This window comes from Candidatus Accumulibacter sp. ACC012 (genome assembly GCF_907163155.1).
GTDB lineage: Bacteria > Pseudomonadota > Gammaproteobacteria > Burkholderiales > Rhodocyclaceae > Accumulibacter > Accumulibacter delftensis.
In genome coordinates, this window is record NZ_CAJQUC010000006.1 from 1 (window position 1) to 57,671 (window position 57,671).

The following is a 57,671-nucleotide window of genomic DNA, read 5'->3' on the forward strand; positions in this document are numbered from 1 at the left end:
TAAATCGGCTTGTCCGCAGAAAGCGTGCTCCAGCAGCAGTAATTCGCAGTCCGTTGAAGCCAGCTCACCTAATCCGCACCGGGCGTTTCGCGGTGCCATGGCGACCCACCTACCAAAGGGCGGTCAACAAGATTTCCTGCATTTTCGTGGAGTGAATGGAGGCAGGGGGCAAGCTTCCGTAGAATGTGAAAAATGATCAGGAAGCGCCCTGGCCAACTACTCGCAAGAATTCATCCTCGCCGCTGTTGCACATTGAATGTCAGACTCGTCGATACGACGCCCTCATCTGGCGCCAGATTCGTGATCAACGGAGACCGAGCTTCGCCATCTGCCCACGTCATTCAGGCCCGCGATGGGCTGCAGGATGTCCATTTGCACGAGTTCCGGGTCGGCAACATGAGAATCGGTGTTCCGGATGCGGAGTACGATGAGCCCGACCAGCCGGTTGCCGTCGAAAAGCGCATCCGACTCTGACCGTCGCCTGGCGATGGGCAGCAGCTTCACTTACCTCTACGACTTTGGCGACAGCTGGGAACATCGCATCAGCGTCGAGCAGGTTCGCGCCCGCGATGATCGCTACAACGACGGACCCGTCGCCGGGGTCGAGGCGGGCGAGCGCGCATGTCCGCCCGAGGATGCCGGTGGCGTTGGCCGCTACCAGGAGTTCGTGGAGAGCTTCGAGAGCGATCCTTACGGAGAAGAGACCGAACAGATGCGCACCTGGGCGGGGCTGGACTTCGATCCCGCACGCTTCGATCGGCCCGCAGCGAACGCGGCGATCAGCCGCATGCTCTCTAACGGCTGGATCAAGTAAGCTGACGTTGGCGTTGGCGGCCGCGCCGCAGCGACGGATGACGAGAGGCGGTCGGTAAGCTATTGCTCGCCGTCGGACCGGGCGCACCAGTCGATGCGGCGCTCGGGACAGAGGGCGCCGGCGAGCGCGGTGACCTATGCCCGTCGCGGCGGCTGGAACTACCTGCGGAAGCTGGCTTGGACTTCGCCATGACGCGGGCACGTCGTTAGATGGTCGTTGACCATGCCCGTCGACTGCATGAACGCGTAGCAAATCGTTGCGCCGACGAACTTGAACCCGGCTCGACCCAAGGCCTTGCTCATGGCCTCCGAGCGTGTTGCTCTTGGCGGGTACCTCGGCCATTGTCGTCCATTGATTCTGAATCGGGGTGTCATCAACGAAATGCCATAGAAATTGCTGAACGACTGTCCGTCGCCGGTGAGTAGAAGGTAGGCTTTGGCGTTCTGGATGGTTGCGGCTACCTTGGCGCGATTTCGAACGATCCCCGCATCGGCCAACAATGCGGCAACTTTTCGGTCGTCATACTCGGCTATCCGCGCCGGGATCAAAACCATCGAAGGCACGGCGATAGTTTTCCTCGTTTTTTGAGGATCGTCGCCCAGGACAAACCGGCCTGCGCTCCTTCCAGGATCAGCAGTTCAAACAGGGATCGATCATCGTAGAGCGGCACGCCCCATTCCGAATCATGGTAGTCACGGTAAAGGTCGAAACCTTCGCACCACGGACAAGCTTGCATCGCGATCAACTCGGCGCCCAAAGGCTCAGTGTACTGCCAAGAGGGCGGGGAGTGCCCGTGGCTGCTTCCTGGCCTGCCAGGGCGATTCATACCTCAGCCACCTGCCTGGGGTTGCTTCTTGCGACAGACTCAAGCCAGCCGTTCGATCTTGAGGCTGGCCGTCTCGATGTGCTGCTCCAGCGCGGTGATGCAGGGTCCAAATCGTTACTTAACCCACGACCCCGGCGAGGAACGCGCGCCGCCAGTGCTTCTGCCCGTCGCCAGGTTTCGTTGGCCACACTGGCGTGAATGCTTGCTTCGGAGAGGGTGTCAGGAAGCCGGCCACCACTTCGGGGTGCGAAAGTCATGGGCGTCATGTCGTAGGCTGGCGCAATGTCATACGGCCGACCATCGTCGGAGACGAATGACAAGTTCCCGTTGTGCATATCGGAGTTGCCGATGAGGGTGCCAAAGGCCCACAGGAGATCTGCCCCGTCGGCTGCTTGCGGACGAATTAGGCCGTCAACGGCAAGGTGGCGCGCTATGGCAGGCCAGCCACCTGTTCCTGCCCCGACGAATTCGGCATTCAGCACGGCCAAAGAGATCAGCGCACGCCGGCCCAGCTTGCCGGTGCGATCAAAACGTTCGACCTCGAGGAAGCGCTGAGCGCCGTGGTCCAATATCTGCGTCTTGGCAGCAGGAACGCCAGCTTCGCGCAGCGTGTTCAGCGCGAGGTGTTCGGCCATCAGCAGATCACGCCAGCGCTCGCTTACGGGCCCTCCTCGATCTCGCTGAACTTCACGATAAGGTGCCGAGGGCCATCTGGCGTCATGGCTCTGGTGGTGAACTTCGGCTGTTCGCCCCCGCTGACGATCCAGGTAGCTCACCGCGCGCGGCCTCTAGTCCGAACGCAACGCCTTCGTGAAGGGTGCCAAACGTGCCAGCGCACAGGCGGGACTGGTGGCCCTGCAGAACTGGGTCAAACGCCACAAGCTCAGCATTTTCGTCACGCTCACATCTGGAGGAGGCGTCGTGTCTGCGCCTCGACGAAGAGGCCAAAGCCCCGATCAGTTGTCTCGACGGCTGCTACCTCCTGGAACCACCGCCCGTCGACTTGATGGATGCGAAGACGTGGATGAGCGCTATCGCGATCTGCAAAATCTAACTTAACTTCCGCCCGTGAAAACCGCGGCTTGTATCGCGTTCGCTCGGCTGGTAGATTAACGTAGTTCCGTGTGCGGTGATAAGGTTTACCGGTCTCGAGGTCCGCGCGTCTCGCCTGGACGGTGGAAAGATCACCGGGGGGGGGGGGGGGATGTCGTTGCTGGCGGGGTGCTGTGCCACTGCTCGACTCTTTAAGCATCCAATCCTTCATCATCCCGTTTTCCCCCCCCCCCGCGCAACATCAGGTCCGTTCGTGGCTCGACAGTCGCAGCACGCAATGCAGGCTCTCCGGAATTTTTCGGCGCTTACCTTATAGTCCGCCGGTCTTTGTTATCTGCGAGACCGACTGCGTCGGAACGCCAGCGTGGGGCGGTGCGGAGAACAAATTTAGCGTGAGGTGCGGTTGACGGCGCGTGATTCGGACGTATATATGCTGTTATAAATCTCGGGGGGTGTTTCGATGGCCTCTTCGCAAAAACCCCCCGCTAGCATAGCAGCCTCAGAAATTCTTCTCTCCTCTCGTTCGGCCTTACATGACACACCACCATTATGGTCCGTGTGAGTCAGAGTCAGGAATCGCATCTTTACTTTTCGAGCGTGATACATTCACCAGATTGCTATCCGCAGCTGGTCGTTGCTAGTCCATAGCGGGGCGCATGTTGACGATGAGCTGTTGGTCGGCTCGACATTGCGCATCCGCATTGCCGTGCTCCGGCCCAAGCGAGAGCGTCGCATTCGTCGTATAGCGAACTACAGTCGGAACGGTCCCATATTCGGTAGCGTATTTATTCCGCGCAGGTGCAGCGACGCCGTCATGGGAAATGCACTGCTGACGCTCTCCGCTCTCGGCGGTCGGGACTCGAACAGACGCGTCGCGCGAGTCAGGCTGCGGGAACTCACCTTGGCCCTGCCACGTTTGGCAGCATCTTTCGGCTCAGCACATTCGAGGAGCAGTGCCTGCCTGACATGTTTTCCATCGAGATCTGACGCCAGAACGAAAAGCACTACGCTTTCCCTGCAGATGAATGTCTCGGGAACACCAGCGCGGCGCTGCTTCTGGATTGCGTGTTGGTCCCACCAGGGCGAAGACAATCTGCCCGCATGCATTTTCCGTTCATCACGTTATCGACGTACAGGCCTTCTCCAGGTGGCCGACGCGAGGGGCGACGCCGTGGCGCCGTCTCTCTCGCGTGCGCTCCTACATCGAGTCAAAGAATCGTGCCAATTACTTCTGGCATCACGTCGATCGACGATCGGCTTTTGCCCCTGTCGCCAGGCTGATCACCAACGACCACGGCTGCCTCGCTACCCGTGTCCTTGGCGAAACATAGCCCGCCGATATGCGTTCGTCCGCCATCACCTCCTCCAGCGAAGCGCCGAAGGGCCGTCCCGCGGTTCATCTCTACGGCGCGGACTGCCGCGCAGCGCCCGCCGTGAAAGTCATTTGCCGCGATCTTGCGCTTTTGGGGTGTTTCGTCGATACGAGAACGCGATTGGGCGGCGGGGCCGACTTCAGCGAACTGCCCTGGCTGCTCGGACTCCGAGGCTGTTCTGCTGCCGTCGGCCATCTGCAATTGAAAGACATACTCTTGGCTTGATGATGCCAAGGAGCTTCGCGCAGCGCGAAGCGTGGTTCACCGCCATCCGTGGCTTCTCGCACGCACGTTCTTGTTGGAAGATCCTTGGTCTCCCGTCAAGCTGAGTGAGATTGATCTATATTCGAGATCGCGTTCCGACACCCGCTAGTTGAGTCCGCGATCTCTTTGGAAGACCACCTCCGCGGCGCGCCAAGTCCATGCCACCATAGACCCTGGCGACGGCGAGCCCTTTAGATTCAACGCCTAGCAAATACGAAATGACTCTCGATGCGGCCGAAACGATTGCCTACTGGCGTGACCCCGCGCGACAAACCGGTCGACCGCGAGGTTCTCCGAGGCCTGTCGTGCGCAGGTCGCTGCTGAAGGTCTCGTCCTAGCCGTGAAGACCGCGCCGGTTGCAGCAAATGGGACAATCTGGTCCTGCGCCAATCACCGCGGCTGCTGGGAGCTGTGCATCAGCGCCCGGCACAGGCCATCGTCTACCTTGTACGGGATTCGAGCGCCGGCTGTCCCTCGGCAAAGCCTGAACGCCTCCGCCCTCTTCACAGGGCCTCCCGGTACCGGCAAGACAATGGCAGCCGAAGTCATCGGCGCCGAGCTCCAAGTTGATATGTACAAGATAGATCTGTCGCAGGCGGTGAGCAAATATATTGGCGAAAACGGAGAAAAACCTGGACCAGATGTTCCGGGAAGCCGAGTCGGGCAACGCCATCTTGTTTTTCGACGAGGCAGACGCGCTTTTCGCGGCAAACGTTCGGAAGTCAAGGATGCCCATGAACCGGTATGCCAAATATCGAAACCGGCTACCTCCTGCAGAGGATGGAGCAGCATGAGGTGCATCGTGATCCTGGCGACCAATCTTCGCAATAATCTCGATGAAGCTTTCTGTCGCCGCATGCACTTCGTCGTTGAGTTTCCGTTTCCGGACGAGGAGCACCGAACCAGGCTATGGGAGGGGCTTTTCCCTGCCGACGTGCCCAGGGATGAGGAGATCGACTTCCGGTTCCTGGCGAAGCAGTTTAAGGTGCCGGGCGGGAACATCAGGAACATCGGACTATGTGCGTGCGTTCCTTGCAGCCGCGGAAGGCACGGGTCTGACGATGCAGCATCTCATTATGGCCACCAGGCGCGAGTACAAGAAGCTGGGCTGGCCGTGCACCGCGAACGACTTCGGTGCCTACCACCACCTGATCAAGGCTCTCGATGGCTGAACAAATCGGAACAATCATCTCCTCGGCAGGCAAAACGATGATCGATCTGCTCAAGAGTCAGGCCGGGTTCGCTGACGGCGACATCGTCATGAAGTCGCCGGTGGACGCCGCCACGTCGGCCAAGGTTGCCCCTGTTCCTGTTCCAGGTCCAGCAGAATTCGTACCTGAGGAATGCGGAACAGCAAGAGGTTGGCGTGGACGGCCTGCGTCCGCCGCCGCTACCACTGGATCTTTTCTACCTGGTCACCGCATTGTCCCAGGATCCCGATACCGCCCTGGGCCACCTGGAGTCCGTGATGCGCGTGTTCTACGACCATCCAGTCTTGACACGCCGTGCTGTTTTTTTTTTTTTTTTTTTTTTTTTTTTTTTTTTTTTTTTTTTGTTGTTTTTTTTTTTTTTTTTGTTTTTTTTTTTTTTTTTTTTTTTTTTTTTTTTTGTTTTTTTTTTTGTTTTTTTTTTTTTTTTCCGCCAACCATGGTCGATGCCGGCAACGAGGCCGTGCGGATCACGCCCATCCGTTCTCGTTGGAGGACATGAACCGGCTATGGGCGATGTTCCCCAACAAGGCCTTCAGCCTGTCGGTGACCTACGTGGTATCGCCGGTACAGGTGCCGTCATCGAGGATCGCGCCCATCAGCCGTGTCGTGGAAAAAACTATCAGGGTTGGATCACGGTGAAAGTAACGAACAATCGCGCCACCGACGAAGAAAATTCACGGTGTGACCATCGCGACGTACGGCTGGGGTAAATCACCAACACATATCGCGCCAACTCAAGGAAGGATGTTCATCATGCCAGTCATCAAGAACAGGCTGTTTCAACCGACCGGCGCCCTGCTCCGCGACGGCAGGATGCTTCATTTCCAGCCACGAGAGGAGTGCGGTGTCTCGGCAACCGACCTCGATTCCCACATGTCCAGAGTCTGATTGAGAGCGGGCAGTGGGCGTTGCGGGAGCGCGATGGGCAGGGAAGTGCGGCGGCCTCACCCGAGCCGACGGTCGAGTCGACGCTTCCCGCGCCATCGGAATCCGAACCTGCACAGGCGCCGGAATCGCCCCGCCCGAAGCGGCGGGCCGCTCATCCCGGCGCTCGACACGAGGAGGAAACGGAATAAAGCCTGTCGTTCGCATTGCAGTAACACCTAACCCGGGAAAAGGGAGAGTTGCCATGCCAGAGTATCTTTCGCCAGGAGTCTATGTTGAGGAAGTTTCATCGGGAATCAAGCCGGTCGAAGGGGTGGGAACCTCGACCGGAGCATTCGTCGGCATCGCCCAGCGCGGACCAATCGGTAAGCCCCGGTTGATCACCAACTGGACACAATTTACCGCCACCTTCGGCGGCTTCGTTGAGAATGGGTATTTGGCTTATGCGGATCTACCAGTTCTTCAGCGAGGGCGGTACGCGTTGTTATGTGATCCGTGCGGCCAAGGGGAGCGCGACGACGCTCAAGAAGGCCGAGACCGCGGCTATGGGCAGCTTGGTCGTGCGCGCCAACTCGGAGGGCATCTGGGGCAACGCGTTGAGCGCCGTGGTGGCCGACGAGACCACGTTGCCGGGAGGTAGTGTGCGTATCGATTACTTCCAGCTGAGCATTGTTTATGATGGTGCCGTCGTCGAGGCCTTCGATAACGTCACGCTGGATGAAGCAAGGCCAGATCATGTTCTCAAGCGCGTGGACTCGAAGTGGGTGGAAATGGTCGACAACGGCGCTACCCGGCCACCCAACGGCACCACCCCTCTGGCCGGGGCCTGGATGGCGACACGCTGCTGAGCTCCGATTGGGCTGGCGCCACCGGCTTCATCAACTCCTTCGATCCGGTGGACGACATCAACATCGTCGCCATTCCGGATGCCCTCGGCAATGCCACCGTCACGCAGAACGCCTATACCTATTGCTATAACCGCAAAGATTGTTTCTTTGTCGCGGACACACCCCAGAACCTGGATGCGCAAGGGGCCGCCGCCTTCAGGATGGTAACCGGAAACTTCAATTCCTCGTACGCAGCCATCTACTATCCCTGGATCTCCATTTCCGATCCGCTCACCGGCAAGAGCAAGCTCACTCCACCCTCAGGCGCCATCGCCGGCATCTACTCCCACACCGACGTGGCGCGCGGGGTCCACAAGGCCCCGGCCGGCATCGAGGTGGGGTATCTGAAATCGGCCATCGGGCTCGAGCGTGTGATCACCAAGGGTGAGCACGACACCCTCAATCCGATCGGCGTGAACGTCATTCGTTCCTTTCCTGGCGCCGGTAGCGTCGTCTGGGGCGCCCGCACCTTGTCTGCGGACTCGGAATGGAAGTACGTCAACGTGCGCCGACTGTTCCTGTTCCTCGAAGAAACGATCGACGAGGGCACCCAGTGGGTGGTATTCGAGCCGAATACACCGATGCTGTGGGGTAGGGTCAAACGCAATATCACGGCATTCTTGACCAACGTGTGGCGCGACGGGGCCCTATTCGGCACCAGCGCAGCGGAGGCCTTCTTCGTGAAAGTGGACGCCGAAAACAATCCACCCGAGGTGGTGGACGCCGGGCGTCTGATCATCGAGGTGGGTGTGGCGCCGGTCAAGCCGGCCGAGTTCGTCATCATCCGCATCAGCCAGAAGACTTTGGGCAAAGCCGGTTAACTTGATCGAGGAGGAACTTCAACATGGCACGCAAAGATCCCTATCGTAACTTCCGCTTTCGCGTCGAAATCGACGGCATTAACCAGGCCGCGTTCGCCGATGCCGTGATTCCGGACTCGACCACGGCGCCGATCGATTACCGCGAAGGCACCGACCCGGTGCATAACCGCAAGCTTTCGGGTCAGACCACTTACGGCAACGTCACTCTCAAATGGGGTCTGACCGATTCCATGGACCTCTACAACTGGCGTAAGCAGGTCATCGACAAAGGCGCGCAGGACAATCGAAAGAACCTGTCGCTGGTGCTGATCGACGAGGCCGGCGACGACAAGGCGCGCTGGAATATCATGGAGGCCTGGCCCACCAAGTACGATTCCAGTGACCTGTCCGCCAAGGGTGCCGAGGTGCTGATCGAGAGTCTGGATCTGGTTTGTGAGGAAGTCGTTCGGGTTCAGTAATTAATCAAGGCGCCTTTTCGGCGCCGACAAATCAGGCCACCGGTTTCTGCCGGTGGATTATGACTTGCATCGTGACCGGCAAGGAAGCGCGTTATGGCACTGCAGACCGAGTATGAATTCATCCTTCCCAAGGGTTATCTGGACCCGGATGGCAACCTGCACAAGGAAGGCGTGATGCGGCTGGCGACAGCCGGCGACGAGATTCTGCCAATGAAGGATGCGCGGGTGCAGCAGAATCCCGCGTACCTGACGATCATCCTTCTGTCGCGGGTGATCACTCGGCTGGGAGAAGTCAAGATGGTCAATACCCGGGTCATCGAGGGCCTGTTTGCGGAGGACCTCAGTTACCTCCAGGGCATCTACCGGCGCATCAACGAGCAGGGGTCGAATACCCTAACAACGGTGTGCCCCAAGTGCGACCATCAGTTCGTCGTAGAGGTGGAGCCGGGGAATAACCGGCTACCCCCTCGGTGCACTATACGAGGAGGTAGCCTTCCTGGCTTATCACCTGCACTGGTCGTATGCGGAGATATTCGAATTAGAGCATCGGGACCGCCATCGCTGGTGTAATGAGGTCTCGGCCATCAACAAGAAGCTCAATGAGCAGTACGAGCGGAGGTAATCATGCCCGTTTCAGGCATCAATGCCACGATGACCATCGCCGGCCGTGCCCTTGGTGCGCGCCGGGATCCCTATGGCGCGTATAACTTCCTGGTCGAGATCGAGGGAATCATCGCCGGCGGATTCAGCGAGCTGTCGGGTCTGGATATGAGTACCGAGGTCGAGTCGATTCGCGAAGGCGGTGTAAACGACTACGTTCACAGGCTTCCCAAGTGGACCACCCAGAGCGACCTGGTGCTGAAGAAAGGCCAGACCGATCACGATCTGCTCTGGAATTGGTATGCAGATGTGGTGGCCGGCAAGGTCGAGCGCAAAAACGGCAGCATCTATCTGCTCGACTCCCAGGGTATTCCTGCGATGTGGTGGGATTTTTTCCAGGCCTTCCCTGTCAAGTGGTCCGGACCGACTCTCAACGCTGCATCTGGGCAGGTTGCCTTCGAGACTCTGACCCTGGCGCACCACGGCCTGACCAAGTCAGCGCTAAACCAGGCCCTGTCCGGCGTTCGTGGCGTTCTCGGCGTCGTCGGTTCGGTTGGTTTCTAGAATGCACGACTACTCTGCAAGAGGGGCATCAAAGGAAAGCAACATGACCCCAGATGACCCTCGGGACGATCGAACCGCCGCCACTTACGGGCACCCTGTACCCGTCATCCAGGCGACAGGCCCGGCAGTAGCAGCGACGTTTGCCGCACGTGTTTTCGGCAAGTATTTCGTTGCGCCGGTTATCCGGCGCGGACCGTCGTTGGTGCTGCGCATGCTGCAACCCGCTGGCATTGCCGGTGATGCCAGCACGGGAAAGAAAGGGCCAACCGCTTTGGACGGCGTAACCGAGGCGCCGGCGCGACAGGCTGTCCGGCTGGCGACCAGCCTCGATCGTCAGTTGGTGAGGCCATCGCACGGGGCCTCGGCGACGTGGACGCCGGGCTGGTCATGGCCACAGCCCGTGTTTATGGGACGTTTGCTGGTGCAACGCAATCCGCTGATTGTCGCCACGGCGCCGCTTGCGCCGGCTGCGATGACCGTTGTTGCACCATGCGCGCTGGGCGTCCCCCTGACGATGACCCGTCAAGCCACCGCAACGGCCATTGCACTGCCTGGCGCGGATCGCGCGAAGATCCCTGCCGATACTGCAACAACCCTCGCTGAACACGGGATGGTGGTTCGCCGCCCGACCACCAGCGCTGGCCTGAGTCCCGTCGCTGATCCTCGTCACGTCACAGCCACGGCCTTCCGATCCACTACTGCCGAGCGCATCCTGGCGTCATCCACAGCCACCGCGCATGAGGTGCCACCCAGTATGCACGATCCTGCCGCTGGTCGCGCGCCGACGCTAGCGGTACCCGTAGTCGCCCGTAGCGGCGCTCCGTCGTACGCGGCCTCGCGTCCTGCGTCTGGCCTGCTTCGGCAGGTTTCGATGGCGGGCGATCAGCGGCTCGTGCAACGCAAATTGCTCGCCCTGCCCAGGCTTGGTACGCCGGTCACCGCGGCTATTGGCGGATCGTTCGGTGGCCCGTCATTCGGCGTGAGGTCGTCTGCAGCAGCGCCGGAGCACAACTATCCAGCAGCGTCGGCGATCACCGCGACGCCAAGCAGCGATGGCACGCGGCAGTTGACCTCCACGCTGCCGCTGACGATATCTGCGGCTGGCCGCAGCGCCTTGCCGGCTGCGATGACCGTTGTTGCACCATGCGCGCTGGGCGTCCCCCTGACGATGACCCGTCAAGCCACCGCAACGGCCATTGCACTGCCTGGCGCGGATCGCGCGAAGGTCCCTGCCGATACTGCAACAACGCTCGCTGAACACGGGATGGTGGTTCGCCGCCCGACCACCAGCGCTGGCCTGAGTCCCGTCGCTGATCCTCGTCACGTCACCGCCACGGCCTTCCGATCCACTACTGCCGAGCGCATCCTGGCGTCATCCACAGCCACCGCGCATGAGGTGCCACCCAGTATGCACGATCATGCCGCTGGTCGCGCGCCGACGCTAGCGGTACCCGTAGTCGCCCGTAGCGGCGCTCCGTCGTACGCGGCCTCGCGTCCTGCTTCTGGCCTGCTTCGGCAGGTGTCGATGGCGGGCGATCAGCGGCTCGTGCAACGCAAATTGCTCGCCCTGCCCAGGCTTGGTACGCCGGTCACCGCGGCTATTGGCGGATCGTTCGGTGGCCCGTCATTCGGCGTGAGGTCATCTGCAGCAGCGCCGGAGCACAACTATCCAGCAGCGTCGGCGATCACCGCGACGCCAAGCAGCGATGGCACGCGGCAGTTGACCTCCACGCTGCCGCTGACGATATCTGCGGCTGGCCGCAGCGCCTTGCCGGATGCTCGGACCACTCCAGAGCGATGGCAGCCGGCTCGGGCGTTGATCATGCCCAGACAGATCCTTGACCGTCCGTTAGTGGCCGGGCTTGAGCGGCGTCATGACCTAGGTGATGTCCTGCAAGCGCCGGATATGACCGACCTGGTGGTCGATGTGCCGACGGCGGCGCAGCCAGCAGCCGGCACGCGCCCGATGGCCACCGAGCTTACCCTGCGGACCTCGTTTGCGGAAGAGAACCCGCTTCCGACGCTTGTGGCCGCGACCTTGGGCGCAGCCACACCAACTCCGACAGCACTTGCCACGCACCAGGACCTGAGCAGTAGCCACGGGGGCAAGGTATCGTCGATGTCGATCGAGTTCCTCGCCGACCGCGTTTTCAGCATACTCGAGCGGCGCCTGGTGGTGGAACGGGAACGGAGAGGTATCCGATCATGAATCCCGGCGCAGATCACAAAGCGCAATTGCTGCCGCTCAACGCGAACGGAAAGCCGATAGCTGGTGCCGGAATTACGGTGCAGTTCAACCCGGCGACCTACTCGAACACCTGGAACATCACCTGGAACGAAGTCGGGCAAAGCCTGCAGTGGACGAAGACTACGGCAGGCGATCTCGTGCTCACGTTGAACTACGACAGCTACGAGGCACGTACCGATGTTCGCGAGAAGACAAAACACTTCAAGGAACGGCTTGACCCGGGCCAATCGAAAACGGGCCAGGCCGTGGGTTGCCTGTTCCAGTGGGGAAAGAGCACCTACAAGGGGGTCGTGGTGAGTCTCAAAGAAGACTTCTCTTTGTTTCTCGCTGACGGCACTCCGGTCAGATCGGTGCTGACGCTAACGCTCAAAGCGTGGCCGCAATCCAGTTGAGGGTGGCCACGGCGGCAAACGGAGAAATATCAGGATACCGGCAATGATCACATCGACGATGGTTTGGACAGTAAAGTCAGGGGACACGCTGCCAATGATTGCTGCGCAGGTCTACGGTGACCCGCGTCTGTGGCGGCCAATCGCTGACGCCAACGGCATCGCCGACCCCTTGCGATTTCCAGTTCAACAGGACTTTGGCCGCCTGTTGCTGGTACCTGCCTCGAGAGCATGAGCGCGCCCGTCACGCCGCTGGTCGGCATACCGCGATTCACGTTGTCGATAGCCAAGGTCGCAGCTGACCCGGCGCTGAAGGCCGACATCGGCTCGGTAGAGTTGTGCGAGGACCTCAACATGCCGGCGATGTTGAGTTTCTCGGTCAATCTCTGGGACGGGATGCGCATGCGCCTGAATGAAGCCTATCTCGACCAGTTTGCGCTGGGTACGCCGCTTGAAATGGCACTCGGCATCAATAGCGAGACCGCTGTATTTACCGGTGAGGTCACTGCCCTGGAGCCCGCGTTCGGCGGCATCGACGGCCCCGACAGCTTGCGGGTTCGGGCCTACAATCGCCTGCACCGGCTTCAGTTCGGGAACCGCCAGCGCACCTTTCAAAACAAGACATCCAGCGACATCGCCGCCGAGATCGGCAATGCGATTGGCTTGACCGCCGCAGCCGAGAGCACTACCGAAAAACATCCGCACGTCACGCAGAATAACGAAACCGACCTGGCGCTCCTGTTACGCCTGGCTTGGCCGCTCAACTATGAGGTGTCGGTTGAGGACAAGACACTCTATTTTCGCAAGCCCAAGCTGCAGGACGATCCCGTTATCAGCCTGACCTATCGCCGCGACCTGATCCAATTCACGCCACGCCAGCGGGTCATAGCCGACGGCGCCAAGGTCGAGGTGCGTGGCTGGGATGTAAAGACCAAGAAACTCATTCTGGGCAAAGCAGGGGCTGGCGACGAAACAGCGAAAATGGGTGGCAAGCAGACCGGTGCCGAATTGTCGGCTGCCGCCTTTACGTCGGCGACACGCACCATTCCGGGGCAGATCCTGGCCGACGCCGATGCGGCCGCCCAGATGGCGAAAGCCTGGTACAACCGCCAGCAAAGCAACTTCATCGAGGCGCAAGGGGAATGCGCGGGATCGCCCCTGATCCGCGCCGGCAAGACAATCGATATTGCCGGCGTCGGCAAGGCATTCAGCGGCCCCTATTACGTCGTATCGGCCCAACACACGATCGGGCCGACCGGCTATCGTACTCGCTTCGAAGTTACGAGGAATTCCGTATGAGTCTATGTCAGCAGCTGATCGGCGCCGCGAATGCTCCTGCAGGCAGCGGCGAACACGGCGGCCGAGATGTCACCGCTCCAGTATCCGGAGCAGGGGTCGCCATTGGCGTTGTCACCAACCTCAAGGACCCGGACAACCTCGGCCGCGTGCGGGTGAAATTTCCCTGGTTTTCCGAGGATGACGAGAGCGAATGGGCCAGGGTGGCGACGCTGATGGCCGGCAAGGAACGCGGCAGCGTGTTTCTGCCCGAGGTCGATGACGAAGTTTTAGTGGCCTTTGAGCACGGCGACATGCGCCGACCGTTCGTGATTGGTGCGCTATGGAACGGCGTCGACGTCCTGCCGCCGGAGTTCGCGAACGATGGCAAGAATAACGTCCGGCTTATCAAGTCGCGCAGCGGCCACATCATCAAGCTTGACGACACGGATGGCAGCGAAAAAATCGAGGTCATCGACAAGACCGGCAAGAACTCCGTGGTCATCGATAGCAAGGAAAACACGATCACCATCACCACCGACAAGGACCTCGTGCTGAACGCGCCGCAGGGCAAGATCAGCCTGATCGCCAAAGAGCTGGAATTGAAATCCAGCGCCGCGATCAAGGTGGAAGCCGGTTCGGAAATGAATATCAAGGCCAGTGCCACCATGAATTTGCAGGGCGCGACCGTCAACATCAACTAGGAGATGGTCATGGGACAAGCAGCGGCAAAAAAGGGCGACCAGGTGATGGCAACCGATATCCACATCGTGATGATCCCGGCCGGTCCTGCGCCGGTGCCCACGCCCTTGCCGCATCCCTTTGTCGGGATCATCGACGGCGCTCTCAGCGCCGATGTGAATATCATGGGGATGGCGGCGGCGACCGTAGATTCCACGGCCTCCAATACCCCGCCGCACATTCCCCAGGGCGGCCCATTCCAGAATCCGCCCGGCAACAGGGCCACGATCAAGGTCGGCAGCACCGCCGTGAAGATCAACGGCAAAATGGCGGCCCGCAACGGCGACATGGCGACGACCTGCAATGATCCTTCCGACCTGCCGGCCGGAACCGTACTTGCGGTTGGCACCGTGTTCATCGGGTAAGCGCGGCCATGGCGGAACGTGACTTTCTCGGGGTCGGTTGGCGATTCCCGATTGCGGTCGCTGCGGGACCCGACCGCATCACCCGTATTGCAGTGTCCGCCTACGAACAATCGATCGAGGAGTCGATCCGGATCGTGCTCGGCACTCCGCCGGGCGAGCGACTGATGCGCTCAGAGTTTGGCTGCGATCTGAATCGCCTGGCGTTCGCCCCGAACAATACCTCGACCGCCGGCCTGGCAATCTTTTTTGTCCGCGAGGCGCTCCAAAAGTGGGAGCCCAGGATTGAACTGCTCCTGGTGGACGCACAGGCGGATTCCGATTCCGATGCCACGCTGTTGATCAGCATCGACTACCGCGTCATCACAACGAACCGCGAACACAACCTCGTTTACCCCTATTACCTGGGGAGGGAATGACCTTGTCCGCGAGCCATCCGCCCATTGATCCGCGGCGCGCCAAGCATTTTCTGATCGAAATGATCCGGAGGATCCCGGATCGGTTCAAGGAGTGGAAGTCGGCGGCAGAGATAAGTGGTGACGACGACCAGATCCTGAGTGTTGCCGATGACAAGAGCGACTTCGGCATGGCCCTGTTGAAGCTGGCCGCGCACATGGGGGAAACGCTCACCGGTCAGATCAACCGCGTGCCGGAAAAGAATTTCCTGGCGTTTCTGGATTTTCTGGGAATAGACCGAAAGCCACCCCAGCCGGCGCGCGCGCCGCTGACCTTTGTCTTGTCCGACAAGGCTCCGACCGACCGACTGGTGCCGAGAGGCACGCAGGTGGGTGCCGCCAAACGCGAGGATGTCGTCTTCGAGACGGAACTGGACCTGATCGTGACCCGCGCCATCTTGGCGGGAGCGTTCTCGGTGGACCTGCGCAAGGACCGCTACATCGAATTGAGCGGACTGCTTGCAGCTCCTGACGCCGCTGGCCTGGAAGTGTTTGGTGATGCGGGCGGGCCGTCTGCGTGGCAAGCGAATCCGCATGCGCTCTACATCGGGCACGACAGCTTGTACGCAAATGCCGACCGGGCGGGGGCGGGCTTGACCGTTGAATTCACTCTGGCAAAGGACGATCAGTTGCCGATCTTGCGCTGGGAGTATTCAACGGCTGCGGGTTGGCGGGAGCCGGAAGAGGTGACTACAGGCAATTCAGGATATTCCCTGAAGACACCGGGCATTGCCCCGGTGACGGTTGCCGGCCACGATGACGTCGGTGCCATGGTCAGCAGATCGAGCTATTGGCTCCGGGCGAAGACCAACGACGCCGTGCCAGTGCAGGTCAGCAGTATTGCCGTCGGCACGGTGATCGACGATCGGCTGGTACCCGCATACCTGGCCTTTTTCAACAATGTTCCTTTGGATATCAGCAAGGATTTCTTCCCGTTTGGCGAACGTCCCAAATTTAACGACACCCTCTATATCGCCAGTCTCCAGGCACTCAGCATCCCCCATGCCCTGATCACGCTGGACGTGGACCTGTCGCAAGCGCTTCCCCAACCGGTCGAGACGGTGAGTCTGGCCTGGGAGTACTGGGACGGTTCCATCTGGCGCATTGTCGGCACGACCACGCAGGGCGGTGCGCCCACCGCGGGTGACTTCGAATTTTCGGACACCAGCCAGGCCTTTACACAAGCTGGTGCCGTCACTTTCCGTTGCCCGCCGATCGTACCAACGTCGGTCAATGGCATCGACGACTACTGGATTCGCATCCGAATCATCGCGGGTGATTACGGTAGGGAAGCCGGGTACCAACAGACGGCCAATGCCGCTCTGCAGCAGGAATTGGCGGAAATCGAAACCGATTCCAAAAAGTACCAGAGCATCCTGGCCTTGCTGACAAAGAACGGACTGGTCGATACCTTCATGTACGTCGCCGCGACTTTCGCGGTCCCGTCGATCAAATCCATGGATCTCAGCTATAGCGTGACGAGCAGCGGGAAGGCGCACGCCCTTTTGACGGAAAACAGCTTCACCTATCGGGACGTGACCGCGCCCGGTCCGTTTCAACCGTTTTTCGGATGGAACGAAAACCGGCCCGCGCTCTACCTTGTATTCGACCCCGTCACCACCCCGACCGGCACCGCGCTGAGCATTTACCTACAGGTCGTGCAGCCGCTCTATGGATCTCGACAGCCGGCCCAGGCCATTGGGTCGGCAGGCGCAGCGATCGTCGTCTGGTGGTATTGGAACGGCACGGACTGGCAGCGGTTGCCGGCCGAAGACGAGACGACAAATCTCACCCGCAGCGGGCTCCTGCGCTTCATCTCGCCGGCGAATGCAAGGGAGCGATATCTGTTCGGCAGGAAGGGCTTGTGGATTCGCGCCAGCCTCGAGTCTGGCGGCTACGCTGCACCACCCCGACTGGGCGCAATCGCCTTGAACACGGTTTGGGCCAGCCACGGCGTAACCTTCAGGGACCACATCCTCGGCTCGAGCAATGGCGACCCCGATCAAAGGTTCCAGTTCGCCAAGACGCCGATACTGGCGGGCCAGATCATCGAGGTTCGCGAGCCCACGCCGCCGGGCGACGCGGACCAGCAGCGTATTGCGGCTGACGAAGGTCCGGACGCGGTTCGCACCGTTACCGATGCCGCTGGCAATGTCATCGAAGTCTGGGTGCGCTGGCATGCCGTGTCGGCAATGAGCCTATCGACACCTGCCGATCGCCATTATGTTGTGGACCACGTAACCGGCACCATTACCTTCGGCGACAGTGTGCACGGCCGGATTCCGCCGGCAGGCAAGGACAGCATTATGGTCAGGATCTACCGCGCGGGTGGCGGCGCCAAGGGCCAGTGTGCGCTGCGCACCTTGACCGAGTTGAAAACCACCATCCCTCTCGTCGACCAGGTCTTCAACCTCGAAGCGTCGCACGGCGGCGCGGATGCGGAAGCCATCGCCAATGTGGCGATCAGTGGTCCTTTGCGCATCAAGAGCCGGAATCGCGCCGTCACCGTCGAGGACTACGAATGGCTGGCGCGCGAGGCCGCGGGAGAGGTCGCGAAGTCCCGCTGCCTGGCACTGACCAGTGCAGATTCCCTGACCAAGGACAATCGTCAGGGCACTGCGCCGGGATGGATCACGGTGATCATCGTGCCGCACGGGGACGAGGACCAGCCGCTCCCGACCGAGAACCTGCTCCACACCGTCAAGGACTTCCTGACGGATCGAGCGCTGGCGACCCTGGGCAGCCGCATCGACGTGATCGGTCCGCGCTACGTTCCCATCGACGTCGCAGCAGAAGTGATCCCCCTGCGCATCGAGGAGGCGAAGGCGGTCGAGAAGCGGGTGTTCGACGAGTTGCGGGCGTTCCTGCATCCGCTGAGTGGTGGCCCGGATGGCGAAGGTTGGGAATTTGGTCGCGCCATATATTTATCTGAAGTTGGCGCTGTGGTGCAGGGAACCGAGGGCGTGGACCGGGTGCGCAATCTGAGCATCCGCAAATCCGGCAGTGATCGACCGCAGGAACGTATCGCAATGGCTAGCAACGATCTGGCTGCATCGGGACACCACACCATCGTGGCGACGGGAGCTTAGTCATGCCATTGCCGCTGCCAGATCTCGACACCCGCCGCTTCGACGATCTGGTCGGAGAAATGCGCGCCATGATTCCGTTGCTGGCGCCGGAGTGGACCAACCACAACCTTTCCGACCCCGGCATCACCCTGCTCGAGTTGTTGGCGTGGGTGAGCGAAGCGAACCTTTATCGCGCCAACCGCATACCCGCCAGGACCCTGGCCAACTTCATCTCGCTACTGCTCGGCGAGTCGTCCATCCAGAGTGAGGACTTCCGACAGGCAATGAGCGGTGTCACCACCCAGGATATCGAGCGCGCGGCAAGACAGGTGAGCGGCGAGGTCGACGAGGTGCATGTCCGCTACGCCGAGCGCGAGAACCGCGTATCGGTATTGATCGTATTGCGCGCCGGGGCGATGCAGGCCGCCGACATCGTCCGCGCAGCGCAGATGCGACTGCAGGGATTATGGGTGTCTGGACCGCGGCCGGTCGCGGAGTCTCTGGATGGCGCCAGACAGCGCGCCCTTCGCTTCTTCAACGATCCCTATCGAGCCATTACCACCGCAGACTTCGAGCGTGAGGCGATGTTGGCCAGCGCCGATGTCGGCCGCGTATCCATTGCCTCCTTTCCGGAGGCTGGCACGATCACGGTCGCGGTCGTTCCAGCCTCCGGCGCCGTCCCGGACGCAGCACTCCTGCGCACCGTCAAGGCACGACTTGACGATCGAAAGCTGGTCGGCACGCGCATCGTCGTGCGGCCACCGCGGTATACCGACATCACGCTGAAGGTCTCGCTTGTGACGCGACCCAATACCGTGAAAAGGGAGGTGGTCGACACGGTTACCGGCGCCATCTCGGGTTTTTTCAATCCGCTCGGCGGTGGCCGCGACCGCAGGGGCTGGCCATTCGGCAGGCCGGTGTCGGCCTACGAACTCTATTACCTGATCGAATCGCTGGCGGGAGTGGACCATGTCGAGGGTCTCGAAATCAACGAAGATCTGCAGGCTCGAGAGGTGCCGATCGACGATCTGCCAAGCTTGCGCAGTTTGACCATAACCCCGGTGAATTGATCATGACAACCAAAAACGCCGCCTTCAACTATGCATCGCTGCTGCCCGAGTTGTTGCAGCACGCTGACTCGGGTTCGGGTTCCGACGGCGATGCCGCACCCCCGGCGACGCGCCTGCTCAAGGTCATCGATCCGATGTTCACGGATTGGGAGTGTCTGCTCGACCAAATCCCCGACTACTTCGACCCCATGCGCGCACGCGAGGATTTTCTGCCGTGGCTGGCCAGCTGGACTGCACTGGTGCTGCGGGCGGACTGGTCGCCGGAGCAGAAGCGAACGGTGCTTGCAAAGATTATCCCGCTGTATCGCAAACGCGGCACCAAGGCCGGGCTGGAAGAGTACTTGAAGATCTACGTGGGCGATGGCGTGTCGATTTCCGACGAACACGACCCGATACAGGTTGGCACGATTTCGACAGTCGGCGTCGATACTGTTGTCGGCGGCATGCCGCCGCACCTGTTTCACGTCAATGTCGCGTTCACGACGCCGGATCCGGCCGAGTTGTCCCGGAAGACGGAATCGGTGCGGGCGGTGCTCGATATCGAAAAGCCGGCACACACTTCCTACAGCCTGAGCATTTCCGGTCCGACCTTTCAGATCGGCGTGCAGTCGACGGTTGGCATCGATACCCTTATTTAGCGTTGTTGAGGAGGCGAAACCATGGCAATCCAGCGGCTCAATTATTTCACTGGCCAGTTTCTGCGCGAGGATGATTTCAAGCTTGAGCAGGACTACCACCTGTCGATGCGCCGAAAGCACAACAAGAGCGCGCATACGCCGGGAATCGTCTATGGTCTGGAAGTGGTTGCGGGCGCCAGCCAGGTGATCGTCAAAGCCGGCATGGCAATCGACAACGACGGACGTGAGATCGTCCTGGAGACGGATGCCATGGTGGCCATCAATGCGACCCATGCCAATGCTTACGTCGTGATCGCTCTCGAGGAGAAGAAGACCGATAAAGCCGTTGATCCCGACCCGATCAAGCTGGAAACGCGCTGGACGGAGACTGCGCTGCCGGCGGTGGTCGTCGACCTGCCGGCCGGCGCAGTCGGCCTGGCACAGGTTGCGGCCGTCGCCGGGAACGGTGCGGTGACCCTGAAAAGCGACTATCGCCGCATCGACTCGGCGCCGGTCGTGGGAGGCGACCTGACCGTTGGGCGCGACCTTACCGTGAAGGGCAACCTGGAAGTCCACGGGCAGACGACGCTGATCGAGGCCGACCAGATGCGTGGCAACGTCGTTCTCGGGGATGACGACACGGACACCGTGACCGTCGCGGGGAGCATACTCACCGGTCACAGCAGCGGCCAACTGCGGATCGATTCTCCGGTCACCATGACCGGCAACCTCGCCGTCCAGGGCAACGTCGTACTCGGCGACGCCGATGCGGACACCGTGACCGTCGAAGGAAGCGTGGTCACCGGACATACGTCGGGGAAACTGAAGATCGGTTCGCCGGTCGACGTGGTCGGCGATATTGCGGTCAGCGGTAGCGTGGACGGCCGCGATGTGTCCGCCGACGGAAGCAAACTCGATGGCCACGTGGCGAGCACCAGCAATCCGCACCTCACCACCGCCGCGCAGGTCGATACCCAGGGCGGTGTCGATCGTCTCGTCACCCAGATCAACGCCGGGAGCGGCGTCATTGCTGCCGCGCGCCTCGATGGCGCCATTGCCCGCGAGACGCGGTTCAACATCGCCACCGGTCACGGCCACGACGGCGCCGACAGCAAGAAGATATCGCCGTCCGACCTGGCAGGTGTCAGTGGCGACGTCACTGCGACCAACCTGAATGTCTTGACTGCCGGTCCGACTTCCAACGCTGCCGCGCTCCACACCCACCCTTTCGCGCCGGCTGACCGCAGCGTCACCCTCGCCAAGCTGGACCCCATCACCCGCTCCCGGCTGCTGAGAGTGCCGCTACTGGCCCAGATTTTCAATCCGCCGATGGCCGTATCCTTGGCATACTTGCCCGGTGGGATGGCATTTGACGGAACCCATTTTTGGGTGGCCAATACTGTTAGTAATGAGAATGCGGTCCTCAAGATCGACCCGACGACCAATCTCGTAGTGACTATCGTGGCTGTCGATTCCACCCCCTTCGGGTTGGCGTTCGGCGGTGGCTATCTGTGGGTGGCCAACTGGGGCAGCAATTCCGTGAGCAAGATCGATGTCGCGACCAACAGCGTGGTCGCAAGGATATCCGTGGGGTCGCAACCGAACGCCCTGGCGGTGAGTGGCGCCTTTCTCTGGGTTGCGAATTACTTTGGTGATAGCGTCAGCAAGATCGATATGGCGAAGGAGGCCGTGGTAGCTAAGGTTGCGGTCGAGTCGAACCCTGCTGGCCTCGCGGTGGTCGGCAGCTTCCTGTGGGCCGCCAACAGTGGTAGCGATAGCGTCAGCAAGATCGATATGGCGACCAACACCGTGGTGGCGATCGTATCCGTTGGCAGCCAGCCCAGAGGCCTGGCTGCCGCGACCGGAACGTTTCTTTGGGTGGCGAATAACAACTCGGGTACGGTGAGCAAGGTCGATGTCGGCGCCAATATAGTGGTGGCTACCGTTCCAGTAGCGAGCAATTATCCATCTGCGCTTGCCGTAATTGGGAGCTTTCTATGGGTGGGCGGGAATCAGGTCCAGAAGGTCGATACCAACACCAACACAGTGGTCGCCACTGTTCCAGCGCCTGTCGGGTTCTGGGGTGCTGCGATGCCGAGTGTTTCGGGATTCCTGTGGGTTGCTGGGTCGAGTCAGGTGACCAAGATCGACCTTGCAGCCAATACCGTTGCGGCGACGCTGTTGGCGGGGGAATCCCGGGGAATGGCGTTTGACGGCCTATATATGTGGGTGGCAGTCTATGGCAGCGCCCGGGTTCTGCAGGTCGACATCGACACCGGGCAAGTCGTGCGGACCGTGATGGTCGGTACAAGACCACACAGCGTCGTCTACAACGGGAAGCATGTTTTTGTCACCAACTTCGGCAGCAACAGCGTCAGCAAGATCGATCCCCTTACCGGCAGCGTGCTGGCCACCATCCCCGTTGGCGCGAATCCGGCCGGCATTGCATACAATCCATTTTATCAGACGCTATGGGTGGCCAATAGCGGCGACGGCACGGTCAGCGTATTTTACGAACACGCCACATCGCTGGCGGGGACCTTTAGCGTCGGAAGCAATCCGCAAGGAGTCGCATGTGAAAGTAATTATGTCTGGATCACCAACACCGGCGACAACACAGTCAGCAAACTGGGCGCCTGGGCTGACGGCCCCCTTTATGGCACGATCCCTGTTGGCGCGGCTCCACAGGCTATTGTCTTTGACTATTCCAACATGTGGGTGGCCAACACTGGCGCCAACAGCCTGAGCAAGATAGCCACTGATAGCACCGCCACCACCAGCGTAGCCTTGCCCGCAGGCGCCCTGCCGGCAAGGATGTGTTTCAACGGTACCCATCTTCTGGTCCAGTGCACCAATGGTCAGGGATATCGAGTCGACATATACACCAATACCGTCCTGCCGATGCTCCTTCCCTCGACAGGAAGCCACACTGGCCTGTTGGTCTTTGACGGGGTATCTATCTGGCAAGCAGGCAACGGCACGCTTTTGAAGGCACCAGTCTAGAATTGTGCATGCTGACTGCCGTCGCTGAATTGCTCTATCCGTAAGTTGCGGTGGTCAAGGCCGCCGCCAATTGTTAGGAGAATCAGTGTATGAACTATTACCGGATCACCTATTCCATCGACGACAAGAACGAACGTGTCTACCCGCAACCAATGAAGGGCGTGGTTTTCGTCATGACCCAGGACCACGCCAGCGAGCATTTTATGGTGGGTGGCACGGAAGCCACCATTGCTGAAGATGGGAAATCCATCGTTGCCCTGACCGGCAATGCGGCCGAGGCCTTGATCCAGGATTTGCGGGAAAGCTTTCCCAAGCAACCGCCGAATCCTTACCCGGGCGCGCCGTTTCCCCCTGCTCCCCGCCAGTGAACGGCAGACCGTGCGGCACGGGCCGGATCAGGACCCGCCAATGGACGTAGTGTAAGGCTCGCGGCACCACTGCCCGGTTGCGGGCGCCCGCGTCCCTTGATTTTTGGGGTTCGTTCAGGAATGCCTTGGGCTCCGGGGCCGATGGCAGGAGGTGAGAAAACGTGAAAGCGACCAGACAGGCGATACCGTCATCCTCAAGTCGTATACCCCGCACTTCCTCGCCGGCTAAGCCCGGACCGACGTATGTCGTGAATCCCGTGCGCGGTGGTCATCACGCCATCCCGGCGGGGCTGCGTAATCAGGTCCTCCAACCCAAACTCACGGTCAGCCACCCGAACGATTTCTACGAACAGGAAGCCGATCGTATCGCCGATCAGGTCCTGCGCATGCCCGAGCCTGCCTTGACGCGGCCGGGTATCGATCGGACACCGATCCGTCCGTTGTCGATCCAGCGTCTATGCCAGGAATGCGAACAAGACGAGGAACTGCAGCGGCAGCCCCAGAGTCCAGCAAGCGATAGCGAAAATTCCGGCCTCGATACCGTCGTCACCACCTTGCGTCAGCCCGGCAGCCCCCTCGATCCGCCTGCCCGCGCTTTCTTCGAACCGCGCTTCGGCGCCGACTTCAGTGCCGTGCGTATTCACACCAACACCCAGGCCAGCGAATCGGCCCGCGCCGTCAACGCTCTCGCCTATACCGTCGGCCACGACATGGTTTTCAACAGCGGCCAATACGCCCCGCACAGCGACGCTGGCAGACGCTTGCTGGCGCATGAGCTGACGCATGTGCTGCAGCAGGGAGGGGGAATCGCCCGCCAGCCCGCGGATGCCGGCACCGGCGCGGACGCCGGTGAGCCGATGGTCGAGACGAAGAGCGGCCGCCTCTCGGAGGCCGATGTGCAGACGCTGGCCGCGGTGATCTTCGCCGAGTCGTCGCGGACCGACCCGCGCGAGGACGCCGCGGTCGGCTACGTGCTGGTGGGCAAGATGAAGGGTGGCGCGTCGATCCAGAAGATCGTGCATCGGCCGCGGCTGTACGGCAGCGTGACCGGCTACAAGGGCAAGGGTTCGCGCGAGTACCGGGCCTTCATTGGCGACTTCGAGCCCGGGGACCCGACCGGGCTGCCCGAGAAGCAGCCCAAGACGATGCAGGCCTATGCCGTCCAGCTGACCCCAGCCGTCACCCGCTACCGGGCCCTGGCGCTGAGGATCCTGAACCGGGACGAGCCGAATCCGGTCGTGGGTGCGGTAGGCCAGGGCGGCATGATCGACCTGTTTTCGGACTATCCGGCGCGGGACGAGAACGGCAACTACATGGGTCATGCCGCGGATAACTACTGGGAGGACGTGAAGGCCAAGCACCGGTACTTGCAGATCGGCCGCTCGGTGTTTGTTTGGGAGAAGGCCGAGGACGTGCCGGGGCAGGGTGCGGCGAACCGGGCCAAGGCCCCGGACACGCCAAAGACCGCGAAGAACCCGGCGCTCCCGGAGGCGCCGCCGCTGCAGGTGGCACCGAAGCGTGAGACCCTGTTCAGGCAGGTTGCCGCCGCCGGCACCGCGGCCAGCCCGCCGGCCGCCAAGGCAGATGACGCTGACGCCCGGCGCAAGGAAGTGCTGCGCTGGGCCGAGAGGCTGTCGGGCCTGCCCTATGCCTACTCGGGCGATGACACGGTAGCGCAGATCGCCCAGAAGCAGCGCCAGCTGGCCGACGAGATCGCCGGCCTGAAGGCCAAGCTGCACGCGGGCAGGTCTGCCAAGCAAGCCAAGCCCACCAGCGGTGACGCTGGGGCGTCGGGCGGAGACGCCGCCGAGAAAGCCCTGAAAGCGCTCGAGCAGGCCGAGAAGACCTCGGCCGAGCTGGCGGGGCAGTTGGCCGCAGCCAAGGAAAGCTGCTGGCAGAAGACGCTGCGCGCCCTCATCGTGGACAAGACCGGTCCGGCGTCGAACGAGCTGCTCACCGCCCTGCGCGACTATGGCGTCGTCTGCAACACATACACCGAAGCCGTGATGCGCCTGTCGGGCTACCATGACTTCCCTCTCACCGGCCAGATCTACCCGCCACAGTCCGAGCGCTACGAGGAGATCGACAAGGAGCGTATGCTGAAACGTCGCGGCTTGCCCGGTTGGGGCCTCCAGTGGGCCGAGCGCATGGTCGACTGGGCGCTCGCCAACGGTACGGTGGTCTACGATAGCGCGAGCCCGCCGGCCGCGATGGCCGCACCCGCGGCGGGCGATATCGTCCTGTTCCTCCGCCCGGGCGGCAACGCCTACCACGCCAACATTGTGGTGGCAGAGGCCGGCGACTCGTTCAATTTTATCGGTGCCAGCCGTCCCGGCCGCCTCTCGGGCCGCGCGCTCAGCACGCCTTTCAAGAGCTATGCCGAGAGGTTGCCGAGCCGTGGCGGGCCGCAATCGATCCCGCAGATCATGGGACAGGACCGGTACGCGTGGATCTTGCGGCCCGGCCGGGCGCGGCCGGCCCTGGCCGACGAAGCCGCGCCGGACCCCCCGTTCAATCCGAATGAAGCGGTGCTGCACCGCCATGCCACAGAGGGTGCGGGCGGTGGTGCCGTCAGCGCCGGGGTCGAACGGTCGATCCGCGGCCTGTCTGGTCACGGCGACGCACTGCCCGCTGGCCTGCGCGACTTCGCGGAGGCTGGTCTCGGGCAGGCGCTTCCCGACGTGCGTATCCACACCGGCCCGCGGGCCAATGCGCTCGCCCGGGAGGTGAAGGCCGATGCATTCACGGTGGGGCGCGACGTGTTCTTCGGCGAGGGGCACTTTGCGCCGCAGACTTGGCGCGGCCGGCGGCTGATCGCCCACGAACTGGCGCACGTGGTGCAGCAGGCTGCCGCGCCGGCCACGACCCTGTATCGCTTCACGGCCGAACTTGGGGATGGCAATGCGATCCTCATCAGGCCCGAGCCGAAGGACACCGATGCGGACCTCGACCGCGTGCTGGGTCCCGGCATCCAGCCGCGCAGGATCGCGGGTCGCAGCCGCATCGACGTCACGGCCTGCTTCCCGCCGGGTGTCGTCAAGGCGATGTCCATGGGCCCGTTGAACTGCAACGACTTCGTCCGCCGGGCGCGCGGCGAGGTCGCGCCGGGCACCCGGCCGCAAGTCGGCGACCTGCTGCCGCGCGTGCTGTGGGAAGAGCTGCTGAAGAAGGGTTACCGGATCCGCAGCATCGGGGCCGTGCAGCTCAGCGGCCGCGTCGAGACCGTGACAGAGACCAGCTGGAAGCCGTTCGAACCGCGCATGGGCGACCTGGTGTTCATGAACGGATCGATCCACCTCAAGGGCAACGCGAAGTCACCCGATCGTGCCGGCGACAACTTCACGGTCGACTGGGATCACGTCGCGTTCTTCATCCTGCGCAGTCGCTACGGAGTGGAGTTTCACCTCGCCAAGGACGGCGACGAGAACCCGGTAGGCATCTACCACACCGGCATGATGCCCGAGGACCCGGAGGCACCGGAGGCCCAGGGCGCCTACGTGAAGGGCGCCACCACCCTCACGGCCTACCTAGCCGCGTTCGATCCCGATCCAGCGCCGCCTGCTGGGACGAAGCCGCCGCACAAGGAAATGAAGCCCAGGAGGCCATAACTGCCTGGGCAGAATCGATGCATGCCCACGCGGCGGGTCGCGCGAAGGCGCGGCCCCCCAACGGATCTTCCTCGGCGCTGTAAGCGCAATTCTGCCGCATGCATATGATTTTTATCAAAAATGCGGCAACCCGCAGACAGTGCGCTCGGCCTACGCGGCGCGCTGCTCAACTTTTGGCTTGGTGGGGAAGGTCAGACCGAGAGCAGTGAGGATCTTCGCTTGCTGTTCGTCCGGGCGCGGGAGAGAAACGTGGCGCTGGCTGTCGCGGTGGGTGCTGTAGAGATAGGTCAGGCGTCCGAGCGCCGTTAAGGCGTCGGCGGGGGTGATGGTCGCCGCGAGTCGTGCCCTGTCTCCCTGGCACACGACCAAGAAGAGCAACGGGCGCCGCTACCGGTACTACATCCCGATGCGTGACACCAAGGAGCAGGCGGGCGCGTCCGTTCTGCCACGCTTGCCGGCGGCAGAGCTGGAGTCGGCGGTGCTCGAACAACTGCGCGGAATCCTGCGCGCACCGGCCCTGCTCGGCGACCTGCTGTCGCAGGCCTTGACGCTCTCAGGAATTGACCCACTTTTGCTCACAAAAACGGACCCGCCTGGTCGTCATGGCTATGCGCGCGAAAATGCCGCGCACACAGCCATTCCCGAGCGTACTCGCCTCGCAGCGGCGTCAACGGTACGCTGCGCCGGGCTGCAAAAACCGCAGCCCGCCCTTGACCCCGCTCCGAGGCGAAAACCTGGGTGTTGGCGCGCGCCAACGGTGGGTCAATTTTCGTGAGCAAAAAAGGGTCAGTTTTCGTGAGCGTCGAGGCGCAGGCGAGTAAACTGGATCCGAGATCCATACCTGTCTAATGCCGTCCACAAGTGCCATGTCGGCTTACTGATCACAAAGCTGACGGCCGCAGAACACTGTTGTCACGCGGCAAGTGGACCGAAGGACCTATTCGCGTCTCAGCGAACCCGATTATCAAGGTGCCGGTTGCGATGTCTGCTTTCTGCAAACCCAGAGCTTCTGCAACCGATCGCGAGCGACTGACGGTTGAGACCAGCGGACACGTTGGCCAGCATCGTCCCGCGCATGGTCACCGGCCCCGCTACCGGATCGGTCGCCTGCGTTTGACAACGAACTTGCTCGACCACGGCGCTGGTGGGTGTGGCAGTTTTTACGTGACACTTATTGCCCGCTTAGAAACCACGACCACCACCAGGCCCCATGCCGCCGCCGGGACCCATGCCGCCACCTCTGGCCGGCGGTTCGGCGGGCAGTGTCACACCACGCGCCTTGGCGCGCTCCTGCATCTGCTCATGATGTTCCTTGCGGAGCTGTTCTCGTTCCTCTGTAGTCGTCGTGGCCCGCATTTTCGCGCGATGTGCCATCTGCTCGTCTTGCGTCATAAGTTGGCTGCCATAGACTTGCTCCTGCGTCTGAACTTGAGGCTTTTCCTTGATCGCTTGCGGATCGCCTGCCAATGCCCACCCGGCAGACAATGACAAAGTGCTTACCAAGGCCGATAGAACCCACGTTTTCCGTTTCATGATTTACTCCTGTGCTGAGTTGTCTGGAGCGGATGAGCATAGCCACTGCAACCCTGTTCAGTGGATAGGCCTGATCCTGCAAAGCGACAGGTGCGCAGATGGCGCACCTCCTGCGGCTGACGCCAAACACTCCTCTCGATGGGCATCGCGTCGCCGACCACACAAACCAGAAAGCATGCACCGCTTACTCTGGTGAGGCGTCCGTTCAGGCCCTGTTCACCTGCGGTTGCTAAAATCACTGTAACCGACAGGGGGAGGGAATCAAGGTGTTTCTGAAGAATGGGCGCTTGGGCGGCGTGACCGCTCTCCGCGCGATCGTTTCCGTTTGTTCTCAGCGAACGTAGCAAGATGACTTCTCTCCACTTGATCCTCTGGATTGCGTCGGGAATCGTGCTGCAGGTGGCGATCTATCTGGGTGTCGGCTTCTGGCGTCACTGGCAGGAGTATCAGGCATTGCGCGGCCGCGCCGTGGAGTTCAACCTGCCCGTCAAAGCCACTTCTCCGACGGCGGAGAGCGACTTGGCCAAGGCTCCCTGGCCAGGCTTCCGGACGTTCAGGGTCGAGCGCAAGGTGACGGAGGATGTCGCGCAGTCCGTCTGCTCGTTCTACCTCCTGCCGGAAGACGGGCAAGCGTTGCCGCGTTTTCTGCCAGGACAGTTTCTGACCTTTCGCCTTGACCTGCCGACGACGGCGGGCACGGAACAGGTCATCCGTTGCTATTCGCTGTCGGATGCGCCTCGCCCCGATAGCTACCGCGTCTCGATCAAACGGATACTGCCGCCAGCGGGGAACCAACTTCCAGCAGGGCGCTCCTCAAATTTCTTCCACGACCAGGTGGGTGTTGGCAGCCTGCTCCAGGTACGTGCGCCCGCTGGACATTTTCATATCGACCGCAGCGACGCACCTGTGGTGCTTATCGGTGGCGGCATTGGCATCACACCGATGCTAAGCATGTTGAACTGGTGCGTGGTCGAACAACCGGGCCGCGAGGTCTGGCTTTTCTACGGTGTGCGCGACGGCAGCGAGTTGGTGATGAGATCGCATCTTGCGGCCTTGGCAGAAGCACATCCGAACTTCCACTTGTTGTTCTGCTTCAGCCAGCCCCTGCCGGAAGAAGTGGTCGGACGTGATTATCATCATCAGGGCCGCATCGATCTGGCGCTGTTGCGCCTGAAACTTGCCCTCAAGCCCTACCACTTCTATATTTGCGGCCCCGCCCCGCTGATGGAAAGCCTGGTGCCTGCGCTCGGTGACTGGGGTGTGCCCGACGCCCACATCCACTTCGAGGCCTTTGGCCCCGCGTCGGTCCTCCGCAAGCAAGCCGAAACCAGCGCTGCCACGATGCCACGGAACGCAGTGGAGGATGGCGACATCGTCGTCACCTTCGCGAAGTCTGGCAAACAGTTTCCGTGGCAACCCACTGCCGGCAGCTTGCTCGCCTTCGCCGAGGCCAACGGCATTCCGGTCGACTCCGGTTGCCGGGCTGGCGGCTGCGGCACCTGCCAGACGACCATCCGCGCCGGTGAGGTGACCTACCGTCAGCCGCCGGACTACGATCCAGAACCGGGCACCTGCCTGCTCTGCGTCTGCACGCCCAAGACCAGCGTCACCCTGGAGGTATAGATAATGACCTCGCTCTGGCGTCAGCATGTTCTGCCCTTCTCCCTGCTGGTGGGTCTGCTGGCCGCGGCGACTCTGGCAGGCGACTACCTGCTGCATCGACTGAACCTGGTGTGGGTCGGCCGCTACATGGGCATTCCGGGAACGATCCTGATCATCGGCTCGCTGGTCTATTCGCTGCGCAAACGCAAGTTCATCACGACGGGGAACGCGAAATCCCTGCTTACCCTGCATGAGATCGGCACCTGGCTCGGTTCGCTGATGGTGCTTATCCATGCCGGCATCCATTTCAACGCCATCCTGCCCTGGCTGGCGACAGTGGCCATGGGCGTGAACGTGATCAGCGGCATGGTCGGCAAGCTGTTGCTGGATCGCTCGCGCCGCCATCTGCAGGGTCAGCGCGACAGCTTTCAACTGCGTGGTCTGTCGCGGTCAGAAGCGGAGCAGGCCGTGTTCTGGGATGCGGTAGCAGTCGATGCGATGACGCTGTGGCGAAAGGTGCATATTCCGATCTTCATCGTGTTCGCCACCTTGGCGCTGGGCCACATCATCAGCATCTTCCTGTTCTGGGGCTGGATATGAGCCGTATCGTCAAGATCATTCTGGCGGCCAATTTGATCGCGCTGGCGATTCTGGCTTTCGTCTATCCGCAGTTGATGGTCGCACCAGGAAAGCTGATTCCCGGCCACCAGCAACTGGACGCCGATTGCTTTGCCTGTCACACGCCCCTCATGGGAGCTAGTTCCGAACTCTGTATCAGCTGTCACAAACCGGCTGATATCGGTCGCCTGACAACTGTCGGCCTGCCGATCGCCAAGCCGCTCACCACGACCCCCTTCCACCAGAAGCTCGCCACTCAGGACTGCGTCGCCTGCCATAGTGATCATGCGGGAGTGAGGCGTTTCCGGCAGCAAGGGCGCTTCAACCATGCCTTGCTGAAGAAGGACACGCTCCAGCAGTGCCAGTCTTGCCACAAGGCACCTGCCGACTCGCTGCACCAACAGATCAGCGGCAACTGTAGCCAGTGCCACAACCAGGAGAAGTGGCTACCGGCAAGCTTCGATCACAACAAGTACTTTGTCCTGGACCGCGACCACAATGCGCGCTGTGTGACCTGTCATCTGGGCAATGACTACAGCCGCTACACCTGCTACGGGTGCCACGAACACTCGCTGGCAAACATTCGCCGCAAGCATATCGAGGAAGGTATCCGTGATTTCGACAATTGCGTCGAGTGTCACCGCAGTGCCGACGAGGATGACATCAAAGGCAGCCACGGGGAAAGGGAGGGCAAGCGCGATGGGAAACGTGGCCGCAAGGAACACGATGACGATGACTGAACCGGTCGTCCCCGCTTCGTCCAGGCAACTCGGCACGTGCGGAGAATCCGCCTAGAAACCAGTCCGTCCTCATCGTGGCGCTACTCGACCCTCACACCTTTTCCGGGGCCTTCGACGAAACGACAGAGAACACTGACAAAGAAAATATTGCGCCGCGCGTGCGCCGGTGCCTGCCGGTGCTCACCATCATAGTGAAGGTACCCGAGTAATGGAAAGCACTACCACCCTTTCCCCGTCGCTGACACGCTACGCCTGGCTGTCGATCGCGGCGGCCATTGCCACCATTCTGCTGAAGGGCGTGGCCTGGTGGCTGACCGGTTCGGTCGGGCTGTTGTCTGATGCCATCGAGTCATTCGTGAACCTTGCAGGGGCCTTGATGGCGCTATGGATGCTGACCTTGGCGGCGCGTCCAGCGGACGACAATCACACCTACGGTTACAGCAAGGCTGAATATTTCTCAAGTGCTTTCGAGGGTTGCCTGATCCTTTTGGCGGCTGTCAGCATCGGCTATACGGCCATTATCCGCCTGATGCATCCTCAGTCGCTCGAAGCCGTGGGGGTCGGACTGCTGGTTTCTGTGGTCGCTTCCGTGATCAATTTCGCGACCGCGAGGATCTTGATGGGTGTGGGTCGAGAACACAATTCGATCACTCTGGAAGCCGATGCACATCACCTGATGACCGATGTGTGGACCTCGGCGGGGGTCATTGCCGGCGTCGGCCTGGTCTGGCTGACTGGCTGGCTTTGGCTCGATCCGGTCATCGCGCTGCTCGTTGCGGCGAACATCGTCTGGACCGGCCTGCAGCTGGTGCGGCGCTCCGCCGCCGGCCTGATGGATGTATCGGTACCGGCGGAAAAACTTGAGCAGATCGAAACGCTGTTGGCGGGGTATCGCGCCCAGGGGCTGGATTTTCATGCCCTGCGCACTCGTCAGTCAGGCAGTCGTACCTTCGTGGTCTTGCACGTCCTGGTGCCGGGTAACTGGACGGTACAGGAAGGTCACACCTGGGCGGAGCGTATCGAGGTCGAGATTCATCATTTCTTGCCACGGGCGCACGTCACGACCCATCTGGAACCATTGGAAGACCCCGTGTCAATGATCGACCAGGAGCTTGATCGACCGCGCTTCTAAACAGAGCCAGAGTCGGGGGCAAAAAACGCCCTTTTCCGATAACTGCGGTCGTGACCAGCGTTGTTGTTTCCATCGCCCACCAATGCCATGAGTCAACCGCTTGATTGAACCACCTATAAGCCGTTTATTTTTAATAGGCCAATTGCGAGCGCTCGTGGACTTCGGGCCTTCGGCGGAGATCGAGGCGGAGAGAAGAATGCCCCGGAGAGAGTGAAAACGGCCAAATTCGGGTGCCCGCGGGAAAACTCGAAGTCCACAGGAATCCGCACACACCCGCGCAAACACGCGGGAGCGGGCAAAAAAAACCAACCCGACGAGGGGTTGGTCTTCTTGTCTGGTGGTGCGTAGTTCCCTGGAAGCAAACTCGCTATCGGGGCATGTGAGGACTGGTGAGGGTAGCTGCGGAAAACTGCGTTCGGCCGTCAGGCCCCGAGCAGACGGCGCGCAAGTAACGATTGCATGTCCCGCCGACCATCGGCAATCACATAAATGAAGACCTTCTGGCCCATGACGCGGTAGATCACTCGATAGGGCTTGAAGGCGGTCTGCCTATAATCCCGGATGCCGAGGGCAATCAGTTCCTTGGGGTAGGCACCACGCTCCGGGAAGGCAGTCAGGCTCTCTACAACCTCCAACAAACGATCAAGGACGTAATCGGAATTGGCCTTGCAGTCGAATTCAGCGATGTAGTCGTAAATCGATTCGAGATCCTGCTCGGCACCCGCGGTCAGCACTACCTCGTACTTGGGCACAGCCATTACTTGGCTGCCGGTTTGGCCCGCAACCTTGCGACAACATCACCCACGGGCTTTACTTTCCCAGCTTCAATCTCCGCGTTGCCCAGGGCGAGAATTTTCAGCAGCGCCAAGGTTTCCTGCGTTTCTTCGTAGGAAACGACATCCTGAATGACCGCCTTGGCTTCGCCATTCTGGGTGATGACGAGCGGCTCTCGCCCCTCCGTCAGCCGGGCCAAGACTTCGGCGGCGTTTGCCTTGAGATAACTGATGGGTTTGACTTGCGACGAGTAGCGCACTGCCTGCCTCCTCGATATGATTGAGACTTAATATAGTCCTTATTCAGTCTTGCTGCAACAGCTGATCAATCTGCTCGCGCACCCAACCAACCAAAGCCCAGATGTTGCTGCTGCGTAACCGGTACCTCTGCGGCGTCAGGCCTTACGTGCCGCGGCGGTGCAAAGGCGCGCCAGGCGGATGGGCAGCGAAGAACTGCGTCCAGAGTCGAGGGGTGAGTTCCCGGAGACGCTCTGCGGGATGGTGGCCGACGCGCGGTAACACGTCGACCAGGTAGTCGTACGGATCGATCCGGTGCAACCGACAGGTGGCGATCAGGCTGTGGATGACCCCGAAGCCCGCTGGGAAAGGCGGGATGCGACTCGAAGTACACGCGCTGCTGCATCATTCCATCCTGCCTTCAACGAAGCCCGCCCGCAAAGGCGGGATGCGACCACTCCTGGCGCTGCGCGAGTCGTTCGGAGTCGATCCTTCAACGAAGCCCACCCTCCAAGGGCGGCAAAAACCCTCGCCGCCGGACGGGCTCGGACGCTGGCCGCAAAACGCCGCAACCAGCCCAGAGCCATTTAGCATCTTAGCGTTTCCGACGCGGTCAAGAGTGCGCGACGCCGGGCTTTGCCCGCCCTTGGCAGCGCCCTCCGCGCTCACGATGCTCCCGTTGTTGGTTGGCGTGTGTGCGGGGCAGTCGAGCGTAGCCGGTGCCTCCACACAAAACGTCATAGACACTACAACTGCAACGGGTTGACTTCGACTCTCGGCTACAATCCACTGGCAGCGGTTGCTCGACGAGAGCATCGTGACAAGCGGGTCGGACATTGCCCGTCAGGAGGGTCTGAATCCGACCACGGTCTGGGAACTGCTTCGGCTGACGCTGCTGTCGCCGGCCAACGTGCAGGCCATCCTCGCCGGTCGGCAGCCAAAGACGCTGACGTTGACGCTGACGTTGACGCTGACGCTGGCTGAAGAACCATGAGTTGCCGTCGGATTGGGATGCGCAGCGGGAGGTATTTGGGGCGTTTGACACGTAAGGCGAGTTTGATACCCCGCCGGTAGGCATTATTGATTCACAACGGGTAGTCAAAAAAAACAATAAAAACAATGATCCAATCCTACGGCTACCCGAAGGATGAACGGAGAAAAGGGAGGATTCCGGGTGGAGATGGGCAGGAAAAGGCGCCGGTGACCACTTGCCGAGCCAAGGCATCAGCACCGGGAACCCCGCCAACACTGGCGTTGCGGGCAACAAAAAGCCCCGACCGAGAACGGAAGGGGCTTCGTGTCTGGTGGTGCAATCAACCCCTGGATCACAACTCGCTATCGGGGCATGTGAGTACTGGTGAGGAACGCTGGGGGTAAGAACGGGTGGCCCCAGTAATTTCAGCCCGTGCCAGGGCCGGGATGTGTTTCCAACCAGCGGTGCCCGAGGGTAGTTAGGCGATAGCGCTGATTGCTACTGCGTGGTTTGTCAGGCACGGTCATCTCGATTACTCCAACGGCCAAAGCCGGTTTAAGGTAGGCGTTACGGAAATGATCCTCGTGCTTAAGCGCCAGCGCTTCCTGAATGTGTTGCCGAGGCATCTCACCATCCAGGACGCGCAGTAGCCGCTCAACTTCCCCGGTGACTTCCCCGGTAGCTTGCTCGGTAGGCGTGATGCCCCCCTTGCCAGGGGGTGGCTGGGCAAGCGGATTACGAACGAAATCCGGTCGTCATACCGATTCCAGCGATTTGTCATTTTGCACTGAAAATTTTTCACTATTCTGTCGTCGTTTGTCCTAAATTCGCAGTCACCATGCCAACAGGTACCAGCGAGGATCAGATCCTTACCGTCAAGCAGGTCGCCGACTACCTGAAGGTCACGGAGCGGACGATCTATAAGCTGGCAGCGGCCAAGAAGATCCCTGCTTTTAAGGTTGGCGGGACGTGGAGGTTTTCACGTGCAGACATTGACACGTGGATCAAGCATCAGTCGATGGAAGCGCTTGATGCGGGCCGTAACGACACTGCTTCGGCCAAAGGTCAATTGGATCAAGGTGAGCGAAAATAATGCTTGGACTGACGCTACGAGAAGAATTCCGGGGCAAGCGCCTCAAAGGGACAGCCATTGAGCTTTCCAACGAAACGAATACCGGCGCGACGCAGATCGCTGCGAAGGAGTTTCTGGAGATCACGTATCCCACCCACGACCTGTTGAAGGGGATCGAGGCCGTCGGGCCAAACCAGGGGCGACCGGTGGTGGTCATTGGTGAGCGGGGGCTCGGCAAATCGCACATGATGGCGGTTCTCTACCACGCAGTGAACGATGCGACCTCGACAGGTGTGTGGCTGAACTCGTGGGCCACCACCTTGGGCAATCAGCAGATCGGCAAGATTGGGCTGCGCAGCGGAATGACGGTCATCGGCGAGAGTCTTCACCGGCAGCGCTACAAGTTTCTATGGGACTTGCTGTTCGAGCGCCATCCCCACGGCACCTACATCAAGGGCAGGTGGGAGGGTATGGGCGCGGCCAAAACCGACATCCCCTCCGACAAGCTGATTCTCGAGCTGTTGCAGCTCGCCCCGACGATGTTGCTGCTGGACGAATTCCAGACCTGGTACGACGGCCTGACCAACACCAAGCAGTACCCCTGGAAGAACTGGGCGTTCAACTTCATCCAGATCCTGTCCGAGATCGCCAAGGAACATCCGGAATTGCTGGTGCTTGTCATCTCGGTCCGCAATGGTGGCAGTGACGCCTATCAGCAAGTGCATCGCGTCAATCCGGTCGCCATCGATTTCATGGCGGGCGGCAATCCCGAGCGGGTACAGCAGGATCGCCGCCGGATGCTGTTGCATCGTTTGTTCACCAACCGCCTGCAGATCACCAAGCTTCAGATCGCTTCGCTCATTGAAACTCACGTGACCGAGAGCCTGCGGTTGATGGAGGTACCTAACGCTGAGCATGAGCGAAAGCGGAAGGAATTCTTGGTCTCTTGGCCATTTGCCCCACATCTGCTGCGCCTGCTAGAAGAACAGGTACTGATTGCGACCGACGCGCAGGAAACGCGCGACATGATTCGCATCCTGGCCAACCTCTACAAAAGTCGTGGAGAGGCAGCCCCGGTGCTCACGGCTGCGGACTTCCGTCTTGATGACGATGCGTCGGGTATCGGCGCGCTGCTGGACTCCGTCTCCAACCAGCACCATCGCACGCTGCGCGCGAAGGCCCAGCAGAACATCATTGCGGTTACCGAAGCGGTATCCGACCACGCCCACCTTGCCCCGCACCTTCAGGAAATTGTTGGAGCTTTGTGGCTGCGATCCATTGCTGTCGGTAACTTAGCTGGCGCCGAACCGGAAACGCTGCAGGTCGACATCACGCGCAAGAAGGCCATCGACGACAACGCGTTCCAGGTCGAACTGGACACTATCGTCGAGAACAGTTTCAACATCCACCATGACGGCCCCCGGCTGGTCTTCAAAGAAGAAGAGAACCCTCGCGCCAAGCTGATGGCTTGTGCTCGCAACGACAAGCTGTTCACCGACGGTTCCGACCAAGCCCAGCTTGCCAAGCAGGTTCGCTACGTGATCGGAGGCGCCGACGAGGTCCCCCAGACCTTCCGTGTGATCGCGCTGCCGAAAGCTTGGCAAACTGATCCCTGGTCAACTCTGGATGACGCCGAGCAACCGGAACGTTGGGACAACCGCCTGCCCATCCTAGTGCTGCCAGATGAACCGGACAACATCGACCAGCGCCTTGGCCGTTGGATCAAGGATCACCTGCAGAAGCGCCGCAACACTATTCGATTCCTGCTGCCGAGATCCGGCTCCGCAAATGCCTTTCAAGACCGCGATCTGCTGATCCTCGCGCGTGCCGAAATGAAGGCGCAGGAGTGGAGCGGCCAGAACCCTGAGTACAAGAAGCTTCATACCGAATTTCAGGGTGCGCTGCGCGACACCCTGAAAAAGCGCTTCGACCGTTTCGCGGTGCTGCATCGCTGGAATTTCGCCGATCCGAATCAGTGCGTGTTCAGTGTCGAGAGCCTGAAGAAGCAAGGTGCTCAGATCCCTCCGGGCATCGAGGAGGCGCTGACCAACGACCTGTTCGTACCGGAGGACTTTGAAGATCTCGTGCTCGAAGCTGCCGCCGACAACTCGGCGCTTGGCAAGCTGCTGCGCGAACTGCAAGAGCCTCGCCCTGCGGGTCAGGACTGCATCCCTTGGCTTGGCGAAACCGCTATGAAGGAACGTATCCTGCGCCTGTGTACGCGGGGCAAGATCGCCATCAATTTGCGCGGCCTTGAGTACCTGCAGACCCACCCCGGCGAGGATGAAGATTCAGCCTGGAAACGCCTGCGTCCGAAGCTGTCCTGTACCGGCCGCCAGCTCGACGAAGTGTTTCTGATGGAGCCCTCGGCAGCACCCACCACGGGTGGCGCGACGCCCCCTGCGCCCCAGCCGCCGACTGGCGGCAACGGGGGCGATGGCGGCACAACGCCACCTCCTGCGAGCGGCGAAACGACACCGGGAGGTGGCACGCCGCCGCCGGGTGGCGGGATCTTCGGCGGTGGTTCCAGCACTGGCGGCAGGCCTCGCATCGTCCTCAGCAACCCCGCAACCTCTCCCTTGAATCTGATCGGAAAGATCGAGGGCTGGGGCATTGGCCCGGCTACCCCGGTCACCGAAGTCTCGATCAAGGTGTCGGCAGCGACTGGCGCGCAAGTCAAGGAACTGCTCAAGAAGCTGCCCGACGGCATGACCTTCGAACTCAGCCTTGAGAAGGAAGACAACTGATGGCACTTGACGCCGGGGTATTGAACAGCCTGACCAAAGGCTCTGCCGAGAACGCGTGGCGTGTCATCATCGACAGCGCCGTCGAGATTGCGTCCAAGCCCCTGGCTGCGGGCAATGCACCCAGCGAGGTCATCAAGCGCGACCGCGACATTGGCACTCTTGACCATTTCCTTTCCTCCAGCGGCTGGGATTTGTGGCAAGCCTTCGGCCAATCTGAAAAGAGCCGCGTCGAACGCACCTCGGATCGTCTGGCTCGCTGGTGGGCCGAGCCCTACAGTGCCAAGGCGGTGCTGGTGCTGGATGGCCTGTCTCTGCGTGAACTGCCTTGGCTGCTGCAAGGTGCCAAAGAGCGCGGTTTCACGCTGCACGAGGTGTCTGCCAACGCATCTGAACTACCCGGTGAAACCAACCAATTCGCGCAGGCGTTGGGCTTCAGCAGCCGCAGCCAGCTTCAAAACAACGGCGGCGGACTTGCCCACAAGCTGCAACCGACGCATACCGAGTGTGTCGATATGCCGTGGAAGGACTGCGAGAGTCTGATTAACGGCTCGCCGAACTGGGTGTTCTGGCACCACTGGCCCGACAGCAAGGTTCACGACGGATCAGGCGCGGGCCAGGGCCTCGACACGCTGACCCGCGACGCCGCGGATCAACTCAGCGGCGATGACTTCTGGTCTTTCGTTGAGCGCTTGGCCACCGGGCGGCGTCTGGTCATCACATCCGACCACGGCTATGCAGCCACAGGGTACTTCCCTGACGCGGATGGCGAGGTCGGCCAGTTCCTCAAGAAGACCTTCGCCAGCGGGCGCAGCACCAAGGGCACCGGTGAGGCCGGCCCCTTCGTGCCACCAGTGGCACTCCAGATCAACAGCCCGCACGGCGCTCATCTCCTGGCCGTCGGCCGCTGGAAGTGGAAGAGTCAAGGCGGCTACCCTACGTTGACACACGGCGGCCTCTCATTGCTCGAAGTGCTATCGCCCTTCGTCGAGCTCACGAAATAACACAATTACGTAAAGGCGCCGCCGCATGGCAACCAAAAAAGAACTGCTGGCGCAAGAAGTCACCAAGGCCGTCGGCGCAGGCAAGGCGGTCGCGCTTGAAACGGTCGATTTCAACGATCCGAATCGTCTCAAGACCTGCCTGGAAGTCGATTTCCCGATCCTGCCGGTCAATCAGGTGGCGATCATCGAGGGCAACGCGGGCAAGCCGATCTACCAGATGTCGAAATGGTGGGCACGGCGTCGCTCCAGCGTGTTCCGCTCGATGCTGATTGCGGCAGCCACCAAAGCCCCCGAGGACAAGTCGCACGCGGCCAAGCTGGTGTGGGACAACTACTACGCCAATCACCAGAAGAAAGGTGCGTTCAAGCACCTGAAGGTGGCCGACATTTTCATGGGCGGTGGCACCACGCTGGTGGAAGGCTCACGCCTCGGAATGCAGATGGTCGGCAACGACCTGAATCCAGTCGCGTGGTTCGTCGTCAAGCAGGAGCTGGCCAACGTCGAGTTGGAGCAGGTGAAGAAGCTGCTTGCCGACATCGAGACCGAGGTCAAGCCGCAGATCATGCCGTACTACTACTGCGACGGCCCGGAAGGTGAGAAAGGGTCGTGGACGCACCTGCGGACCAAGAAGATGATGCCCGCCGATTTCGACCCGCTGGCTATTCCGCGCGACGAGCGCAAAGACTACCGCTACGAAGGCCCGGAGGTCATCTACACCTTCTGGGCCAAGCACGGCCCTTGTCAGGTGACAGGCTGCGGCCACAGGACGCCGATCATGACCAGCCCGGTGATGGCGGTCAAAACCATCAGCGTCAAGCACTGGGAGCATAGCTGCAGCAAATGCGGCGGTGAATTTCACGTTGAGGAAGACGCAGCGCGCATGGCGCCGGATTCGCCACTGTATGTAGCACCTTCCGAGCATCCGTTCTCCGTGCTCGACCGCAAGAAGGGCGTGATCTGCCCGCATTGCGGCCATACGGCGATGGTCAACCTCGGCAAGGGCAAGAACAAGAAGGTCGAATTGAGCCTGCTGGTACATCCGCAATGGCTGGCCGGTTCGCCCAAACAGGATGCGAATAGCCAACCCTACGGCGGCTCGGCGCAGGACGATGTGGCCGCGACCACGCGGTGGGACAGTGAGCGCGCATCCAAGATTCGCCTGCTGGAGGTGCGCGGCACGCTGCCGGATCGTGTGACCTGCCCGGAAACGAAGATCACCTTTGCACCGGAAAGCGGCACGGTGCCGAAAAAATCCCACTACGCCTGCGCGGCCTGCGGCACGGTACAGGATGTGTTGACCACCATCAAGGCGACGGGCAAGACCGGGCCGATGGCGGCCTACGCGGTGCAAGGCTACGCGCCCAAGCGCGATGTGGCGGGCAAACCCTACAGCGGTCGCTTCTTCGCGGCCTACGGCATAGCGCACGCGCGGCAGTACGACACCTCGTTCGCTGAATGGGAAGCGCGCAAGGATGACGACCTCAAGGAATACTGGCCGCGCTCTGAACTTCCCTACGGCTTCATGACCCACCACCTACAAGGTGGCGTTCCGAATCACGGCTTCACCCACTGGTGGACGATGTTCAACCCGCGCCAGTTGCTGGTGCACGCACAACTGCTCAAGGCCATTGTCGAAATCGGGAACTACGACTGGAAGGTGCGCGAGTATGTGCTCGGTGGCTTCCAGCAGTATCTGCGTAACCAGAGTTTGTTTGGTTTCTGGAACCCGCAGCGGGATACACCCGAGCCCATGTTCTCGAACAACAACTACCACCCGAAATCAACAGTGGTCGAGAACTGCGTTTTCCCTGCGCTGGGCCGTGGCAACTGGGCATCCAGCTCCGAGGGCATCCTTGAAGGCCGCGATTGGGCAATTAAGCCATGGGAAGCGGTGAGCATCGAAGCGTTGACGCGCCGCGACCCAGTGTTGGCGGAGCAATTGAGCGGCAAGAGCGAAAAGGTTTTTCCCGGCGATCCAGTGCTGGATGTAGCCGTGCATCAGGGCTCGTCCACCGATCTGGCGCAGCTTGAAACCGGCAGCCTCGACTTGGTCATCACAGATCCGCCCTTCGGTGGCCTGCTGCACTACTCGGAGCTGGCCGACTTTTTCTACGTCTGGCTGCGCTTGGCGCTCAAGGGCAAGTACCCAGCGATTTTCGGCGCGGAGTACACGCCCAAGTCGCTGGAGGCCGTGGCCAACCGCGCCCGAGAGCCTGAAGATCCGGATGGCTTCTACCAGCGGCTGCTCACCCAATGCTGGCGCGAGGCCCATCGGCTCCTGAAACCGAGCGGCATCCTCGCGTTCACCTTCCACCACAGCGAAGACGAGCCGTGGGTCGCGGTGCTGGAGTCACTCTTCGATGCGGGGTACTACCTCGAAGCGACGTACCCTATTCGCTCCGACGAGACCAAGGGCGAAGGCGAGTTCGGCTCCAAGACCATCGAGTACGACATCATCCACGTTTGCCGCAAGCGCACCGAAGAGCCCAAGCCCGTTAGCTGGGGCCGGATGCGCCGCGAAGTGATGGCCGACGTGCGCCAACTGCAGGTGATGTTGGAGAATCACGCCAAGGAAGGCCTGCCTGCCGCCGACATTCAGGTGATCCGGCGCGGTAAGGCGCTGGAATACTTCTCGCGCCACTACGGCAAGGTCTTTGTGGACGAGGGGCGCGCAATCTCGGTCAAAGAAGCGTTGGTCGGTATCAACCAGCTCATCGACGAGGACGCGGACAAGGGCAAAGAACCGCCGCCCGTCAATGCCGAGCCGATGACCCGCCAATTCCTCCGCACTTTCGGCAACGCAACCGAAATGAAGCGTGACCAGCTCCAGAAATTTCTCAAGGGCTCGATCACCACGCCCGACGAGTTCGAACAGCGTGGCTGGTGCTCGGAGAAAAGCAAGGTCGTCACGCGGGTGAATCCGCTGGATTTTGCCCGCGACTGGTCTGGCAAGCACAAGCGCAGATTGACGTCCGATTTGGATCAGGCGCTGGTGCTTATCGGTGCGTGCTTCGATGGCAGCGCTATCAACGCCTCCGACACGCTGAAGAACGAAAACTTCAAGCCCCACGTTGCGCTCAAGCCTTTGCTGGAATGGCTGCACAAGAACGGCCCCGATCAAGCTAGTCGCAATGCGGCCTCGCGCGCGGTCTCGATCTACAACGGCTGGGCGGCGACTCAGGCGGCCAAGCCGACGCAGGGCACGCTGTTTGAGGAGTACGAGCTATGAAGCAGCTGCTCGACACGGTGTGGCAGCGGCGCGGCACCAGCTGGATTTGGGACGAAGAGGCGCGCAATCAGGTGTGCGTGGCTCGCGAGGTCTGGAGCCTGCGCCAGTTCGTACAGGCGGTGGGCAAATGGCCCGAAGACCTGCCAAGCAATGGCAACAACACACTCGTCGTCGCGGGCTTGGAAGGCGGCCTTGATCTGCTGACGCCAGAAGATGCTGAGACGTGGCTGGGCGATTCGATGAAGCAGGCGACCCTATCGTTCCAGGACGCCTATGACGGACAGGCAGCCTTGATCTTCTGGCTGCCCTCCGGTCAAGGGCGCATCAAATTTCATCCCGCCACCGATTCCGTCGAGTGGCGTTGCGCCGCACCGCACAGCGACCGCCTGCTCGCGTTCGGCCGCATTCTGTGGGGCGAAGCCAACGAATATCCGCAGGAGATCCTGCTCCGCGAAGGCAGCAAGCCTGCTGGCTTGTTCCATTTGCGGATCACCTGAGGTCGGCGGGTGGAAGTAGAGACTCAGCTACAGCCCGGCGAAAGGATCACCCATCAAGAGCATGGCCAAGGCGTCGTGCTTGACGCCGTTCGCGAAGGCTATCTGCGTGCGTTCTTTGGGGTTGGCGAGCGCCGTGTACCGGTCGGCTCCATTCGCCGCGCGCTCTCACGAACGGAGCGCATCTTGCGCGCTGTGGACGGTGGCGCTGAGCGTGGTCGCAAGGCATGGCTGTCATACGAAGCTCATGCGCTGCCCATCATGGAGAGCGCATCGGCGCTCACGTCGGCCAAGATCGACTTGTTGCCGCATCAGGTGGTGTTGACACACCGTATCGCCACCGCGTCCCCTCGGCGGTATCTCATCGCCGACGAGGTCGGGCTGGGCAAGACGATTGAGACGGCGTTGATCCTGCGCGAGCTGGCAAGCCGTGGCGAGCTGCATAGGGCGTTGATGATCGTGCCGGCCGGTCTGGTGAACAACTGGCATCGTGAATTGAACGAGGTGTTCAACCTGGAGTTTGAGGTGTTCGGCTCAGAGGGAGACATCACTGACCGCAAGACCAATGCGTTTGCCAAGCATGACCGGCTGATCGCCAGCATCGACACATTGAAGCGCCCATCGCGTATCAAGCGCTTGCTGGATGCTCCGCGCTGGGATCTGGTGGTGTTCGACGAAGCGCACCACCTGACGGCCTTCCGCACCGGCGGCAAAATTCGCAAGACCGAGAACTACAAGTTGGCGGAAGCCATCAAGGAGCACAGCCGCGACCTGCTGCTGCTGTCAGCGACGCCGCACCAGGGCAACCACTTTCAGTTCTGGATGCTGGTGCAGCTGCTGAACCCGACGCTGTTCAGCAGCCCTGAAGAAATGCTAGAGCACCGGCACCGCCTGAACACGGTGATGTTCCGGCGCACCAAGGCCGATGCCTGCCAGCCTGACGGATCGCCGCTGTTTGCTCGGCGGTGGGTGCATACGGAATCGTTTGTGATGGGTGCCGAGGAGCGCCTGTTCTACGAGAAGCTACGCGGGTACCTCGAAGACGGCTTCAACCTCGCGAAACGTCAGGGTGGTAAGGGACAGGCGCTGGGCTTCCTGATGGCGATCTTCCAGAAGATCGCCGCATCAAGTTTTGCGGCGGTACGGCGGACGCTGAAACGGCGGCTGCTGATGCTGACGCTGCACGAGGCCTTTCTTCGCGACAAGGACTTGGATATCGAAGGACGCGAGCGGCTGACCGAAGAGGCACGGGAACTTGTTCATGACGAGTTCGGGTTGGCGCGAGATAACCTGGGGCGCAGCGAAGTAGACCGGGTCATCGCCGACCTGAAGTACCGCTTGGTTAAGAAGCTGGATGCCGAAGCACTTGAGTTCATGGCCGATCCGTACGGCAGCGAGGTTTCAGCCAGGAACGCCGAGGAGGCCGCAATCTCCGCCGTGGAAATGCATCTGCCAGAAGAGCGGCTTCGTATCCGCGACCTCCTGGCCGTCTTCCCGCATGAGCGGGAATCCAAGGCGCAGAAGCTGCTCGATGGGCTGGGCGTGCTTTGGCGGCAAAACGCCAGCGAGAAGATCGTCATCTTCGCCACTTACCTCGGCACAGTTGATCTGCTGGCCCGTGAGATTGAACAGACCTACCCTGGGCAAGGCGTAGTGGTGTTGCGAGGCGGCGACCATGGAGCCAAGGTCGCAGCGGAACGACGATTCCGCTTGAAGGATGGCCCGCGAGTTTTGGTATGCACGGCTGCCGGGCGAGAAGGCATCAACCTTCAGTTTGCGCGCATCCTGTTCAACTTCGACCTGCCATGGAACCCTATGGACATGGAGCAGCGCATTGGGCGCATCCATCGCTACGGCCAAAACCATACGGCGCAGGTTTACAACCTCGTGCTGTCGGACACCATCGAAGGCCGCATCTTCCTGTTGCTCGACGAGAAGCTCACCGAGATTGCACGCACTGTCGGCAAGATCGATGATCAAGGCAACGTGGCAGAAGACCTGCGCGCGCAGATTCTTGGGCAGTTGTCCGAGCGGCTCAACTACGACCGCCTGTATCAGGAAGCGCTGTCCGATCCCGAACTGAAACGCACTCAGGTGGAGCTTGAGGCTGCCCTGTCTAATTCGCGCGAAGCGCGGCAGGTGGTGTTCGATCTGTTCCAGGACCTGAATGGCTTTAGTCTCGATGACTACAAACCGTTTTCGGACGTGTCCTCTGGCCTGGATCGGCTGGTGCGCTTCCTGTCGGCGGCGGTAGCGGATCACCAGCAGCGGCTCGTCAAAGTGGATGACGATACATATGACCTTGTGACGGTCGAGGGTGCGCGCCGCGTCAGGTTCACTTTGAATCGAGAGACGGCCACCAGCAATGACAACGTGGATTTGATGGGGCTGGATCACCCGCTGGTGCAGGAAGAGCTTGGTCGCTGGCGCATCGTGCCGCCAGAAGATCTTGGAATTGCCGTTGCGGCCGAGGTTGACGGCACAGTACTGCTGTCGTTGTGGGTGGTCGAGGCTTCCGGCAAGAACGGCGAGCGCCGTGTAGTAGTTCAGGCAATAGCGGTCAAGCAAGACGGCACACGTGTACCTGCGGTGGAGCGGCAGTGCGAGCGATACCTGCAGTCGCCGCCCACTCTCCCAAGGTTTTCGCTGGAGGAGCGGCTTGACGTATTCTCACAAGCAGTCGAGCCGGCGCTGCAGCGGGAGCTCAAGCACAAGGGGACGGCGAATGGTGACGGAAGCTACTCGGCGGAGTTGATCGGGTACGTTGAGGTTTGCTGAGCCAATGGCTACCTTAGTGTTGCCTAGTGAAATCAAATGCAGTCGCCTATTGATCGAGCAGCGCATTCATTCTGGTGTGTTCACCAACAGACGGAGGACGAGATGAAAGCGGAGTAGACTGCCTCAACCCCCCTGTGCCAATATGACCTGAGACACCTACCCCTGAAGAATTAGAGTAGAAGGCAGGCTTAAATCATGGCAGGCGAAATGAAGGAACAGATGAACGGACCGGCTCCTATTGCGCTGGATGACGCGTTGGAAGGAGCCCGAAGGGCGACTGGAGACGCGTCATCCAGCGCGGCGCCCAACCCGGAGGTAGCGGCGATGGCGCGTCGGCGGCAATTCTCCAGTGCTGAAAAGCGACGTATTTTGGTGGCTGCCGACGCTTGCACGGGAACCGGCGAGATCGGTGCGCTGTTGCGCCGCGAGGGGATTTACTCCTCCCACCTCGCAAACTGGCGCAGGCTGCGCGCGGCCGCCGAGCGGACCTCGCTGGAGCCACAACAACGTGGACGTAAGGCTGATCCTGGTCTCGCCGAGGCACGGCGCATGGATCAGCTCACCCAGGAGAATGACCGCCTGCGCCGGCAACTCGCCCAGGCCCACACCATCATTGCGGTCCAAAAAAAAGTCTGTACGCTACTGGGGCAGCTGACGGACCCCGCGCCGCACGAGATATCCTGATGGCCGCGGTGAATGAACTGGCACCCTCAGTGGGCATGGCGCCTGCCTGTGCCGCCTTGCGCATCCCACGCAGCACGGTCTATCGCCGGGATGCGCTTCAACGTCACTTGACCCTCCCGTTGGTGAATTCCTCGCCCCGGCCCGCACCCCCGCTGGCCTTGAGCGAGGCCGAACGACAGGTGCTGCGCACGGCGCTATGTAGCGAGCGCTTTGCCGACTGCTCGCCACCGACCATCTACGCCACCCTGCTGGATGATGGCGTCTATCTGGGCTCGGTACGCACCATGTACCGCCTGTTGGCCGAGGACGGGCCCGTACGCGAACGGCGCAACCAGCTCACCCATCCTGCCTATGCCAAACCCGAGCTGCTGGCCACCCAGCCCAATGAAGTCTGGAGTTGGGACATCACCAAGCTCAAAGGGCCAGTCAAATGGACCTGCTTTCACCTCTATGTCATCCTCGACATCTTCAGTCGCTATGTCGTTGGGTGGATGCTCGCTCCCCACGAAAGTGCTGACCTCGCCGAACAGTTGATTGCCCAGACCCTCGCCAAACAGGGCATCCTTCCAGGCACGCTCACCCTGCACGCCGACCGCGGTACCAGCATGCGCTCCAAGGCCGTCGCCCAGTTGCTGGTGGATCTTGAGGTCACCAAATCTCACAGCCGCCCCTATGTCTCCGACGACAATCCCTTCTCCGAGGCGCAGTTCAAGACCCTCAAATACCGCCCCACTTTCCCGGATCGTTTCGGTTGCATCGAAGACGCCCGCAGCCACTGCCAGCAATTCTTCACCTGGTACAACGACAGTCATCGCCATTCCGGCATCGGCTTCATGACCCCCGCAGCGGTCCATCATGACCAAGCCAGAGCCCTCTTTCAGCAGCGCACCCAGACCCTCGATGCCGCCTTTGCCGCCCACCCGAAGCGATTCAAGGGCAAGGCTCCTCAACCGCCAAAGCTCCCAACCGCCGTTTGGATCAATCCACCAAAACAGGAGATCGCCCCCAACAACACTCACGACCAATCCACACTAAATTGATACTCCATGGTGCCTCAAAGTCATTGACACGTTCCGAACACGCGTGGCCGAAGCATTGTCGGCAGATCTCACGTAGGACTGCGTCTCAAGAACCGCTTTCAATAGAACAGGCATCGAGAGATGTTTGCGATACCAAATTTATGCTATTGGCACTTCAAGTGATAGTAACTATTTGATAACAAATTAATTTTTGATAATTAGTTGATTAATTTATGAACTTGATATGCACAATGTCGTTGCTAGTTGCTAGGGATTTTGCTTGACTGGTAGTTTTTTTATGCTACAATTATAGGTTAAGTATGGATTGTACTCATCGATTCGTGGGCACATGGGAGCCGTCATTTGAAAAGAGAATTGAAGCCGGGGATCCATGCGCACTGTTTCGAGGCGTATGTATTTCACGATACAGCGGGAAAGCGCTTGGCGACGCCCAAGGTTGGAAATCTGGCACTCTTGGTCACCGATTTAAGGGCAATCGCAAGCAGAGGCCAATCAACGGCAATCGCCCAGTTCTACGGACTATTGTGTGGTGGCATGATCTTGACGAAACATGTGTTCGTCGGCTTGCAGCGACCCCTGCTGACCGACGGAAACAATGGTGCTGATGCGGAGAAACTGGTATATACGAGAAAGCCTGAATGTGACTATCTGTGGGCTGGCACAAAGCATGATGGGGACTATGAGAGGATTGGCGCTCCGCCGTCTTCGGTGTTCACTGTGTTGGTGTCGCCAAACGTAAAGCACAGGGCAGACTTTCCTGATGTTGATGGTTGGATTAACTATTGGACTTGGGTTGAAGAGGACTCCTTTCTACCGGAGGCGCCGGTTGACTGGGTGGATCGCTACGAAGCAAGACTATGGACAAGGACATGACATGATGAATACGCAAAGTGACGATCTGGCTGAATTCATGGCAGAGAATTTAATGCCATTTAAGCCTTTTGCATACTTCGACAAGCATATGGACTGCATTCGGGTGCTGATTCAGGATGTCAGCATCACCGAGAAGCGTCTGAGCAAGTACTTCACTGTAGCAACGCCAAATCACGGTGCTTTTAGTGGGCGGAATGTCGGATTTACGATCAAGGGAGTGGCACACCTCTTCAATGAGGTTGGTTTACCTCTTTCAGGCGTTCAAATGCTCGTCAATATCTTGAATGAAATCGTCAAGGCCATGCCTCACTCTGCAGTCCAGACAGTAGTCGAGGAATTTTCTGAGGCTATCAGCGAAAACGAGCTAACCGTGAGCTTTGAAGAGCCGGAATTCGCCATGGCTGCCTAACGAAATAGTGTTCGCATGTACCAAACGAAGGCTGCTAATGGCAGCCTTCGTTGCTATTGGGTTTGTTGCATCGTACTTTTCCACACTCCATCGACACATCCTCGGGGTGAATCGACTGATCGCGCGCTCGTGCACGGCCCCGCCGGTGTCGGTGATGAAAGCGATGATTCGCATCTCGCCACCACAGCCTGGACAGAGGAAGCGGAAAGACATCGTAGATCCGCGCGCTTAGCAGCGCTTAGGCGTAGCAGGCGGCGCGGCTGCGGATTGCTTCTCTGCTCCCTCGAACGACGAGTTTACTAGTCCCATCCTGACTCTAGCACGGCTCCTGCCACCCTGAAACTGGCGAACACGCTTGTCGCTTTGGCCGACGCCTGTGCCTTCATCACAGCACCTCCTTCACTTCCTTGGCGACCTCATCGATCCCGGCATCCCGGTTCTTCTCGATGAAGTTGAAGACCCACCGCACGATCGCCCAGCCCGGCAGCCCGCAGCCGAAGATCAAGCCGCCGAGCGCCACGAGGCCGGTGACCGAATCCACCCACTCCTGCAGCCGGAAGTACTGGACCGCGATGGCCCCACCGCCAATCCCGGTGACCACGGTGCTGATCACCCCGACCGCCCACTCCCGATGCGTTCGTGGAGGCGTCATCAACATCACAACGACGGTCGAGAGCAGTGCTCCGCCTGCCGCCACGCCGCCTGCCGCTTTGAACGCGGCGGCCCCTGCGACGCCACTACTGGTTGGTTCTGGCAAGATGACGCTCCAATGCAAAAGGACCGCCGGAGGCATGTGCCTCGGGCGGTCGGGTGAGGAAAGACGGGTTGTGTTCGACGCGGCGAGTTCGGCCGAGGTGGCCTGTCAGGTATCCGGCGTCACGCGAACGACGTTGGATCCATCGGCCAGCAGCAACGCACGTTTCCCCTGCGCCACCACTACACCGCTTCCGGCAACCGTCTTGACCGTCGTCGCAAACCCACCGCTGTTGCTGCAGTAGACAATGCCCTCCCAGTCATTCGGCACAATCACGCTGCGGTTGCCCGTGAGCGCACCGGTCGTGGTCAAGTACCGGCAACGCGCCTCTGCCGCCGTCAGCGTTACGTCGGAAGCCGCCACCGCGACACTCGCCCTGCCGGGCAAGTAAGCCGGCGCCACCCATGCCCGCTGATCGGTGTAACTGGTGACCGTAGCGGTCCCGGTCACCGCCGAATACAGCGGGATCGCCCCCGGCGTGAAGGCCACCGTGTTCCTGCTCACCACCCCAGCCCGGCTGGCCTCGATGTAATTCGTGGCCGACGCACTCAGCACCAACGCCGCCGCGTTGTTGGCAATCGCGGTCAGCACGCCATCGACCATCATCACGCCGCCGTAGTAGAACCAGTTGAGCCCCGAGCACAGACTGCCACGCCGCCCAAACAAGGTCGCCGGGCTGCCGGCGTCGAAGAGCGCGTTGGCCGTCACTTCCTTGGACGACTGCGATTGCGCGATGAGATCAAGATGGGTGGTACTGCTGGCCATGGTTTACCTCGCGAGGGAAGCGGTGAGCGGATAACCCCGACCGACGCTGGCCGAGATCTGAGAGAGCTTGAGATACAGCGTCGCCTGGTTGGCGCCGAAGTCACTGACCTGATCGGCGCTGGCATAGACACAGGACGGAGCGCTCGTCGTGATCGTCCGCTTCACCGCCGCGTAGCTGCCATCGGCGTAGACGTCGATGGCGTACGACTCGGCGGTCTCGCCAAGCGAGGCATCGACGTAGTCCCGCCACTCGCCCCCATCGCGCGTGCGGCGAATCCAGGACAACGACCAGTCGTTGCTCGAAAGATCCCGGTTCCCGGTCAGCGCGATCGGCGCCAGCGGCTTGAGATTGACCCCCTGGTACGCAAACGCCCGGTTGGCGTCGGTGCTGATGTCACGATCAAGGGTCACCCCGCGGTAGAGGTACGACAGGCCGATCGACCCGGAACTCGTCGCGATCGCTGCGACATCGGCGGTGTCGAGCAGCACCAGCGTATCCCCGACCGCGTGCAGCCCCATCGCCCACTCGCTGCCGAAGCGCCCGCGCAGCAGGTTTTGCAGCACGTAGCTCGTGCCGCTCACCAGCGTGCACGTCTGCGCCGCGATGATCTCCCAGCGCCCGTCCGCCCCGTACGCAAAGTGATTCGCCCCGCCGAGCATCGCGAGCTGCGTCACGCTGAATAGTTCGCCTTGGGTCAGGGTCACATTGAGCACGCTGGCGCTATCGATCACCCGATGCTCTACCGCGCCGATGCTGTTGGTGCAGGTTCCCAGCGACGCCCCCGGTGGCCCGAAGTCCTGCAGAGTCGCCCAGGTGCTGCCGGCATCCGTCGATTGCATCAGCACGCCGCCTCGCCATCCCACCAGCGCACCAGTCATTGCCACCAAGAACGATGGCCCAGACTGCGCGCTACTGACCATCGGCACGTCCATCAGCACATACACCGACGCACCCACCGGCGTGATCGTCGTCGTCCCGCTGACCGCCGGGGAAGCCCCGACCGCCGTCGGCGTGTAGATCGCCGCGCTGGCGTACTTCGCCTGGCACGCAATCCGCCCGTCGCTCGTGTAATGGATCGCCGTCAAGCGCAAGCTGACGTTGCCCTCGGGTGTGACCAGCGTCACTACGTCGCCCGGCTCGAGCTGGTTGTACGTCGGCGGCAGCGTCACCGACACGTCGTAGCGCTCAAGCCAGTAGAGATACAGCAGCACCTCCGCCTTGCCAGCCGCCTCGGTCGCCGTCAGCACGATCGGCAGATCGACCACCAGGGCGTTGATCGCCCCCGTGTTGAGCCGCTCGGCGTACTGCGTGCCGGCGTTGTGCTCACGGTCGTAATCCAGATGCTGCACCGTCACCCGTCGCGGCAACTGCGAATCCATCTCCCGGCTGGTCGTGATCTGCACGCCCGGCGCGTCGCCTTCGCCCCGCGCGTCCAGGTCCGCCGCAGGAATCGTGACGACGGACGCCCCGCCGCGCACCACAAACCGAATCTTGTAGCCGTGCGGCACGACATCGAACGGCCAGGCCGCCTGCAGCGGTTCGAGCGCCGCCCGGATCGCCCCGATGCTGCCAACGCGGTAGCCGCGCACCGATTGAGTCAGCGCGGTGACATCGATGTCGCCGCTGCTCAGCAAGGCCGATTTCAGGCACTCGGCCGAAACGATGGCGCCCAGCGACGTGTCGATCGGCGTGATGCCACTGGTCGCCGAGGTGAACAGAAATGCCCCACCGACTTCGTGGCTGAAGGAGCCCCAAGCCGACCCGTTCCACCCCTTCTGAAACGAGTCTGGCCTGCGGGCCGGCAGGCCGGCGGTTGTCGTGTGCGCGTCCCAAGTCACGCCGTCCGGGCTCGTCGCCCACTGCGAGGTTCCGTGTTCGCAGAGGAAGAATTCAGCGCCGTTCCAGTTCGGATTTCGCCATCCGCCAACCCCGAGACAAGGCGGCAGATTTACCCATGGGCTCCAACTGACGCCCGAATCGGTCGATACGGCCACTTTGCCCGTACGGGTGCTCTGGTCAAATGCCGCCATCAGCAACGATGATCCGAAGGCACAGATCCCGTAGATGTGGGAAACGCCAGCAGGTACAGCCTGTTCCGACCAAGTACCCACGCCTGTGGTGGATAGGAAGAGCCGCGGCACGGCCCCCACATTCCCTCCGACGATGAACACCGCGCCGTTATGGCATGGTTGCGAATTGCCACAATCGAAGTTCGGAACAATCCAGCCGTAGTTGACGAGCGCGAAATTGGCATCCAGAAGGACGGAACGTGTTCCGGCAGCGCTGTTGCCATCCGTTCCTTGCTGACCCTCAATGAATAAAACGCCGCCGTTGCCAGGAACGATCCATTTCAAAGTCCAGCGGCCGAATGACCCACTCCAACGAACCACCCAATTCATCTTGTCGCTCGAGGTCGCGACGCCTGCGCCAGAGAACCCGGGCGTCGTCGGCGCGCTGGCGATGTACACCCCTTGGTGATAGAGAATCCGGGACCATGACCGCGCGGGCATGGTGGCGATTTGAGTCCATGAAACCATGTCCGGAGAGGTCACCATCCGCGCCGTCGAGGTGTTAATCAGGATCACGCCGTACCAATCCACACCGTCCCATAACGGCCCCGAGTGGGACGTCAGGCTCGGCAAAGAAAAGAACGTCACGTCGGCAGGCCCGCCGACCACGCCTCGCTCGACCAACTCGACCTTGACCTGCGCACCGGCCAGACTGTTGGCGTAGCGCTCCAGCGCCAGGTCGTAGAAGACGAGGTAAGCGAGCCCGCGCCAGGCTGGGGTATTGGCGACACCGAGCGTCGCCTGCATGCGCGCATCCGGCGCCTGGTTGTCGGTGCCAAGGTAAAGCTGGAAACCACTGGCCGCCGCGTTGCTGGCGGCGAGCGTATCAGGGTCCGACGAGCCTGCGTCGTAGATCAGATCCGGACCGATCCAGATCCGGCGCACGCCGACAATCGGCCCCTGGCACAGGCCGACGGCAAAGGTGGCCGAGTAGGTATAGGTGCGCGTCGTCGTCTTGCCGCCGCCGCCCTTGCCACCCGACTTCTTTTTGGTGACCGTTTCCTTCAGCCGGTTGTTCTCCAGCCAGAAGACGTTGCCGTTCACCGTCACCGTGCCGTAGACGCGCGGGATGACCGCTCCGTAGGTGCTGGTCTGGACTGACAGGTCGTTGAGCCGCGGGCCATTGACCGTCGGACCTTTCGGCGGATCGAGGTAGCCGCCGAGCGTCATCCCGATCTGCGCCCCGTACAGCGCGCCGCTGGGGGTGCCGCCACCCAGGAAGAAGCCGGCCACCGCCCCGACGAGCCCGCCGACCACCTGACCGCCGCTGCTCATTCGAGCCCCCGGAAGCGATAGACGCGCACGATGCGCGCCGCCCACATGCTGGACAGCCGGTGCTCGCAGCAGCTGCCCACCGATTCATAGGCGTGGATGAGAGTGTCGCCAGCGGTGATCGCCAGGTGCTGCGGGTCGCCCGCAAAGCGCATCAGCAGCAGATCGCCCCGGCGCCGGTCAGCGATACCCGACACACGTTCCAGACAGGGCTGGCTATCGAGCGAGTGTTCGAGCTGCCCATCGACCGGTGTGCGCCCGTAGCCGGACACGTCGAAATGCCCGACGCCGATCTGGCGCGCGACATGGATCGCCACCCCGGCACAGTCCAGACCAAAACCGGGCAGCCGCCCCTGGTGGCGAAACGGCGTGCCGAGGCACTGCCGCGCGGCAGCGAGGATCTCGTCGGCTGTCATCAGCCGCCCTGTCCGACCTGTGCATAGGTGCTGCCGGTGGGAATCCACGGAAAGCCGCCGAAGTTCGCCACGTTCGAGACGATGCCGGAGCCGTTCCAGCGGGCCTGGCAATCGGACAGCCGCTTGCGGCAGCCGCGCACCATGCTGTAGGCGTTCCCGGCCACCGGCAGGGTGTAGAACGGCTCGAAGGTGGTGATCACCCCGCCCGCGAAACTCTTGATCTCCAGCGCCTTCAGCCCGGTATTCGGCCCACTGGTGAATTGGATCGTGCCCGCGCCGAAGGTGTCGTCTGCTTCCGTTCGCGCGGCCGAAGTGAACACCGACGCACTGGTCACGCTGGTCAAGGTGCCGGTGACCGTGTTGGCCGCCAGCGACACGCCGCAGCCGGCGTACTCGGTACCGCAGAACAGCTTCGGGCACTGCGCGCCGTAGGTCTGGCCAACGGTCTGGTTCAGCGCATCGATCAGCGACACGCCGCCGATCTGGAAGCGGTGGTCGAGCAGGGTTGCCTTGCCGAAGAGTCCGGCGACGACGGGTTCCTGGTCCTCGACGGGCGCTGCCCAGGACGTTGCGAAGACGTAGCAGCGCGCACCGTCGAACAGGCCGCTGCCGACCGCGGCGCGCGACAGGCCGGAAGCCCCGGCAATGCCTTCGATGTCGACCGAGGCCGGCGAGAATCCGGCGGTCGCCGACTGGCCGGTGAACTGGTAGCCCGCCGTCGACAGGTAAGTGTGCCCGCTCATCACCAGATCCCGAGGATGGTCGGTCAGATAGATCGGGCTACCCGTGACCGGAACGATGCGCAGGCACAGGATGCGGTAGCGGTAATCAGCAACGACGGATTTCATGGCTGCAGGAGCTCGATGATGTCGATCGACCCGCAGTCGCGCATGGACTTGCTCAAGGCGGTAATCTCGATCGACGAATTGAAGCGACACGGCAGGTCGAATTCGCAGCCGGCCTTGATCACTTCGGAGGTCGGCGCCGGGGTAATGGTCACGCGCCCGGTGGTGTAATCGACCGACACGCCCGAACTGAGCGTGACGTCGTTCTTCGAGACCAGCACCGTGCCGGAAACCGGCTTGTACAGATTCCGGTACGGCAGGCCGATACCGAGCGGCGTCGCGCCGCTGCCGTAGCCCTTGATCAGCTGGTACACCCCGTTCGAGATCTTCGGTAGCACCCAGTCGGTGGCTGTTGGCGCACCGGTATGAGCGTTGGTCGAGAAATCGTCAGCGCAGCGCACCCGGAAACCGGCGAACTTGCCGTAGGCGCGGTGATAGAGCGCCAGCACCCGCGCGGCCAGGTCATCCCGGAGCAGCGTGTAATTGATCGTGAAGCGCCGCGCCGGAAAGCCGTGGATCAGTCGCCGGTATTCGGCGCCACCGGCGGTGGTGGTGATCTCGACGGCGTACTCGTCGGCGTAGCTCGCCCCCATGCGCACATCGACCGGCAGCCGCTCTGAAAGGAATTCCGGCATGTCGGCCCCTATGCAAAGCGCTGCGCGCGGCTGATCGCCGCGAGCACCTCGCGACCGACCTGTCCGCCCGCCCGGCGTAGCTCGGCGGCGTTGGTCACACCATGGATATTGACGGTGACGCTGGTCGAGCTCCCGCCGCGCACCCCGAGCTTGCCATCGGATCCGCGCGACAGTGGCAGGATCGCTTCCGGCCCGGCTTCACCCATCACGCCGGCGCCAGCAGCAAAGGCGAAGAGGCGCGGGCTGTTGACGATCTGGCCCGAGAACCGTGAGAGGCTCGGCGAGCGATAGACGCCGCCATCGGCATTCGGCAGCAGGCCGCTGAGCAGCTTGAACGCGCCGCCCAACAGCCCGTCACCGACGCCACCCTTGGCGAGATCGCCGAACAGCCGCTTGCCGAGATCGGCGGCGACCGCCTCGGCAATCATCCGCTGGATCGTCTCGCCGAAGCGCTTGAGCATGCCGCTCATGCCATCCTTGAACGGGTCGAAGAGGAAATCGGCAAAGGCTGACTGGATGTTCGTGGCGGCAGATTTGGCGAACTCGTCCATGACGTTGCTGGTCTCCTTCGCCTTCTCGCCCATCTGGATGAAGCCTTCTCCCGCCCGCGAGGCGGCGCGGCCGAAGGTGTCCATGCTGATCGCACCAGCATTGAGGAGTGCGACCAGGTGCGTCACTTCAGCGTCGAGCGCTTCAACCGGCGTGCGCACCGACTCGAAGACGCGCCGCCCTTCGGCGAAGACCGCCAGACGCTGGCGCTGCACGTCGACCTCTTCCTCGGCGGCGGTCTTGGCGGCCTTGATCGCGTCCAGCGTTTCGGCGTAGCCGCGGGCAATCTCCAGGTTCGCCGCGGAGGCCGCCCTGTATTTGCCGTCGGCAATCGCCGCCTCGAGCTTCTCGACTTCGGTCAGGTTCTGTGTCGCGCGGATCTGGTCGCGCAACTGATCGACCAGGCGCTGGCCGTCGTCGATCGCCTTGGCAGCGCGCCCGCCACCGGCGGACTTGATCTTCGGGACGTTGAATTTGGGGGCGGCGCTCTTGGCCGGCTCTGCCAACTCGCGCCCGCGGCCCTCATTGCTGTAGTCGTCGAAGGTCTGGCCGGCAGACTTGCCCGCCGACAGGACGCGTGCCGACCAGGCGTCGATCGCCTTGCGACTCTTCTCGGCGTCTTCGCGCATTGCTTCGCCGATGTTCGCAAAACCCTTGAAGTCGAGCCTGGCCAGGGCGACCAGTTGCGCCGCCATGCCGCCGATCTCGGTGCCGATCGATTTGAAGACGTAGGCCACATTCCCGCCCACGACGATGAACGCCCGAAACGCATCCGACAGCGGGCTGAATGAACGGCTGGCATCGACGCCTTCTTTGGCGATGTCGACCAGCGAATCGGCCAGTTCGTTGAGCACCGGCAACAGCTCGGTGGCGGTCTGCTTGGCGATCGATCCGAGCGCGGCATTGACCCGCGTCATCTGGTCGTTGAAGCGCTCCGCGGCCTGCGCGGTTTCCGTCGAGATGACGACGCCCAGCTTCGAGGCCTCGTCGCCCATTTCCTTCAAGCCTTGCGAGCCGGCATTCAGGAGCGGGATCAGGTCTGCGCCGCTGCGGCCAAAGATCGCCTGCGCCAGCGCCGCCTTGGCGGCCGAGTCTTCGTAGCCGGCAAAGCGGTCGGCAACGTCATTCAGCACGTCGCCCGAACTGCGCAACTTTCCATCTGAAGCCACCACCGAGACGCCGATGGCCCTGAACGCGTCGGCCACCTCTCCTGTACCGCTGGCGGCTTCGGCCATATTCTTCGAGAGCTTCTTGAGACTGGTGGCCAGCGCGTCGTTGCTGACATCCGCCAGGCTGCCGGCGTACTGCAAGCGGGCGAGATTCTCGACCGTTTCGCCCGTACGCTGAGAGAGTTTCGACAGAGCATCGGCGGCGTCGATCGACGACGTGACCATCGCCGCCATGGCACCGACCGAGAACGCGCCGGCGAGACCGGCGAAGGCGTTGGCGATGACCGACGAGGCGCCGGCA

Annotated in this window: 49 protein-coding genes and 6 pseudogenes (1 of these 55 running past the window's edge); 38 read left to right on the forward strand and 17 right to left on the reverse strand. The window is 61.4% G+C overall.

All coding sequences use genetic code 11. The features are described from left to right. The coding region (locus QZ648_RS08345; RefSeq protein ID WP_291996697.1) for a hypothetical protein at window positions 1–196 on the forward strand (196 nt) is incomplete at its 5' end. Between the two features lie 231 nt (window positions 197–427). Continuing rightward, a complete protein-coding gene (locus tag QZ648_RS08350; protein ID WP_291996698.1) occupies window positions 428–814 on the forward strand; it encodes a plasmid pRiA4b ORF-3 family protein in 387 nt (128 codons plus the stop codon). A 158-nt stretch (window positions 815–972) separates the two neighbouring features. On the opposite strand, the gene QZ648_RS08355 is transcribed toward QZ648_RS08350, so the two are convergent. The 4 genes from QZ648_RS08355 to QZ648_RS08370 all read right to left on the reverse strand — a co-directional run bounded on the left by QZ648_RS08355 (window position 973) and on the right by QZ648_RS08370 (window position 4,261). Further along, the gene (locus QZ648_RS08355) at window positions 973–1,368 is read right to left on the reverse strand and encodes a DNA-3-methyladenine glycosylase I (protein ID WP_291996757.1); all 396 of its coding nucleotides are present in this window, start codon (window positions 1,366–1,368) and stop codon (window positions 973–975) included. Beyond that, the gene (locus QZ648_RS08360) at window positions 1,359–1,550 is read right to left on the reverse strand and encodes a DNA-3-methyladenine glycosylase I (protein WP_291996758.1); all 192 of its coding nucleotides are present in this window, start codon (window positions 1,548–1,550) and stop codon (window positions 1,359–1,361) included. Before QZ648_RS08360 ends, QZ648_RS08355 begins: the two co-directional genes overlap by 10 nt. Before the next feature lie 86 nt (window positions 1,551–1,636). Continuing rightward, on the reverse strand, window positions 1,637–2,275 hold the full coding sequence (locus tag QZ648_RS08365) for a HipA domain-containing protein (RefSeq protein WP_366144097.1): 639 nt from the start codon (window positions 2,273–2,275) through the stop codon (window positions 1,637–1,639). 1,626 nt (window positions 2,276–3,901) lie between these two features. Beyond that, on the reverse strand, window positions 3,902–4,261 hold the full coding sequence (locus tag QZ648_RS08370) for a hypothetical protein (protein WP_291996699.1): 360 nt from the start codon (window positions 4,259–4,261) through the stop codon (window positions 3,902–3,904). 710 nt (window positions 4,262–4,971) lie between these two features. On the opposite strand from QZ648_RS08370, the gene QZ648_RS24880 reads away from it, so the two are divergent. Continuing rightward, window positions 4,972–5,124 carry a hypothetical protein gene (locus tag QZ648_RS24880; RefSeq protein WP_366144104.1) on the forward strand — a complete coding sequence of 51 codons (153 nt, stop codon included), beginning with the start codon at window positions 4,972–4,974 and terminating at the stop codon, window positions 5,122–5,124. 494 nt (window positions 5,125–5,618) lie between these two features. Next, a pseudogene (locus QZ648_RS24885) lies at window positions 5,619–5,828 on the forward strand (Pvc16 family protein); the annotation flags it as partial. Here the strand turns inward: QZ648_RS24885 and QZ648_RS24890 are convergent. Further along, window positions 5,746–6,018 carry a hypothetical protein gene (locus QZ648_RS24890; protein ID WP_366144098.1) on the reverse strand — a complete coding sequence of 91 codons (273 nt, stop codon included), beginning with the start codon at window positions 6,016–6,018 and terminating at the stop codon, window positions 5,746–5,748. The pseudogene QZ648_RS24885 and the gene QZ648_RS24890 overlap by 83 nt on opposite strands. Before the next feature lie 36 nt (window positions 6,019–6,054). Here QZ648_RS24890 and QZ648_RS24895 point away from each other — a divergent pair, with 36 nt between their 5' ends. From QZ648_RS24895 to QZ648_RS08470, 20 genes and pseudogenes are all read left to right on the forward strand, one after another. After that, a complete protein-coding gene (locus QZ648_RS24895) occupies window positions 6,055–6,180 on the forward strand; it encodes a hypothetical protein (protein ID WP_366144105.1) in 126 nt (41 codons plus the stop codon). Between the two features lie 490 nt (window positions 6,181–6,670). Further along, a pseudogene (locus tag QZ648_RS08385) lies at window positions 6,671–8,134 on the forward strand (phage tail sheath C-terminal domain-containing protein). A gap of 23 nt (window positions 8,135–8,157) precedes the next feature. Beyond that, window positions 8,158–8,592: a phage tail protein gene (locus tag QZ648_RS08390; protein WP_169065088.1), complete on the forward strand. Its 435-nt coding sequence runs from the start codon at window positions 8,158–8,160 to the stop codon at window positions 8,590–8,592. Between the two features lie 93 nt (window positions 8,593–8,685). Next, window positions 8,686–9,033 (forward strand): annotated as a pseudogene (locus QZ648_RS08395) (phage tail assembly protein); the annotation flags it as partial. A gap of 88 nt (window positions 9,034–9,121) precedes the next feature. Beyond that, window positions 9,122–9,214 (forward strand): DUF6760 family protein, encoded by a 93-nt coding sequence (locus QZ648_RS24900; protein WP_366144107.1) that lies wholly within the window; start codon window positions 9,122–9,124, stop codon window positions 9,212–9,214. Window positions 9,215–9,216: 2 nt separating this feature from the next. Then, a complete protein-coding gene (locus QZ648_RS08400) occupies window positions 9,217–9,756 on the forward strand; it encodes a phage tail protein (protein ID WP_169065090.1) in 540 nt (179 codons plus the stop codon). 43 nt (window positions 9,757–9,799) lie between these two features. Continuing rightward, window positions 9,800–11,965: a hypothetical protein gene (locus tag QZ648_RS08405; protein ID WP_291996702.1), complete on the forward strand. Its 2,166-nt coding sequence runs from the start codon at window positions 9,800–9,802 to the stop codon at window positions 11,963–11,965. Beyond that, complete coding sequence (locus QZ648_RS08410) at window positions 11,962–12,396, forward strand: hypothetical protein (RefSeq protein WP_169065092.1); 435 nt, start codon at window positions 11,962–11,964, stop codon at window positions 12,394–12,396. The genes QZ648_RS08405 and QZ648_RS08410 overlap by 4 nt, the downstream gene beginning before the upstream one ends. 43 nt (window positions 12,397–12,439) lie before the next feature. Then, complete coding sequence (locus QZ648_RS08415; protein WP_291996704.1) at window positions 12,440–12,628, forward strand: LysM peptidoglycan-binding domain-containing protein; 189 nt, start codon at window positions 12,440–12,442, stop codon at window positions 12,626–12,628. Next, entirely contained in the window at window positions 12,625–13,692 is a 1,068-nt protein-coding gene (locus QZ648_RS08420) for a contractile injection system protein, VgrG/Pvc8 family (protein ID WP_169065094.1), read from the forward strand. The genes QZ648_RS08415 and QZ648_RS08420 overlap by 4 nt, the downstream gene beginning before the upstream one ends. Continuing rightward, the gene (locus QZ648_RS08425) at window positions 13,689–14,372 is read left to right on the forward strand and encodes a phage baseplate assembly protein V (RefSeq protein ID WP_211203596.1); all 684 of its coding nucleotides are present in this window, start codon (window positions 13,689–13,691) and stop codon (window positions 14,370–14,372) included. The genes QZ648_RS08420 and QZ648_RS08425 overlap by 4 nt, the downstream gene beginning before the upstream one ends. Before the next feature lie 9 nt (window positions 14,373–14,381). Continuing rightward, window positions 14,382–14,774 (forward strand): PAAR domain-containing protein, encoded by a 393-nt coding sequence (locus QZ648_RS08430; RefSeq protein ID WP_291996707.1) that lies wholly within the window; start codon window positions 14,382–14,384, stop codon window positions 14,772–14,774. 8 nt (window positions 14,775–14,782) lie between these two features. Next, window positions 14,783–15,190 carry a GPW/gp25 family protein gene (locus tag QZ648_RS08435; RefSeq protein WP_169065096.1) on the forward strand — a complete coding sequence of 136 codons (408 nt, stop codon included), beginning with the start codon at window positions 14,783–14,785 and terminating at the stop codon, window positions 15,188–15,190. After that, complete coding sequence (locus tag QZ648_RS08440; RefSeq protein ID WP_291996708.1) at window positions 15,187–18,315, forward strand: putative baseplate assembly protein; 3,129 nt, start codon at window positions 15,187–15,189, stop codon at window positions 18,313–18,315. The genes QZ648_RS08435 and QZ648_RS08440 overlap by 4 nt, the downstream gene beginning before the upstream one ends. 2 nt (window positions 18,316–18,317) lie before the next feature. Next, window positions 18,318–19,364, forward strand: a complete 1,047-nt coding sequence (locus QZ648_RS08445; RefSeq protein WP_169065098.1) for a baseplate J/gp47 family protein — start codon at window positions 18,318–18,320, stop codon at window positions 19,362–19,364. 2 nt (window positions 19,365–19,366) lie between these two features. Beyond that, window positions 19,367–20,002 carry a phage tail protein gene (locus QZ648_RS08450; RefSeq protein ID WP_169065099.1) on the forward strand — a complete coding sequence of 212 codons (636 nt, stop codon included), beginning with the start codon at window positions 19,367–19,369 and terminating at the stop codon, window positions 20,000–20,002. A 21-nt stretch (window positions 20,003–20,023) separates the two neighbouring features. Beyond that, window positions 20,024–22,984, forward strand: coding sequence for a hypothetical protein (locus QZ648_RS08455; protein ID WP_291996709.1), 2,961 nt, complete (start codon window positions 20,024–20,026; stop codon window positions 22,982–22,984). A gap of 89 nt (window positions 22,985–23,073) precedes the next feature. After that, entirely contained in the window at window positions 23,074–23,352 is a 279-nt protein-coding gene (locus QZ648_RS08460; RefSeq protein WP_169065101.1) for a hypothetical protein, read from the forward strand. A 248-nt stretch (window positions 23,353–23,600) separates the two neighbouring features. Continuing rightward, on the forward strand, window positions 23,601–26,960 hold the full coding sequence (locus QZ648_RS08465; RefSeq protein WP_291996711.1) for a DUF4157 domain-containing protein: 3,360 nt from the start codon (window positions 23,601–23,603) through the stop codon (window positions 26,958–26,960). 340 nt (window positions 26,961–27,300) lie between these two features. After that, window positions 27,301–27,513: pseudogene (locus QZ648_RS08470) on the forward strand (zinc ribbon domain-containing protein); the annotation flags it as partial. Window positions 27,514–28,142: 629 nt separating this feature from the next. Here QZ648_RS08470 and QZ648_RS08475 read toward each other — a convergent pair. Further along, a complete protein-coding gene (locus QZ648_RS08475) occupies window positions 28,143–28,493 on the reverse strand; it encodes a hypothetical protein (protein WP_169065102.1) in 351 nt (116 codons plus the stop codon). A 348-nt stretch (window positions 28,494–28,841) separates the two neighbouring features. Between QZ648_RS08475 and QZ648_RS08480 the strand changes: the two genes are divergently transcribed. The 4 genes from QZ648_RS08480 to QZ648_RS08495 all read left to right on the forward strand — a co-directional run bounded on the left by QZ648_RS08480 (window position 28,842) and on the right by QZ648_RS08495 (window position 32,585). Then, window positions 28,842–30,116, forward strand: coding sequence for a 2Fe-2S iron-sulfur cluster-binding protein (locus QZ648_RS08480; protein ID WP_291996713.1), 1,275 nt, complete (start codon window positions 28,842–28,844; stop codon window positions 30,114–30,116). Between the two features lie 3 nt (window positions 30,117–30,119). Beyond that, the gene (locus QZ648_RS08485) at window positions 30,120–30,695 is read left to right on the forward strand and encodes a hypothetical protein (protein ID WP_366144099.1); all 576 of its coding nucleotides are present in this window, start codon (window positions 30,120–30,122) and stop codon (window positions 30,693–30,695) included. Beyond that, window positions 30,692–31,453 (forward strand): cytochrome c3 family protein, encoded by a 762-nt coding sequence (locus QZ648_RS08490; RefSeq protein ID WP_291996714.1) that lies wholly within the window; start codon window positions 30,692–30,694, stop codon window positions 31,451–31,453. Before QZ648_RS08485 ends, QZ648_RS08490 begins: the two co-directional genes overlap by 4 nt. A gap of 208 nt (window positions 31,454–31,661) precedes the next feature. Next, window positions 31,662–32,585, forward strand: coding sequence for a cation diffusion facilitator family transporter (locus QZ648_RS08495; protein ID WP_169065105.1), 924 nt, complete (start codon window positions 31,662–31,664; stop codon window positions 32,583–32,585). A gap of 422 nt (window positions 32,586–33,007) precedes the next feature. On the opposite strand, the gene QZ648_RS08500 is transcribed toward QZ648_RS08495, so the two are convergent. The 3 genes and pseudogenes from QZ648_RS08500 to QZ648_RS08510 form a co-directional block, all read right to left on the reverse strand. Beyond that, window positions 33,008–33,343 (reverse strand): type II toxin-antitoxin system RelE/ParE family toxin, encoded by a 336-nt coding sequence (locus tag QZ648_RS08500; protein WP_291996715.1) that lies wholly within the window; start codon window positions 33,341–33,343, stop codon window positions 33,008–33,010. Further along, window positions 33,343–33,618 carry a type II toxin-antitoxin system Phd/YefM family antitoxin gene (locus tag QZ648_RS08505; protein WP_291996716.1) on the reverse strand — a complete coding sequence of 92 codons (276 nt, stop codon included), beginning with the start codon at window positions 33,616–33,618 and terminating at the stop codon, window positions 33,343–33,345. Before QZ648_RS08505 ends, QZ648_RS08500 begins: the two co-directional genes overlap by 1 nt. Window positions 33,619–33,760: 142 nt before the next feature. Continuing rightward, window positions 33,761–33,949, reverse strand: a pseudogene (locus tag QZ648_RS08510) (transposase domain-containing protein); the annotation flags it as partial. Window positions 33,950–34,412: 463 nt separating this feature from the next. On the opposite strand from QZ648_RS08510, the gene QZ648_RS08515 reads away from it, so the two are divergent. Further along, complete coding sequence (locus QZ648_RS08515) at window positions 34,413–34,589, forward strand: hypothetical protein (RefSeq protein WP_291996717.1); 177 nt, start codon at window positions 34,413–34,415, stop codon at window positions 34,587–34,589. A gap of 404 nt (window positions 34,590–34,993) precedes the next feature. On the opposite strand, the gene QZ648_RS08520 is transcribed toward QZ648_RS08515, so the two are convergent. After that, entirely contained in the window at window positions 34,994–35,269 is a 276-nt protein-coding gene (locus QZ648_RS08520; protein ID WP_366144108.1) for a Fic family protein, read from the reverse strand. Window positions 35,270–35,406: 137 nt separating this feature from the next. Here QZ648_RS08520 and QZ648_RS08525 point away from each other — a divergent pair, with 137 nt between their 5' ends. From QZ648_RS08525 to QZ648_RS08565, 9 genes and pseudogenes are all read left to right on the forward strand, one after another. Beyond that, window positions 35,407–35,661, forward strand: a complete 255-nt coding sequence (locus QZ648_RS08525; RefSeq protein WP_291996719.1) for a helix-turn-helix domain-containing protein — start codon at window positions 35,407–35,409, stop codon at window positions 35,659–35,661. Then, a complete protein-coding gene (locus tag QZ648_RS08530; RefSeq protein ID WP_291996720.1) occupies window positions 35,661–38,387 on the forward strand; it encodes a DUF499 domain-containing protein in 2,727 nt (908 codons plus the stop codon). The genes QZ648_RS08525 and QZ648_RS08530 overlap by 1 nt, the downstream gene beginning before the upstream one ends. Continuing rightward, complete coding sequence (locus QZ648_RS08535) at window positions 38,387–39,388, forward strand: hypothetical protein (protein ID WP_291996721.1); 1,002 nt, start codon at window positions 38,387–38,389, stop codon at window positions 39,386–39,388. The genes QZ648_RS08530 and QZ648_RS08535 overlap by 1 nt, the downstream gene beginning before the upstream one ends. A gap of 25 nt (window positions 39,389–39,413) precedes the next feature. Further along, window positions 39,414–42,617 carry a DUF1156 domain-containing protein gene (locus QZ648_RS08540; RefSeq protein ID WP_291996722.1) on the forward strand — a complete coding sequence of 1,068 codons (3,204 nt, stop codon included), beginning with the start codon at window positions 39,414–39,416 and terminating at the stop codon, window positions 42,615–42,617. Further along, complete coding sequence (locus tag QZ648_RS08545; RefSeq protein ID WP_291996723.1) at window positions 42,614–43,114, forward strand: hypothetical protein; 501 nt, start codon at window positions 42,614–42,616, stop codon at window positions 43,112–43,114. Before QZ648_RS08540 ends, QZ648_RS08545 begins: the two co-directional genes overlap by 4 nt. Before the next feature lie 9 nt (window positions 43,115–43,123). Further along, window positions 43,124–45,889, forward strand: a complete 2,766-nt coding sequence (locus QZ648_RS08550; protein ID WP_291996724.1) for an SNF2-related protein — start codon at window positions 43,124–43,126, stop codon at window positions 45,887–45,889. A 255-nt stretch (window positions 45,890–46,144) separates the two neighbouring features. Then, window positions 46,145–47,613, forward strand: a pseudogene (locus QZ648_RS08555) (IS3 family transposase). 342 nt (window positions 47,614–47,955) lie between these two features. Then, window positions 47,956–48,486 (forward strand): hypothetical protein, encoded by a 531-nt coding sequence (locus tag QZ648_RS08560; protein ID WP_291996725.1) that lies wholly within the window; start codon window positions 47,956–47,958, stop codon window positions 48,484–48,486. Window position 48,487: 1 nt separating this feature from the next. Continuing rightward, the gene (locus QZ648_RS08565) at window positions 48,488–48,895 is read left to right on the forward strand and encodes a hypothetical protein (protein ID WP_291996727.1); all 408 of its coding nucleotides are present in this window, start codon (window positions 48,488–48,490) and stop codon (window positions 48,893–48,895) included. A 385-nt stretch (window positions 48,896–49,280) separates the two neighbouring features. Here QZ648_RS08565 and QZ648_RS08570 read toward each other — a convergent pair whose 3' ends face one another. The 7 genes from QZ648_RS08570 to QZ648_RS08600 form a co-directional block, all read right to left on the reverse strand. Next, window positions 49,281–49,652 (reverse strand): hypothetical protein, encoded by a 372-nt coding sequence (locus QZ648_RS08570; RefSeq protein WP_291996728.1) that lies wholly within the window; start codon window positions 49,650–49,652, stop codon window positions 49,281–49,283. A gap of 105 nt (window positions 49,653–49,757) precedes the next feature. Continuing rightward, window positions 49,758–50,414: a hypothetical protein gene (locus tag QZ648_RS08575; RefSeq protein WP_291996729.1), complete on the reverse strand. Its 657-nt coding sequence runs from the start codon at window positions 50,412–50,414 to the stop codon at window positions 49,758–49,760. Between the two features lie 3 nt (window positions 50,415–50,417). Beyond that, a complete protein-coding gene (locus QZ648_RS08580; RefSeq protein WP_291996730.1) occupies window positions 50,418–53,759 on the reverse strand; it encodes a phage tail protein in 3,342 nt (1,113 codons plus the stop codon). Then, the gene (locus tag QZ648_RS08585; RefSeq protein ID WP_291996731.1) at window positions 53,756–54,172 is read right to left on the reverse strand and encodes an NlpC/P60 family protein; all 417 of its coding nucleotides are present in this window, start codon (window positions 54,170–54,172) and stop codon (window positions 53,756–53,758) included. Before QZ648_RS08585 ends, QZ648_RS08580 begins: the two co-directional genes overlap by 4 nt. Further along, entirely contained in the window at window positions 54,172–55,020 is an 849-nt protein-coding gene (locus QZ648_RS08590) for a DUF2163 domain-containing protein (protein WP_291996732.1), read from the reverse strand. The genes QZ648_RS08585 and QZ648_RS08590 overlap by 1 nt, the downstream gene beginning before the upstream one ends. Then, a complete protein-coding gene (locus QZ648_RS08595; protein ID WP_291996733.1) occupies window positions 55,017–55,652 on the reverse strand; it encodes a DUF2460 domain-containing protein in 636 nt (211 codons plus the stop codon). Before QZ648_RS08595 ends, QZ648_RS08590 begins: the two co-directional genes overlap by 4 nt. A gap of 8 nt (window positions 55,653–55,660) precedes the next feature. Further along, on the reverse strand, window positions 55,661–57,671 hold the 3' portion of the coding sequence (locus tag QZ648_RS08600; protein ID WP_291996734.1) for a hypothetical protein. 116 nt of this gene lie beyond the right edge of the window; only the last 2,011 of its 2,127 coding nucleotides appear in the window; its start codon lies off the right edge, out of view — the gene reads right to left on this strand; its stop codon occupies window positions 55,661–55,663.

Coding starts and splice junctions, on each gene's coding strand:
- QZ648_RS08475 (WP_169065102.1), bottom strand. CDS start 28,493: ATGAAACGGAAAACGTGGGTTCTATCGGCCTTGGTAAGCACTTTGTCA.
- QZ648_RS08415 (WP_291996704.1), top strand. CDS start 12,440: ATGATCACATCGACGATGGTTTGGACAGTAAAGTCAGGGGACACGCTG.
- QZ648_RS08485 (WP_366144099.1), top strand. CDS start 30,120: ATGACCTCGCTCTGGCGTCAGCATGTTCTGCCCTTCTCCCTGCTGGTG.
- QZ648_RS08500 (WP_291996715.1), bottom strand. CDS start 33,343: ATGGCTGTGCCCAAGTACGAGGTAGTGCTGACCGCGGGTGCCGAGCAG.
- QZ648_RS08350 (WP_291996698.1), top strand. CDS start 428: ATGAGCCCGACCAGCCGGTTGCCGTCGAAAAGCGCATCCGACTCTGAC.
- QZ648_RS08545 (WP_291996723.1), top strand. CDS start 42,614: ATGAAGCAGCTGCTCGACACGGTGTGGCAGCGGCGCGGCACCAGCTGG.
- QZ648_RS08430 (WP_291996707.1), top strand. CDS start 14,382: ATGGGACAAGCAGCGGCAAAAAAGGGCGACCAGGTGATGGCAACCGAT.
- QZ648_RS24895 (WP_366144105.1), top strand. CDS start 6,055: ATGTTCCCCAACAAGGCCTTCAGCCTGTCGGTGACCTACGTGGTATCG.
- QZ648_RS08370 (WP_291996699.1), bottom strand. CDS start 4,261: ATGGCCGACGGCAGCAGAACAGCCTCGGAGTCCGAGCAGCCAGGGCAG.
- QZ648_RS08535 (WP_291996721.1), top strand. CDS start 38,387: ATGGCACTTGACGCCGGGGTATTGAACAGCCTGACCAAAGGCTCTGCC.
- QZ648_RS08585 (WP_291996731.1), bottom strand. CDS start 54,172: ATGACAGCCGACGAGATCCTCGCTGCCGCGCGGCAGTGCCTCGGCACG.
- QZ648_RS08495 (WP_169065105.1), top strand. CDS start 31,662: ATGGAAAGCACTACCACCCTTTCCCCGTCGCTGACACGCTACGCCTGG.
- QZ648_RS08455 (WP_291996709.1), top strand. CDS start 20,024: ATGGCAATCCAGCGGCTCAATTATTTCACTGGCCAGTTTCTGCGCGAG.
- QZ648_RS24880 (WP_366144104.1), top strand. CDS start 4,972: ATGTTCCGGGAAGCCGAGTCGGGCAACGCCATCTTGTTTTTCGACGAG.
- QZ648_RS08400 (WP_169065090.1), top strand. CDS start 9,217: ATGCCCGTTTCAGGCATCAATGCCACGATGACCATCGCCGGCCGTGCC.
- QZ648_RS08540 (WP_291996722.1), top strand. CDS start 39,414: ATGGCAACCAAAAAAGAACTGCTGGCGCAAGAAGTCACCAAGGCCGTC.
- QZ648_RS08445 (WP_169065098.1), top strand. CDS start 18,318: ATGCCATTGCCGCTGCCAGATCTCGACACCCGCCGCTTCGACGATCTG.
- QZ648_RS08460 (WP_169065101.1), top strand. CDS start 23,074: ATGAACTATTACCGGATCACCTATTCCATCGACGACAAGAACGAACGT.
- QZ648_RS08590 (WP_291996732.1), bottom strand. CDS start 55,020: ATGAAATCCGTCGTTGCTGATTACCGCTACCGCATCCTGTGCCTGCGC.
- QZ648_RS08365 (WP_366144097.1), bottom strand. CDS start 2,275: ATGGCCGAACACCTCGCGCTGAACACGCTGCGCGAAGCTGGCGTTCCT.
- QZ648_RS08595 (WP_291996733.1), bottom strand. CDS start 55,652: ATGCCGGAATTCCTTTCAGAGCGGCTGCCGGTCGATGTGCGCATGGGG.
- QZ648_RS08490 (WP_291996714.1), top strand. CDS start 30,692: ATGAGCCGTATCGTCAAGATCATTCTGGCGGCCAATTTGATCGCGCTG.
- QZ648_RS08420 (WP_169065094.1), top strand. CDS start 12,625: ATGAGCGCGCCCGTCACGCCGCTGGTCGGCATACCGCGATTCACGTTG.
- QZ648_RS08425 (WP_211203596.1), top strand. CDS start 13,689: ATGAGTCTATGTCAGCAGCTGATCGGCGCCGCGAATGCTCCTGCAGGC.
- QZ648_RS08565 (WP_291996727.1), top strand. CDS start 48,488: ATGATGAATACGCAAAGTGACGATCTGGCTGAATTCATGGCAGAGAAT.
- QZ648_RS08580 (WP_291996730.1), bottom strand. CDS start 53,759: ATGAGCAGCGGCGGTCAGGTGGTCGGCGGGCTCGTCGGGGCGGTGGCC.
- QZ648_RS08480 (WP_291996713.1), top strand. CDS start 28,842: ATGACTTCTCTCCACTTGATCCTCTGGATTGCGTCGGGAATCGTGCTG.
- QZ648_RS08440 (WP_291996708.1), top strand. CDS start 15,187: ATGACCTTGTCCGCGAGCCATCCGCCCATTGATCCGCGGCGCGCCAAG.
- QZ648_RS08525 (WP_291996719.1), top strand. CDS start 35,407: ATGCCAACAGGTACCAGCGAGGATCAGATCCTTACCGTCAAGCAGGTC.
- QZ648_RS08355 (WP_291996757.1), bottom strand. CDS start 1,368: ATGGTTTTGATCCCGGCGCGGATAGCCGAGTATGACGACCGAAAAGTT.
- QZ648_RS08530 (WP_291996720.1), top strand. CDS start 35,661: ATGCTTGGACTGACGCTACGAGAAGAATTCCGGGGCAAGCGCCTCAAA.
- QZ648_RS08575 (WP_291996729.1), bottom strand. CDS start 50,414: ATGGCCAGCAGTACCACCCATCTTGATCTCATCGCGCAATCGCAGTCG.
- QZ648_RS08405 (WP_291996702.1), top strand. CDS start 9,800: ATGACCCCAGATGACCCTCGGGACGATCGAACCGCCGCCACTTACGGG.
- QZ648_RS08450 (WP_169065099.1), top strand. CDS start 19,367: ATGACAACCAAAAACGCCGCCTTCAACTATGCATCGCTGCTGCCCGAG.
- QZ648_RS08360 (WP_291996758.1), bottom strand. CDS start 1,550: ATGCAAGCTTGTCCGTGGTGCGAAGGTTTCGACCTTTACCGTGACTAC.
- QZ648_RS08435 (WP_169065096.1), top strand. CDS start 14,783: ATGGCGGAACGTGACTTTCTCGGGGTCGGTTGGCGATTCCCGATTGCG.
- QZ648_RS24890 (WP_366144098.1), bottom strand. CDS start 6,018: ATGGGCGTGATCCGCACGGCCTCGTTGCCGGCATCGACCATGGTTGGC.
- QZ648_RS08390 (WP_169065088.1), top strand. CDS start 8,158: ATGGCACGCAAAGATCCCTATCGTAACTTCCGCTTTCGCGTCGAAATC.
- QZ648_RS08410 (WP_169065092.1), top strand. CDS start 11,962: ATGAATCCCGGCGCAGATCACAAAGCGCAATTGCTGCCGCTCAACGCG.